Source organism: Streptomyces sp. NPDC002055, assembly GCF_040296705.1.
Taxonomy (GTDB): domain Bacteria; phylum Actinomycetota; class Actinomycetes; order Streptomycetales; family Streptomycetaceae; genus Streptomyces.
In genome coordinates, this window is the sequence record NZ_JBEOXS010000004.1 from 173,015 (window position 1) to 214,611 (window position 41,597).

22 protein-coding genes and 1 pseudogene (1 of these 23 cut by a window edge) are annotated in these 41,597 nt (G+C 71.7%); 13 read left to right on the forward strand and 10 right to left on the reverse strand.

Annotated features, from left to right (window positions below; genetic code table 11):
* Nucleotides 1-1,582: the start of an amino acid adenylation domain-containing protein gene (locus ABT112_RS03635; RefSeq protein ID WP_351505114.1), read on the reverse strand. It extends 10,724 nt beyond the left edge of the window; only the first 1,582 of its 12,306 coding nucleotides appear in the window; the start codon lies at nucleotides 1,580-1,582; the stop codon falls past the left edge of the window.
* A 687-nt stretch (nucleotides 1,583-2,269) separates the two neighbouring features.
* Between ABT112_RS03635 and ABT112_RS03640 the strand changes: the two genes are divergently transcribed.
* Complete coding sequence (locus ABT112_RS03640) at nucleotides 2,270-3,739, forward strand: MFS transporter (RefSeq protein ID WP_351505116.1); 1,470 nt, start codon at nucleotides 2,270-2,272, stop codon at nucleotides 3,737-3,739.
* Between the two features lie 126 nt (nucleotides 3,740-3,865).
* Here the strand turns inward: ABT112_RS03640 and ABT112_RS03645 are convergent, their stop codons facing one another.
* From ABT112_RS03645 to ABT112_RS03655, 3 genes are all read right to left on the reverse strand, one after another.
* Nucleotides 3,866-5,056 carry an acetyl-CoA C-acetyltransferase gene (locus ABT112_RS03645; RefSeq protein WP_351505118.1) on the reverse strand — a complete coding sequence of 397 codons (1,191 nt, stop codon included), beginning with the start codon at nucleotides 5,054-5,056 and terminating at the stop codon, nucleotides 3,866-3,868.
* 548 nt (nucleotides 5,057-5,604) lie between these two features.
* On the reverse strand, nucleotides 5,605-9,507 hold the full coding sequence (locus tag ABT112_RS03650) for a caspase, EACC1-associated type (protein ID WP_351505120.1): 3,903 nt from the start codon (nucleotides 9,505-9,507) through the stop codon (nucleotides 5,605-5,607).
* A gap of 5 nt (nucleotides 9,508-9,512) precedes the next feature.
* Nucleotides 9,513-9,896, reverse strand: coding sequence for an effector-associated constant component EACC1 (locus ABT112_RS03655; RefSeq protein ID WP_351505122.1), 384 nt, complete (start codon nucleotides 9,894-9,896; stop codon nucleotides 9,513-9,515).
* An 810-nt stretch (nucleotides 9,897-10,706) separates the two neighbouring features.
* Here ABT112_RS03655 and ABT112_RS03660 point away from each other — a divergent pair.
* The 8 genes from ABT112_RS03660 (at nucleotide 10,707) to ABT112_RS03695 (ending at nucleotide 28,841) form a co-directional block, all read left to right on the forward strand.
* On the forward strand, nucleotides 10,707-12,944 hold the full coding sequence (locus tag ABT112_RS03660) for a hypothetical protein (protein ID WP_351505124.1): 2,238 nt from the start codon (nucleotides 10,707-10,709) through the stop codon (nucleotides 12,942-12,944).
* A gap of 118 nt (nucleotides 12,945-13,062) precedes the next feature.
* Nucleotides 13,063-19,149 carry a hypothetical protein gene (locus tag ABT112_RS03665; protein WP_351505126.1) on the forward strand — a complete coding sequence of 2,029 codons (6,087 nt, stop codon included), beginning with the start codon at nucleotides 13,063-13,065 and terminating at the stop codon, nucleotides 19,147-19,149.
* 474 nt (nucleotides 19,150-19,623) lie between these two features.
* On the forward strand, nucleotides 19,624-19,818 hold the full coding sequence (locus ABT112_RS03670) for a ribbon-helix-helix protein, CopG family (protein ID WP_007445201.1): 195 nt from the start codon (nucleotides 19,624-19,626) through the stop codon (nucleotides 19,816-19,818).
* Nucleotides 19,815-20,207, forward strand: coding sequence for a type II toxin-antitoxin system death-on-curing family toxin (locus ABT112_RS03675; protein ID WP_351505128.1), 393 nt, complete (start codon nucleotides 19,815-19,817; stop codon nucleotides 20,205-20,207). The genes ABT112_RS03670 and ABT112_RS03675 overlap by 4 nt, the downstream gene beginning before the upstream one ends.
* 483 nt (nucleotides 20,208-20,690) lie before the next feature.
* Nucleotides 20,691-22,253 (forward strand): TIGR02677 family protein, encoded by a 1,563-nt coding sequence (locus ABT112_RS03680; protein WP_351505130.1) that lies wholly within the window; start codon nucleotides 20,691-20,693, stop codon nucleotides 22,251-22,253.
* Complete coding sequence (locus tag ABT112_RS03685; RefSeq protein ID WP_351505132.1) at nucleotides 22,250-23,485, forward strand: TIGR02678 family protein; 1,236 nt, start codon at nucleotides 22,250-22,252, stop codon at nucleotides 23,483-23,485. Before ABT112_RS03680 ends, ABT112_RS03685 begins: the two co-directional genes overlap by 4 nt.
* The gene (locus ABT112_RS03690; RefSeq protein WP_351505134.1) at nucleotides 23,482-27,579 is read left to right on the forward strand and encodes a TIGR02680 family protein; all 4,098 of its coding nucleotides are present in this window, start codon (nucleotides 23,482-23,484) and stop codon (nucleotides 27,577-27,579) included. Before ABT112_RS03685 ends, ABT112_RS03690 begins: the two co-directional genes overlap by 4 nt.
* The gene (locus tag ABT112_RS03695; protein ID WP_351505135.1) at nucleotides 27,576-28,841 is read left to right on the forward strand and encodes a TIGR02679 family protein; all 1,266 of its coding nucleotides are present in this window, start codon (nucleotides 27,576-27,578) and stop codon (nucleotides 28,839-28,841) included. The genes ABT112_RS03690 and ABT112_RS03695 overlap by 4 nt, the downstream gene beginning before the upstream one ends.
* 41 nt (nucleotides 28,842-28,882) lie before the next feature.
* Here the strand turns inward: ABT112_RS03695 and ABT112_RS03700 are convergent, their stop codons facing one another.
* The 3 genes from ABT112_RS03700 to ABT112_RS03710 all read right to left on the reverse strand — a co-directional run bounded on the left by ABT112_RS03700 (nucleotide 28,883) and on the right by ABT112_RS03710 (nucleotide 31,593).
* Nucleotides 28,883-29,521, reverse strand: coding sequence for a phosphatase PAP2 family protein (locus tag ABT112_RS03700; RefSeq protein ID WP_351505137.1), 639 nt, complete (start codon nucleotides 29,519-29,521; stop codon nucleotides 28,883-28,885).
* A 90-nt stretch (nucleotides 29,522-29,611) separates the two neighbouring features.
* Complete coding sequence (locus ABT112_RS03705; RefSeq protein WP_351505139.1) at nucleotides 29,612-30,256, reverse strand: LuxR C-terminal-related transcriptional regulator; 645 nt, start codon at nucleotides 30,254-30,256, stop codon at nucleotides 29,612-29,614.
* Nucleotides 30,244-31,593, reverse strand: a complete 1,350-nt coding sequence (locus ABT112_RS03710) for a sensor histidine kinase (RefSeq protein ID WP_351505141.1) — start codon at nucleotides 31,591-31,593, stop codon at nucleotides 30,244-30,246. Before ABT112_RS03710 ends, ABT112_RS03705 begins: the two co-directional genes overlap by 13 nt.
* 199 nt (nucleotides 31,594-31,792) lie before the next feature.
* Between ABT112_RS03710 and ABT112_RS03715 the strand changes: the two genes are divergently transcribed.
* Nucleotides 31,793-32,848, forward strand: a complete 1,056-nt coding sequence (locus tag ABT112_RS03715; RefSeq protein WP_351505166.1) for a fatty acid desaturase family protein — start codon at nucleotides 31,793-31,795, stop codon at nucleotides 32,846-32,848.
* Between the two features lie 117 nt (nucleotides 32,849-32,965).
* On the opposite strand, the gene ABT112_RS03720 is transcribed toward ABT112_RS03715, so the two are convergent.
* Together ABT112_RS03720 and ABT112_RS03725 are read right to left on the reverse strand one after the other, a co-directional pair.
* Complete coding sequence (locus tag ABT112_RS03720; protein ID WP_351505143.1) at nucleotides 32,966-34,189, reverse strand: CU044_5270 family protein; 1,224 nt, start codon at nucleotides 34,187-34,189, stop codon at nucleotides 32,966-32,968.
* The gene (locus tag ABT112_RS03725; RefSeq protein WP_351505145.1) at nucleotides 34,186-34,779 is read right to left on the reverse strand and encodes an RNA polymerase sigma factor; all 594 of its coding nucleotides are present in this window, start codon (nucleotides 34,777-34,779) and stop codon (nucleotides 34,186-34,188) included. Before ABT112_RS03725 ends, ABT112_RS03720 begins: the two co-directional genes overlap by 4 nt.
* A gap of 205 nt (nucleotides 34,780-34,984) precedes the next feature.
* Here ABT112_RS03725 and ctaD point away from each other — a divergent pair.
* Together ctaD and ABT112_RS03735 are read left to right on the forward strand one after the other, a co-directional pair.
* Nucleotides 34,985-36,556: pseudogene (gene ctaD / locus ABT112_RS03730) on the forward strand (aa3-type cytochrome oxidase subunit I); the annotation flags it as partial.
* A 144-nt stretch (nucleotides 36,557-36,700) separates the two neighbouring features.
* Nucleotides 36,701-37,075 carry a hypothetical protein gene (locus tag ABT112_RS03735; RefSeq protein WP_351505146.1) on the forward strand — a complete coding sequence of 125 codons (375 nt, stop codon included), beginning with the start codon at nucleotides 36,701-36,703 and terminating at the stop codon, nucleotides 37,073-37,075.
* 100 nt (nucleotides 37,076-37,175) lie between these two features.
* Here the strand turns inward: ABT112_RS03735 and ABT112_RS03740 are convergent, their stop codons facing one another.
* Nucleotides 37,176-37,853, reverse strand: coding sequence for a PAS domain-containing protein (locus ABT112_RS03740; RefSeq protein ID WP_351505147.1), 678 nt, complete (start codon nucleotides 37,851-37,853; stop codon nucleotides 37,176-37,178).
* A 409-nt stretch (nucleotides 37,854-38,262) separates the two neighbouring features.
* Here ABT112_RS03740 and ABT112_RS03745 point away from each other — a divergent pair, with 409 nt between their 5' ends.
* Complete coding sequence (locus ABT112_RS03745) at nucleotides 38,263-41,496, forward strand: cytochrome P450 (RefSeq protein WP_351505149.1); 3,234 nt, start codon at nucleotides 38,263-38,265, stop codon at nucleotides 41,494-41,496.
* Nucleotides 41,497-41,597 lie beyond the last annotated feature (101 nt).

Below are 41,597 nucleotides of genomic sequence, written 5' to 3' on the forward strand. Positions count from 1 at the left end.
GACGGTGGTCGCCCTGGCCGCCGGAGTCCTGGCCGCCGGAGCCCTGGTCGGCGGCGTAGCGGGTGCCCCAGGAGATCAGCACGTCCGGTGTCAGTGCGCCGCTGTTCCAGCGTTCACGGAGCGCTTCGTCCCGGCCGACGGCGTCGCGGCGGAGCCATCCCCGCTCCTGACCGAGGGTGAACTCCTGCCGCACCGACCGCAGGTTCTCCGAGATCGTCGCGTCGGCGTCGACACGGCACAGCAGGGGCAGCCAGGTGGCGAACAGGTCCCGGTGCGCGGCGTCGACGCCCTCGCGGGGGGCCGCCATCGCGAGGTGGACCTCCCGCCGGCCGCTCGCCCGGCTCAGGAAGATGCCCAGCGCACCGGCCAGGTGGGCGGCGGCCTGCGTAGACGTTTCCATGCCGCTGCCGCTGCCGCTGCCGCTGCCGCCGTCGCCGTCGTCCTGGAGCGGGACGTGGCAGCGCACGAGGACGGGATCCGCCTGCCGTCCGCTCTCGGCGCTCTCGGCCCGGGTCCCCGAGCGGGGCTGAGGGTAGGGAAGGCGGTACGGGTGGTCGCCGGCCCCGATCAGGCGCTCACGCCAGCGGTCGGCGGCCTTGGATGCTCTGACGCCCGCCTCGGTCAGGCGCGCGCTCGCGTCCTCGCCGGGGACGTCCAGGATCGCGCCGGGCCGGATCCCGTGGGCCGCCGCGACGGCGCCGGCGGGCCGTTCTTCGCCCTCCAGGGTGCACATCCGGGTCAGGGTGACGCTTCCGGCGCCCGTGGCCACCCGCAGGCCCGACGCGTCGTCGCAGGAGAGGACCGTACCGGGCGCGGCGGCGGCGTCATCCGCGGCGGCACCGGCGGCGGCCTGGGCGCGGGCTTCCCGGACGGCGTAGAAGGTCCCGTCGAGGTTGACCTTGGGCCACACCAACGGGCTCGCGAACGGGCCGTAGTCGGTGGCCCGGACCAGGGCGGCGATGCGCTCGGCCGGAAGGATCCAGTCGATCAGTCCCTCGGCGGCGAGCTGGGTGTGCCGCGAGAAGTAGCGGCGCGTCGCGGCGTTCTGGGGCGTCGCGGTCTCGCGGCCCTCAGCGATGTCGTCGATCAGTGCGGCCAGACTGGCGACGGCCGCCTCGTCGCACTTCAGGCCCAGCGAGAGCGCGGTGTCCTCCGGCCCGATCGCCACCGGTACCCGCCCCAGCACCTCACCGCCGTCGACCACCTCGGCCATGCGGTGCCAGGTGATGCCGTACTCCCGTGCCCCGTCCGCGATGGCCCAGGACGGCGAGTGCAGGCCCGAGTACTCGGGGAGCGGGCCGTAGTGGTAGTTGACGGCGGCCCGCGTCGCGCGGGCCAGCAGTGCTTCGGGCACCACCGCGTAGTTGCCGACGCTCAGCAGGAGGTCGCAGGATAACGCCGGTGCGAGCGCCACGGCCTCGGCGAGTGCGTGGTGCGGAATGCCGGCCTTGACCGCCCAGGACCGGGCGGTGGCGTCACCGGTCACCACGGCCGCGATGCGGTGCCCTTTCGCCACAAGTACGTCGCCGCAGCGAGCGAGTACGCTCCCACTGCCGATCAGGACGGAACTCAAAGAAGTCAAAGCCGTGTCTCCCCGTGATCACCCGCAGCGCGTCCGGTGAGCGCCGCCCGTCCCGGGGCAGGGCAACGGCACCAAAGGCAGCCCAGTGAGGGCTACAGGTGCTGGATCCAGGCGCGTGCACAAGGCTGATCCCCCGTGCGTCCGTGCCGATTCCCCGGTGATCGAGCGGCGTACGCCTCACGAGCCGTCGTCCGAGTGGCTGGGCCGTGAGTCGTCCGCGCTGTTCAGGATTGCAAGTACGCCAATTGCTGAACTGCCGAAGTGCTGTCGTGCAGAAACGCAGTCGTGCAGAAACGCAGTCGTACAAGAACGCTGTCGTACACAAACGCTGTCAAGCAGACGTGCGGAAGTACCGTGCTGCTGAGGTGTGTTGTGCGGCTCACGAGCTGGTGTCCCGGAACTCGTGCGACGGGGCGGTAGCGGGCCCCTCCGTTGCGCCGGTTCCTCCCCCGGGCGCCCCCCCGACTCATCATTGGCCTGCCGTGAGAGCCACCGCAAGGTATGACGGCAAAGATCTTCGAGCGAATCGCGAGTGACGGTCATCACACGCGTTGATCACGCGATTCGCCCCGCCGCCGACGGGGGCCGGTCACACTTGCTCCGGCCGCATTGCTTCAACCGACCTTCCCGCGCACCGCGTTGGACGGTGGGCGAGTTCGACGACGCACACGAACTGAGGGGATCGGCATGCCCGACGAGTCGGCTGACGGCACACGCGCAACGCAGGACATCAAGCCGGCCCACGTCCTGGCGCTGTGCAGCGGCGCGAGCTTCATGGCCTTCCTCGACCTCTCGATCGTCAGCATCGCGTTTCCGGACATCATGGGCGACTTCCCGGGTACGTCGCTCAACACCATGACGTGGGTCCTCAGCGGCTACACGATCTTGCTGGCGGCCGTGCTCACGCCCGCCGGAAGGATCGCCGACAGCGTCGGCCGGCGCACCGTCTTCCTCTGGTCCCTGGCCGCCTTCACCGCCGCCTCGCTCGTCTGCGCCGTGGCGCCGACCATCTGGTGGCTCATCGCGGCACGGTTCGTCCAGGGCGCGGCGGCCGGTGGCATGATCCCTGCCGCGCTCGGCCTGATCCTCGCCACGGCACCACGGGAGCGCATCGCCAGAGCGGTCGGCACCTGGTCCGCGGTGGCGGGCTTCTCCGCCGTCATCGGACCGGCCGCGGGCGGGCTGCTGCTGCGCGCCTTCGGCTGGCGCTCGGTGTTCTACGTCAACCTCCCGCTGTGCGGCGCGATGCTGGTCGCCGCTGTGGTGATGCTGCCGAGGCAGCGGTTGCGAGGCACCGGGGACAGGTTGCCGGACGCGGTGGGCAGTATCGCGCTCGCCCTCGGCATCGGCGGGGTGGTGAGCGCACTCACCTTGGGGGACACCTGGGGCTGGGGAGATGTCCGCACCATCGGACTGGGGCTGGCCGGGCTGGCGTTCGTCGCCGTGACCGTGCTGCGCTCGAGAACGCACCCGGCGCCGGCCCTGGAGATGACGGTGTGGCGCAGCCCCGTCTTCCGGACTGCCAACCTCGGCCTCGGCATGCTCAACATGACGATGTTCGCGTGGATGCTGGCCGCCCCGCTGTTCGCTGCCGACATCTGGCACTGGTCGGTCCTGCAGACGGCCGGTGCTCTGAGCATCGGGGCCGTCTCCTCGATGGCCGGCTCACTGGCCGCCGGACGGCTCACCCGACCGGCGACCCAGGTGAAGGTGACGGTCCTGGGCGCGCTGTCCTTCACAGCCAGCAACGCCATCTGGGCGTCCGGCCTCTTCGGCCCCACGCCCAACTTCCTGGGCGGCTGGCTGCCGGCCGCGATCCTCGGCGGCTGCGGCCTCGGCCTCGCCATCACCTGCCTGTCGTCGCTGGCGGCCGGGACCGTGCCCCCGCAGAAGTTCGCGGGCGGCCTCGGTATGACCCTGACGGTGCGCCAGGTCGGCGGTGCGGTCGGCGTCGCCGGATTCGCCTCGATCATGGCGTCGGGCCCGGCCCCCGGCGGTATCCCGTCGTTCCACCACGTCTATGTCGCCGCAATGGCCGTCAACATCCTGTGCGCGGCCTTGGTGTGCACGATGCTCATCACGCTGCGGCCGGCATCCGCGCCGGCGGCTGCGATCGCAGCGCAGGCGCCTCAGGACCGGATCACGCCCACCCAGTGACCCCGGTACTCCAGGGGCACGCCGGGTTGCGGGTTGTGGACGGTCCCCTGGGCGCGGCCACCATCTGCCGCACCCAGGGGACCGTGTGTTCCGCCGACTCCCCGGCCGCGCTGCTCCGACCAGCCGTCAGGCGGACGGCACGCGGATCAGCAGGGCGTCGCCCTGCCCGCCGCCGCCGCACAGCGCTGCCGCGCCGAGACCGCCGCCGCGGCGGCGCAGCTCATAGGCCAGGTGGACGATGAGCCGGGCGCCGGAGGCGCCGATCGGGTGGCCGAGCGCGATGGCTCCGCCGTCGACGTTGACGATGTCCGGGCTGATGCCCAGTTGCTCGGTGGAGACGATGCCGACGGCGGAGAACGCCTCGTTGATCTCCACCAGGTCCAGGTCGGACGGCTCCAGCTTGGCCTTGGCCAGTGCCGCCCTGATCGCGTTGGACGGCTGCTCGTGCAGGCTTCCGTCCGGCCCGGCCACCACACCGTGGGCGCCGATCTCGGCGATCCAGGGCAGGCCCAGCTCCTCGGCCTTGGCCTTGCTCGCCACTACCACGGCCGCGGCGCCGTCGGAGATCTGCGACGCCGTCGCCGCCGTGATCGTGCCGTCGGCGCTGTACACGGGACGCAGCTTCGCCAGGACCTCCGCCGTGGTGTCGGGACGCACGCCCTCGTCGGTGTCACACACCACTGGGTCGCCCTTGCGCTGCGGGACCGTCACCGGCGCCATCTCCTCGGCGAACCGCCCGGCCGCCGCCGCGGCGGCGGCACGCTGGTGCGAGGCCGCGGCGAACGCGTCCTGCTTCTCCCGGGTCAGCCCGGCGTAGCGGCTGTTGTACTTCTCGGTCGAGACGCCCATGCCGATCTGGTCGAAGGGGCAGAACAAGCCGTCGTGGACCATGTGGTCGATCAGCGGTACGTCACCGGACTTGAAGCCCCCACGCGACTTGGGAAGCACGTGCGGAGCCTGCGTCATGGACTCCTGGCCGCCCGCCACGACCAGGTCGAACTCACCGGCCCTGATCAGCTGGTCGGCCAGCGCGATCGCGTCGACCCCGGAGAGACACACTTTGTTGACGGTCAGCGCCGGGACGCTCATCGGGATGCCGGCGGCCACCGCGGCCTGACGGGCCGGGATCTGGCCGGCGCCTGCGGTGAGCACCTGCCCCATGATCGTGTACTCCACTTGCTCGGGCGCCACCCCCGCCCTCTCCAGAGCCGCCTTGATCGCGATCGCCCCGAGCTGGGCTCCGGAGAAGTCTTTCAGAGCCCCGAGCAGGCGACCGGTGGGGGTACGGGCCCCAGCCAGGATGACGGATCCGGACACGACGTCCTCCGTGGGTAGCAGTGGTAGACCACAACACGGTCACATTACCCACGAGTTGGGCCAGGGAGATGCGCTCTCCGGCGGTGTGAGCGACGGCATAGCCGATCGGAGGCGTCCCAGCACCGCACCGGAACGGCACGTCGCCCGGCTACGGCGGCGGCTCCCTGCAGCATGCATGGGCTGGTCGATCAATGCTCACGTCAGGGTCGTGGTCGCGATGCAACGCGCGGTTCCTGACGCACGCGTTCTTCGAGCCGCCGACCATGACGCACGTTTGACGCACGGCGCGGCGTGCGTCACGGCCAGATGGCATCTGACCTGCATGTTTTTGGGCAGTGCCAGGGCTCCACCCGTTCCCTATGACGCACCATGTGGAGTGCGCGGCGATTCTGGAGCCGGTCGCACAGGGCTCCTGAGCTGCGGTTTAACCTCTGGCGGCGATGACTACGCGAGACGCCGTTTCATGGGGGAGCCGCACATGACTGACGTTGCGCGGAGCCTGCCCGGCGGCTGAATGGGCCGCCGGGCCTGGCCGTCCTGTCCGGCGCTCAGTCGAACAGCGGTGCCAGTGCGGCCTCGCCTGCCAGGATCCGCCAGGCGGGCACTCGCAGCGTCCGGCTCACGGGGCAGGGCTTGGCCCCGTGGCCTCCGGAGGGCAGTCCGGTGAGCAGGTCGCCTCGGGCGTGGGTCAGCCGAAGGTGCCGTGCGGGGTCGTGACCGGGGCGCGGGCCGGGGTCGATCAGTACTGCCGTGTTCTGCCCGGTGTCGGTGAACAGCAGGTCCACCGGGTGGCCGCCCACCATCACGGCCCGCTGCAGATCGGTGATGCCCCGTTCGGCCAAGTACCGTTGCAGGCGGTCGGCGAGGTCCTCGCGAGCCTCGGTCACCGGGCCGGGCATGCCGGCCTCAGCCGTCGATCCGTCGTCGCCTGCTCCCAGCTGCACTGAGCGCGCGGCGAGGAGGGCGGGCAGGCCGCTCTGGTCCTGCCAGAAGGCACGGCCGCCCACTGTGATCAGCTGCGACTTGGCCCGGGTGACCGCCACGTTCCACAGGTTGACCTGGCTCGTGACCCAGTGTGTCGTCCGGGGCGCTGTGTTGTCCGCTGCCACCGGGCTGAGCACCATCACGTCGCGCTGTCCGCCCTGGAAGGTGTGGACGGTGCCGACCCGGATGCGTTTGTCGTCTCGCCACATCCGCGCCAGCGTCTCCTTCTGCGCCCGGAACGGGGTGACCACTCCCACCGTCGCTTCCGGCGGAAGTCCTGCCAGCAGTCTGTCGACCACACGCCGGACGGCCTCTGCCTCTTCGTTGTTCCGCCAGGATTGCCCGTCGCCGCCGCGCGCCGATTGCCCGGACGGTACGTCGACCCAGCCGAGCACTGGTGCCGGGTCGGCTGCTCCCACTGGGTCGTGCGCCGGTACCTGTCGCCGCACGTCGGTCAGCACGCGCAAGCGGCCGCCGTAGCAGTGGCCGTTGACGACGTCCGCGATCCGCGGCTGGCAGCGGTAGTGCTCGTCGAGGAGCAGCGCGCTGTCGCCGTGTTGTTCGGCCGCGTGGTACGAGGAGTGCACGTGGTAGGTGAGGCGGTGGTGCTCCAGTTGTGCGGCACTCAGTCCGGCCCGTGTCCGTGCCTGACGTTCCTGTTGCGGTGACACGTCAGGGATGTGCCCGAGCTGCATGGGGTCACCGATGATCAGCGCTCGGCGGGCCCGGAACAGCAGCGGCAGCACCGACGGGATGGAGCACTGGCTGGCCTCGTCGATGACCACGAGATCGAACAGCTTCGGGGTCAGTTCCAGCTGCCGTACTGAGTGGGTGCTGATGGCCCACCCCTTGATGTGCATCATCAGGTTCTTCTGGCTGCGCTGGTAGCCGGAGCGGCGGCGGAGTGCCTGGAGCCGTTGGTTCATGAGTCCGGTGGCCCGGTCCAGGATCTCGACGGACAGCGCGCGGGAGAGCTCCGCCGACAGGCCGGACAGCGCTTCCGCCGCAGCGAGCCGGGATTGCTTGAGCCCTTCCTCGTCCCATTCCCCGTGCCGGTGGACGAGTTCCCGCACCTCCCGCTCCACGGACACGATCCCGGCCAGGGACTCCAGCAGTTCAGGCGCCGCGGGTCGTCCCGTCGCCCACTCCGGCCATGCAGGTCCGGGGCCCTCGGGGCGCTCTGCCCCCGCCGCGACCAGAGCGGCGAGTACGCGCCCGCGCCGCCATGACCCGAGCTGCCACCAACGGGCCCCGGCTGCCTTCCGTGCCCTCTCCACCCACCGGCCCATCGGAGCCACGCCGTCCGTGTCCGTCGTCCAGGCCCCTTCGAGGAGGGACAGAGGCAGCTCCAGGGCGTCGGCCCGATCCTCCCTGTCGCGGAGCAGTTCCAGCAGCCGTCCTTCCTCACCGACGCGGTGTGCCGCCTGAGCCCGCAGCCGGTCGGCCGTCCCGCGGGTGTTGCGTAGCTCGCCGCCCACGGTGGCCGATCCGCGCTGCGGAGCCCGAACCGGTTCGGCAAGCAGCCGTTCCAGTTTGGTCGCCTCCCGCTCCAGCGCCTCCGCGTTGCCCGTTCGCATCAGCAGCCCGGGCGCGATGTCGTCGCAGCGCTGTGCGACGACATCCACGGCCTCGTTGTTCGTGGAGGCGACCAGCACCGACTCCCCCGCGGCGACGCAGGTGGTGACGACCGCTGTGACGACCTCGCTCTTGCCCGTGCCGGGCGGTCCGGTCGCCACCGTCAGCGGCTGGGTCATTGCCGAGGAGATCACCTGCTCCTGGCTCTCGTTGCACGGCCCCGGAGCGATGGGGGTCACCGGGTTCGCTGCGGCCGGAGCCGTGGCCGACGCCTGCCGGGCCCCGCCGTTCAGCAGCGCATCCAGGGCGGTACCCGTGATCTGCGCGGTCCGCGTGGAGATCTGGAGTAGGTTGTCCACCAGTGCCTGGGTGGCCACGGCCTCCGCACCCGAGGGCACCAGCAGCACGGCCGCGTTGTGCGCGCCGGGCCGCAACGCCTGCATCACCGTGCGGTCGCTCAGCGCGGACGGGTCCAGCGGTTCGAGTTCCGGCAGCCCAAGCTCCTCCAGTAACTCCCTCACGGCGCGGAGCATCTGGGCGTCGTTGCCCTCCTGCCACGCCGGCTGCCAGCGCGCGACCAGATCGGCGGCGTCGCCCGCGTCCAGGAGTTCCGAGATGAGACCGCTGTGCAGGGACGGTACGCCGCTGGGCCGGAGCACGTCCCGGCCGTCCTTGTCCGGCGCCAGCTCCATCTGCTGGATGAGCAGCGGTGCCAGTTTCACCGTCGCGCGCTTTCCCCGGCCGCCGTCCCGCGCGGGCAGCGTGACCGCCGGGTAGCCGTACCAGTACTCCTGCCGCCTCCCCGCCTCGCTGTCCGAGCCGGTCCGTCCGTCCTGGGGCCGGGACAGAGATCCGGGCGCGACGATGTGCGGTCCGCGGCCCGACTGGATGGTCTCCTCGCCCTGAGCCAGCAGGAAGTACTTCTTGTTACGGCCACTGTCCCGTTCGGGCCGCATTCCGGCCGCCGCCTGTGCGGTGAGGCAGTCCGCGTAGTACCGCAGGAGCCGCTGCCGGTCGATGCCGTCCCGTTCGTCCGCCTCGGCCAGCTCCCGGGCCTTCAGCAGCGCGGGGGAGCGCCGGCCGGTTCCGGCGGCGTCGTGAGGGAGCGAGGGAAGCCGTACCGGTCGTGCCACCGACCGGGCGAAGGGAAGGCTCCGGGTAGCCCTGATGGTGGACTTGGTGGGCCGCTGTTCCTCCGGTACGCCGTCGCGCGTCATCTGGGCGGTCAGGTAGTCGAAGAGGTCGTCCGGGGTGATCCAGCCGCCCTCCTTGATCCTGCCGTTGCGCAGCCCTTCGACGATCTCCCCGGTGAACCGGGAAGTGCCGAGGCTCGACCCGGGCGGCGCCATCGCGGAGGCCGCCTGGAGAGCGTCGGAGGCCGTGATGAAGTACACGCCGGTCGGCCGAAGCAGAGTGCTCGCCGCGGTGCGGTCCTGTTCCCCCGACGGGCCCTTGGCGGTCCAGCCTTGGACGACGGACCCGCTGGAGCAGCAGTCCAGCAGGACCAGTTTGGAGGCGGCCCGACAGGACTGGAGCATCCGCTCCAGGCACTCCGCCGGCACGGCCGTGCCCGGCAGGTCGGCGGGGTCGGTGTCCCGGGTCAGGAAGTACAACTGGCCGTCCTGCTCGCAGTACTCTCCGTGCCCGCTGAAGTAGAGCAGCGCGGTCTCGCTGGGCTGCCGTGCTTCCAGGAACGCCTCGATGGCGTGCAGCATCTCCGCGCGCGTCGGCTCGGGGGCCACCTCGCACTCGTTGTACATGCCGATCTCAAGGTTCTCCAGGACGGCCCGCATGTAGTGCAGATCGGCTCGCACGGCCGGGAGGTCGGCGTATGTCTCGCTGTTGTACGTGGAGACGCCGACGAGTAACGCGTGCCGGTCGTTGTCGGTCATGTCGCTCAGCTCGCCGCCGTGTTGTCGTCGCCGTCGTCCGCGAGGAACCGCTCGACCAGCGTGTCGTTCTCGCGGGCCTCCTTGCCGGTGATGTGCAGGGTCGCGCCGTCGGGCCGCTTGACCACGATGGTGCGCTGCGGGATCCGCGCGAGCCACACCTGCACCAGCGCTGCGACGAACGACCCCGCGCTCAGCAACAGCCCGACGGTCTCGACGGACGGGCCGCCTTTGTCGCCGATCCCCGCCGGGCTGCCCGGCTCGGGAAGATCCAGCCTGACCGTGGGGTCCACCTCGCCAAGCGCGGAAAGCAGTTCGCGTGCCTCCTTGCGGGCGCGCAGCGGGTCCTCGTCGACGACGGAGATCAGGTATCCGGTGTGATTGTCGGGCATGGCGGTCTGGTTGCTCCCTGGATTGATCGGCTCCCTGCAGGGCAATCGAGACTAGTGCCCAGCGCTGACACCTGATGCCCACGGAGGTTGTCCGTCCCGGTCGTTGGCGTGAAACCGGTCGACGATGGAGCGGTGTCATCCAGTCCCAGCCGGTACGCGGCCTTCCACCGCAGGTCGCACCGTATTCCTGGACCGTCTCGGAGTCCGGCAACCCGCGCAGGGACTGCAGCGTGACCATGGCAGCCAGGACTTGCGGGGGCATGCTCGGCCGTCCGTTCGCCGACGGGTACGTGTCCGCGAATATCTGGGCCGGGAATAACTCGCAACGGTGTTCGGCCAGGAACGCGAACACGCTGCCCGCCGGGATCAACTCCGGGCACATTTGCCAGACATCCGGCCGGACCGCTCCCCGGACCGCTCCCCGGACCATTCCCCATCGCCACCGCCCAAGTCTGGCCCGCCCACTCACGCGACGGAGCCAGGACCCAACATCTTCATCAGTCTTCCAGCAGGTTGTAAGGCGCCTTCCCTGTCTCGCGGAACGGTACAGAGATGAGCACACCCGGAATCGCCGCATTGGATCAGCTGCCGGGCCTACTTGCCGGCAACCGTGACGGCATTCACGACGTGTTCGGCGCAAGCCGCTGTCAGCCGTCGCAAAGTGGTGAAAGTGCCACAGGAACCCCAACCGCAGGCATATTCTGCGGGAATTACCGCAGGCGGGCCGGGATGAACCTGTAGTGCGGCGGAGGTGTCATGGGTGGGGACCCGTATGTGTCAGCAACGGTCGGTGAACGCGGAGGGACGGGGGTGCCTGATCCGTACGGTGGCCGGGCCCTGTTGACCTCCGTCATGACGCAGGGCTACGACGCCGTACCCGACCGGGAACGGGATCGGCTGCGCCGTTATCTCGAAGCCGTCGTCGCGGTCCGGTCGGCGCCGGTGCACACCACTGTCGCCTTCAATGCCGTGTACTTCGGGTACGACCTGGGCGGCGATGGTTATGGCGGCAGCCCGTTGTGCCTTGACGACTTCCCCGTGATCACGTTCGGCGAGTGCGCTCCCGTGCTCCCGGTCGGTGCCATGGTGTGCGTTGCCACCGGGTCGGAGCCGCTGTACGCCGAGATCGTCCATCGGGAGGGGGCCCACTCGGAGGTGGGTGCCCTCGGCGACGTACCGGCCTGGGTGTCGGGGGCACCGGCGGGCGCCGAGGGTCCGGGCAGGCCGGGGGACGACGCCGCGCCATGCCGAAGGGAGCTCCTGATCCCGGATCTCCACGCCTTCGGCCCGGCGCTGAGCCTGTCACCGGCCCAGCTCCACCGCTTACGCACGCGCCGACGCTGGCTCAATGAGGACGGGCATGTCGTCGTCGACGTGTGCTACCCGTCCAGGGAGGCAGCTCGGCGCGACGACCTGCCGGCCTATGCGCACCATCTCCTGACGGCGGCACGGGAGCAGCTTCTCAGCCCCTTCGTCCCCGTCTCCCTCGCCGCACTGGTGGGCGGCACGCACGACGACGGCCTGCGGATGGGTCTGATCGGTCTCCTCGACACGGTACGGGGCGTCCTCAACTCCAGTCCCGCGCTGCGGACATGGGGTCATTACGCCATGACCCGGGCCTCCCTCGCGGACTGTTGGCGGGATGCGGGGCCGCTGGGCGGTGACGACCTCAGGTCTCTCGCGGCAGCTGTGGAACGCGCGGCCACCCCGGCGAGGCGGCGCTACGGCCTCAGCGCTCCGGTCACCGTGTACACAGCGGTCGGACCGAGGCTTCGCGGGTTCCCGGGTGCGACGGCGTCGCTCAGGGGAGTGGGGTACGCCGCCGCGGTGTGCCGGGCGAACGTGGCGCTCGCCGACGTCGTCCAAGGGGAGAGCGACCAGGGCCTGTTCACGAACGGCTCCCGGATCACTCTCGACGACGCCTTCGAGGGCGGAGGCGTGTGGCGGTCCCATCATCCCGGTGAGACGGAGGCGTCCGGAGACCCTCTTGCCCCGGCCGGACGCGGCTGGACGTCCACACTGCCTGCGCAGCCGGAGACGGAAGCGGAGCCGGACCCGGTCGATCTGCCCCTCGCCGACGACGCCTCCCTCGGTATCGGCGAACTTCTGCGGAACGACGCGAGGGAAACCGTCTGGCGGGCGCCCCTGCGGCTGGCCCATCTCATCGACGGCTGGTTCCCCTTGCATCCGTACGTCGTAGAGGACCTTCGGCAGTCCCACGGCGCGCGCCCCACGGTACGCCTCGAACTCGACCATGTCGGGGAGGTGACGGGCGCGAAGGAGGCGACGCAGGACGTCACCGCCGAACTCGGTGACGAATCGGGCCGGTTGACCGGGATTGCCTGGCCCCACGATTTCTTTTCCGGCCTGATGCTCGAACTGCGCCGTCTCCGTGGCGGCACAGTGATCCGCCTGGCCACGATGCTGCTCAAGGAACGGGTGCAGGTCGGCGACCGTGAGACCGGGCACTGTTACGACCCTCGTGTGCTCACCAGGGAGGACGCTCCGGGCAGTGACCGCAGTGGAGACAGCGCGGTCGGGCTCGGGCCCCGGCAACTGGTGATGCGCACGGTGCGCCGTTGTGGGTTGCTCACCCTGGACGGGCACGCCCTGATGGACCGTTCGGTCCTGCCGAGCGCGGTATACGGGCGTCGTCCGGCCCGGTCACAGGCCGTCGCTTTGGAAGCGGCGGTCGCGGAACTGCTGGCGGAACGGCTCCTGGCGCCGGCCCTCGGCAGTCGGGACGCCTGGGGTCAGCCGCACTTCCCGGCGCGCGACAGGGAGCTGACCATCCCTCTCATTGGCTACCGGCCGGTCCGGCGACGGGTGATACGCCCGTGGGGCGGTACGGACGCGGAAGCGTGCGGTGTGGGTCTGCCGGCGGCCCAATTCGTCTCCGGCCACCTCCGTCGCCTGCGGCCGAGTTGTTTCCCCAGCGAAGGCCAGCGAGCAGCCTTCCGGGAGCACTGCCGCAGGCTCGGCAAGGCGGACGGCTGGGAACTGCCCTACGGCTACACCTTTGTCACCGAGCACACGCGCGGCCGCTGATCCGCGTACCCAAGGCTTCCGCCGCGTCCCTCACGTCCCGCGAACTCCTCTCTTCAGGCTCCTCGGCTTCGGGTGAGCCGATCCCGCAGGACCGACCACAGAAACGGAGTGCGCGTACATGCATGACCGCTACCACGTCGTGACGGGGCCGCCGTTGTCCCCGCCGAGCGCCTCGGCCGAGAAACTCTCAGGCTTGGCCGCCGCCCTCAACGCCTTGGAGCATCCGGCCGCCGCCCTGAACGACCTCACGGTCGACATGGTGGAACTCGCCTTCAATTCTCTGCCGCCCAAGGACCGGCAGAAGTTGCTCGGCAACCTGGGCATCCGCATGGCGGCTCCTCGACGGGCCGGCCATGCTCTGTGTCAGGACGTTCTCGCCCGGCTGCGGCGCGATGCCCGGCAGCACGCATGCAGCTGTGGGATCAGGGGCCTCACGCAGACCGTGATGGACCAGGTGATCGCGTACGTGATCGCATCGGACGGCAAGTCCGCTTCCGACCCCGTTTCCCGGTGGGGTGCGACGCTGGTCCGGGCCACGGTGTTCGCGTACTGCAACGCCTCTGTCGCCGATGCCGGCATCCTTGCCTGGGCCGCGGACCAGGACTGGTTCACGGCGACGGCCGACGAGAACGAGACGCCACGACTCGCCGCCGTCGCTGACATGGCGAGGTCGATCGTGGCGGCGCATCCGGGCTTTGTGCCCGGCGCGGCGGAGGAGCAGGAGCCGCCGCTCGTGTCCCCCTCCTGCGACGTGTCCGCACCGGCGGCCGACGATGACCGCCCCGACGAGGCGTGGCGGCCGGACGAGGTCTGCCGGGAGCTGGAGTCGGCCCTCGCCCGAGCCCGGCAAGCCGTGGAGAAGGTGACGGGTGCGGTCACGGACGGCCGCCCTCCGCAGGACGAGGACCTGACAGAGCTGGCCGCGCTGAGCGGCGTGTTCGACAGTGCCGAGGCGGGGTTCCGTGCGGCGGGGATCGAGGGGGTGCCTCGTCGGCTGGAGGACATGACGCGCGCCGCGGACGCACACCGAGCGGCACACGAACATGACCTCCGGACACGGGAGACCCTGCGCGAACTGCTGGGTGTCGTCTGCCGTCCGGACAGCCCCGCCGCCGCTGCCGCCGAGGCTGTGCGAGACGTGACTCGCCGCCTGCTGGACACACCGGTGTGGGAACAGGCGCAACGGGAGGAGAGCGCCGCACTCACGGCCTTGGCCCAGCTCATCCGGCTGGGGCGGCAGGCGGACGCCGCGGCAGAGATCCTGGCTCTGCAGGGGCAGGTCGTGCGGGGGCTGCCCTCGTGTGCCATGGCGGTGGTCATGGCCCCCGAACTGTCGTTGCCTCAGCCGGAGGAGCCCCTCCGCGAACGCGCCGGAGCGCAGGCGGAGGGCACCACCGAACTCGTCGGCACCGAGACGGCCGTGGAGCATGGGGACGTACGTCCGGCCGGGGAGGAGGAGACCGCCGGTCGCTCCGCCGAGGAGACCGCTCCCGAGCCTGCCTGCGCGCCCGAAGCCGCTGAGCCCGCCTCCGCGCCCGAGCCTGCCTGCGCGCCCGAGCCTGCCTCCGCGCCCGAAGCCGCTGAGCCCGCCCGGACGGCTGTTCCCGAGCCGGTCCACCCCTGCGATGTACAGACTGCGACACGGGCCGACAGCGACCCGGCACCCCGCACGGACCCGGACGGGCCTACTACGGTGCGCACGCCCGCCACACCCAGGGACGAGGACGCGCCGGTTCGGGAAGCGGCCGAGGACGACGACTCTGACGACTCCGACGAGACCGACGCCGAGCGGGCTCTGGCGCGGCTCGTCGTCGAGCGCCGCTTCGGACTCGCCCACCACGTGGCACGTGCCGCCGACCACCCCGAGCCGCAGGTGACGGCGCTCCGCCTGGCCGGTGCCGCCGCGCTGCTCACCTCCGGCGACAGCCAGGGTGCGAGGTTGACCACGGGCGTGCTCCAGCAGTACGGGGGACAGGCGGGCCGCGACGCGGAGGGCAGCGAGCTCCTGCTGCTGCCCGCCCTGCTGCGTATGGCACTGATCACCGGCGATCACCTGGCGGGCGCCCAGCTCAAGGCGCTGGTGCCCCGTCTGCCGGACCGGCTCGCCGAGGCCGCGACCGCCGTCGCCGACCGCGCCCTCAGTGGTGTCCTCATGATCGCCTCCCCGTTGGTCGTCATCGCCGACGTCTCCGAGACGGAGGCTCGGCTGCGGGAGCTGGGGGAGCAGTGTCGTGCGTTGCTCGTGCCGCCGAGGCTGCGGTTCGCGCGGGCGACGGAGATCGCCAAGTGTTGGCTGGCTGCTGACGGAGGAATGCTGGGGTCGCTGCTGACGACCGTGGTCCGCGACCAGCGCGACGTTGTGCCGCAGGTTCGGGAACAGGCCGAACGTCTGTCGAAGCTGACCGAGATCAACAATGAGATCGACCGCATGGACCGCAAGCACCGTTCCAGCGGCAAACCGCTCCAGGGCGCCGGGCGGATGGACCTGGTGCATCTCGTGGAGCGAGCCGCCGGCCTGGCCAAGGAGTGGTGTCTGGCGGTCGACGGCATCCGCCGCGGCGACCGCTCCGACGGCAACCGGGCGATCAAGGAGATCTCCTCTCTGCGCCGGTCGCTCCTGGACGGCAAGGAGGCGCTGCTGGCCGAACTGGAACAGCTGGCACGGCGCTCGGGTGCCGTCGCCGCCGCGACCGCCTGGGCGGCACGCGCCTCGATGGAGGAGCTGTTCGTCCTGCTGGCCGGTGCTTCCGCGACCACACGTCCCGGCGGTTCGATCACCCCCGAGAAGGTGTTGGACGCGGAGCTGCTGAAGGTCTGCGACACCCCTGACGAGCGGCCGTCCCTCGACCGGCTCCTCACGGCGGTCGACCGCACCTGGCAGGAGGCCCTCGACGAGCGGCTCTCCCGCGATGCCTTCAGCGCGGCCCGTACCATCGTTGAGCTGGCCGGCCGTGAGCTGCTCCCCGCCGCGCAAGCCGGCGACTTCACCCCGCCCGCCCTGGCCGAGATCGACGAGCGGGAGGCCGCCCGGCGCACGGAGCTGCGCAGGGAACACGACGAAATCGTCGCCGAGCTGCACCGCGCGCAGGCCGACGGCGCGGTGACCGACGACCAGGACCTGCGCCTGCAGGAGCTGCTGGCCGATGCCCGTGACCGGCTCGACGAGGGGACCGGCACGTACGACCTGAGGGACGTACGGCGAGCCCTCGACACCGTGCGCAGTGACCTGCCCGTCTTCCGGCAGCAGGCCGCCGACCGGATCCGGGCCCGGCTCGACGCCCTGGACCTCACCTCGGACGGGCGCGCTCAGGTCCTGCGCCACCTGGACACCGGCGGCCTGGCCACCGCGGCCGACCTCGTCTATTTCCTGGAGATCGGCGAACCCGTCCCGGAGATCGAGGGCAGCGAACCCCACCTGACCGAGTTCTTCCCCGCAGTGCCCGACGGCCTGCCCCGGGGCATCGACCGCGAGCTCGTGGACCTCGTCCGGTCCGGTGCCAAGCATCCGATGCTTTCTGTCCTCGACTACGGTTCCCTGTCCACCGACGAGGCCGCACTGGCGGCCGACGCCCTCGACGTGTGGCGGGAACTCGGCGCGACCGAGCCGAAGGACCGGCTCGAAGTGTCCGGGCGGCGGCAGCTGCCCCCGCTCCTCAAACTCCTCGGCTACGACGCCAAGAGCGCCAGACCGCTCGACGAGCGGTCGCCGAACCTGCGCCGGCGTGAATACCGCTTCTTCGAGGCGACCGAGGTGGAGATCAACGGCAGGGCGAAGGCGCCTGCTTTCGGCTCGCAGATCCGGGAGCACGGCGGCACGCTGCGCGTGCTGATGGTGTGGGGGCGCCCGCCCGCCAAGGTCGTCATGAGCCTCGCGGAACGCGACACCAGTGGTGCGGCCCTCCTCGTCGTCTACTTCGGCACGCTCAGTCGCGAGGCCCGCGCGGAACTCGCCGTCGGCTCGGACCGGTTGCAGCCCCTGCTGGTCGTGGACGACGCCGCCCTCGCCTACCTCGCGGCATGGGGCAACCGGCAGGTCAGCACGGCCACGCAGACTCTGCTGCCGTTCTCCGGCGTCAACCCGTACATCAGGGAGAAGCGCGGCCGGATCGGCGGCGAGATGTTCTACGGCCGTGACGCCGAGCGCAAGAGCATCATCGACCCGCGCGGCACCCAGGTCATCTACGGCGGCCGTGGGCTGGGCAAGTCGGCACTGCTCGCCGACGCCGGGGACAGGTTCGTGGAGCAGCGTCCCGGCTACCACCATGCGGTGTACGTGAACCTCGACCAAGAGAACATCGGTAAGGGCAGTTCGCTCGGGCCGGAGGCGCTGTGGAGCGTCCTGGACCGGAAGCTGACCGAGGCGCAGGTACTGGACCGGCCGCAGGGCCGCAGGTCCGCGAAGGGCGTCTCCGACATCTCCGAGCGGGTGCGCGCGGGCATCCGGGCCTGGACCGACGCGGACTCGCGTCGCCGGCTGCTGATCCTGTTGGACGAGTGCGACCAGTTCTTCGAGGCGGACGCACCCCGGTTCAACCAGACGAAGCGGCTCAAGGGCCTCGGGGACGACACCAAGGACCGCGCCAAGGTCGTCTTCGCCGGGCTGCACTCGGTGCAGCGGTTCGCCAAGCTTGCGAGCAACGGGCCGTTCGGCCACCTCGCTCAGACCCCGAAGGTGATCGGCCCGCTCGCCCCCCAGTTCGCCGCCGAGCTACTCGTCGAGCCCATGCGGGCACTCGGTTTCGAGTTCCAGGACATGGATCTGGTCAACCGGGTGCTCGGTTACTGCTCCTACCAGCCGTTCCTGCTCCAGATGTTCGGCCACCGGCTGGTGGAGCTGATGCACCGCAAGCGGGCTCGGCGCGGCGCCGAGGGACCTCCGTACCCGGTGGAACTCGCCGACATCGAGGTCGTGGAGTCGGACGCCGGACTCAGGGACAGCATCTCGGCAGCCTTCAAGGACACCCTCAGCCTCGACCACCGGTACGACGTGATCGCCAACGTGCTGGCCTACCACGCCCGCCACCGCGGTCTGGAGGTGCGGCTGAGCGACACCGAGCTGCGCGAGGAGTGCGAGACCTACTGGCGCAAGGGGTTCGAACAGCTCGACACCGAGGGTTTCCGCGCCTACCTCTTGGAGATGGTCGGCCTCGGCATTCTCGCGCCCAACCACGACGGCCTGGGATGGCACCTGCGCGGTCCCAACGCCCTACGCATGATCGGCACCTCCCATGAGGTGGAAGCCCGCCTGCTCAGGGCGGAGGAGGAGTGCGAGCTCCAGGAGAGCATCGTGCAGGAAGGACGTCCCGAGCTGCCGGACGGCCGGCCCGCACCGCTCACCAACACCCAGCTGGACGACCTCTTGGGCCAGCGGTCCAACCAGGCCAGGGTCGTCCTGGGCAGCCCCGCCACCGGTGTGGGCGACGTCGCCCACACCCTGCGGACGCTCACCGCGGGCATCGCCGGCTGGACACTGCCGCCCATTGGCAAACCCAGCGTCTACAAGCAGGAACTCGCCGGCGGACGCCCCCGCGAACGACGCGTCGTCATCAGTGACTTCGTCAACTACCGGGACCCGGTGCGTCCCGAGACCTGCCGGGAGGCCGTCGACCTCGCCGAGACGCTGCTGCCCCTCACCCCGGGGGTGACCCGCGCGGTCGTCCTCGTCACCGACACCACCCAGCTGGCCCTGTGGCGCCCCCTGCTGACCGGCACGGAACCCATCTCGGCCGCCCCGGTGGTGCTGCGCCGCCACGACCGCCGCAGCCTGCGCGGCTGGGCGCAGCGGGTCGACATGTTCCAGCGCGAGGACCGGCTGAACCGGCTTCACGAGCTGACCGGCGGCTGGCCGAGGCTGGTCGGCGACGCCCATCGGCTGCATAGCGAGCTCGACGACCCGGACGAGGCGCTGCGTCGCCTGGCCGACCTGCGCACCGACCGGGCCCGCGCTCACGCCTTCGCCAAGGACACGGGCCTGTACGCGGACCCGTTGCTCGCCACCGGATACCGGGCCCTGGCGGAGGAGTACAAGGACGGATCGTTCGACTGGGAGAGCGCGCTGACCGCCGTGGCGGTCCAGGGTGAGGTCGACGAGGACGAGGCGCGGTGGATCGTGACCTGCCTCGACGCCCTCCAGGTGTTCGACCGCGAGGGCACGCTGCTGCGCCTGGAACCGCTGCTGCGCGAGTGCATGGCACTCCGCGTGTGACAGTGTGTGATTACGACCGGCCGCCCCACATGTCGGGGCGGCCGGTCGCTTTCCTGCTTACTTCTAGGCTCTCGCTCCGGTCGTTTGCGGATGTGATCTCATCCGTAAACGATCAGTCGAAGTCCGGATCATCGGCCTCTGATCTGCATCTTCACGAACTGGCGCGGGTCCCGCGGGCGGACGTGGCGATACGGAATGCAGAATTCCGATGCTCGGATGACGCTCGAATCGGAAGTCTCAACCCCACGGACACCTCCGGCCGGGGTCGTGCGGACTGTCGGCACGGGGACCCCGGTAGGGCGGCCCCGCTGCGCCACCCTCGGGCGGCGCGAGCGTCCACCTCGGCCTCATGCTGCTTTGGAGCAGAGGGCATGGCCTGCCCGGGGCGCAGAGGGGTGGGTGGCGCCATGGTCCGAGGTCTCGGGTGGCTGGTACCACCTCGCCACCTAGATACCGGTCCGGTATCATCGCCGTATGGCGATGACACTCCGACTCCCCGACGACCTTGACGCGAAGCTCACCGAGCGTGCTCGTCGGGAGGGCCGCAGTAAGCAGGAACTCGCTATCGAGGCCATTCGTGACGCTCAGGATCGGGCCGAACTGAAGGTCGATGACGTGCTGGCCGAGCTCATGGACAGCGATGCGGAGATCCTGGACTACCTGAAGTGACCGAAGTGCGCTACATCCAGATCGACGAGATCCTGGCCATCGCTCGCACGGTCAACGGTACCGAGCACAGCGTGCGCGACATGGGGCTTTTGGTATCAGCGATCGAACGGCCCCGAACCAATGTGTTCGGAGCCGAGCTATATCCCACACTGCACGAGAAGGCGGCGGCACTGCTGCATTCCGTTGCCCGAAATCACGCGCTGATCGACGGCAACAAGCGCACCGCCTGGCTCGCCCTGCGCGTCTTCCTGAGGTTCAACGGCGTCAGCGCCAGTGTCGCCCCGCCGCCCGTCTCCATTGCCGGCCCGTTCGTCGAGGCAGTTGCGCAGGACGACATCGACGTACCGGTCATCGCCAAGCGCCTGTCGGACTGGTTCCCGGTTTCCTGACGCACGATGGCGTGAGGGTGGGCGCTTGCATGCCCAGCCCTCACGCATTTCGGGCTTGTGATCAGGGCGGAACCTGTCGCGCTGCACGGCCTGGGTCAGGGGCCGGGCCCAAGGGCAACCTGGATGCGTTGATCGCCGACTGCGACAAGATCAACGGCGTTGCCGACCCGGAGGCCGTGGCCGCGAAGTGGGCCGAGCTCACCGGCGGCACCTCCGGGGCCGGGGCGGCCGCGTAAGCGGCGCGTTCAACCTGGGCAGCGACTGCTGGGGGCCGTCGGTGGGAAGGGAGTCGATGTCGTTAGCTATGGCGCGAATGTGGCATTTCGCATGTTATGCGGAGGAGGGGCTCGGCCAGGTACGCGCGGCCGACGGGCGAGGCCGAAGCTCTGATCGTCCCGGCGGGAAGCCGGCCGACGGATGAGATCTGGCCAGGTGTCGCCGACTCTGTCTCCGGCGGTGCCCGGTCAGGGAGAATGGCCGGCGATGAACGGCAGCACCACCAGTCCGGAGACCGGGGCGGAAGCCTTCGGTCCGTTCGCTCACCTCACCGCCCCTTCTGCCGCGCTCTACCGGCAGGTGATGCGGGCCTTCGTCACCGCCAAGGAGCGGTTCGCCGTCCATCTGCGGCCCGAGGACGTGTACGGGGCGCTGCCGCCGGAGATGCGGCCCGCCGAGGTGGACGCCGTCACCAAGGCGCTGGACAGCCTCGTCGCCTGGGGCAACCTGCGGGCCGACCCCGACACGGCCCGGGTCACCGCGGTCGAGGACTTCTACCGCAAGCGGTTCATCTACCAGCTCACCCACGCCGGGGAGTCGGCCGAGGAAGCGCTGGCCGTCTATGACGAGGCGCTCGGGCGGCGCGGCGCGCTCCAGGCCGTCGCCCTGCACGACATCGTCACGCAGCTGCGAGCCCTGCTCGTGCTCGCGGCCGAGGACGAGCCCGACCCGGCGAAGACACATCTGGCGCTGGACGGCCTGGCCAGCCGGTTCGCCGCCCTGGCCGACAACGCGCGCGCCTTCATGGGGTCGCTCCAGCGCACCATCGACCTCCACGATGTGGAGGAGGAGGCATTCCTCGCGTACAAGGACCGGCTGATCCAATACCTGGAGCGGTTCATCCAGGACCTGATCACCCTCGGCGGGCGAATCGCCCGGCTGATTCTTGAGCTGGAGGAGGACGGCCGGATCGAGGGTCTGCTGCGGGCCGCCGCCGCGCGGGAGGCCGCCGACGCCTCCCCCGAGGAAGCCCCGCACGCCGAGCGGGAGGCCTGCGAGCGGTGGTCCGGGCGGTGGAACGGGCTCGGCGGGTGGTTCCTCAGCCGGGACGGCCGTGAGGCGCAGGCCCGACTGCTGCGGAGCCGGGCGCTCGGCGCAATTCCGCAGCTCCTCGCGGTCGTACGGGCGCTGAACGAGCGTCGGAGCGGTCGCTCCGACCGGTCCGCCGACCTGCGAACGCTGGCCCGCTGGTTCGCGGAGGCTCCCGACGACGACGCTCGGCACCGGCTCTGGCGCACCGCCTTCGGGCTCTACCCGGCGCGGCACCTCACCGTCGACGCCGACACCCTCGCCGCCCGCGCCGCGCGGCCGGTCCCCGCCGGTACCCCTTGGTCGGAGGCCGAACCGCTGCGCATCAGTCCCCAGCTGCGCCGCACCGGCAGCTACGAGCGGCGCGGCAAGCCCCGCAAGGTCGAGGACCGGGAGGCACGGCGCAGGCAGCTCGCCGAGATCGCCGCCAAACAGCGCGCCGAGATCGCCGCCGCGCGCGCTCGGCTCGTCACCGACGGGACCACCAGGCTCTCCGCGCTCGGAGAACTCGATCCGGTCGCCTTCGGGCTCTTCCTCCAGCTGCTCGGCGACGCCCTCGCCACCTGGCGGCCCGGCATGCGCCACACCGTGGCCACCAGCAACGACGGCTCCATGGAGATCCGCCTCAGCGCCTTGGCCGACGGGACCACCGCCGAGATCCGCACCCCCGGTGGCGTGTTCCGCGGCCCCGACCATCACGTCGAGATCATCGACCGCATGGACGGAGAGGACGACCAGTGAACACTCCGCTCGCCGAGGTGCTCGACGGACAGCACGCCGCCGATCTCCGCAAGGCGGCCCGCGCCCTGCTGAAGCAGCCGCTCCTGCTGTCCCGCGGCCGGGACGCCGATGAGTTCCGCTTGGTCCGCCGGCACGCGTCCGAGCTGCGCGAATGGTTCGACCGCAACACCGGCTGGGCACTTCAGGTGGACGCGGAGACCGCCCGGCTGCGCAAGAGCCCCGGCACGTCCACCGACCCCACCCACCCGGCGCGCGAGGCGACCCGGGCGGGAGCTCCCTTCACCCGGCGCCGGTACGTGCTGCTCTGCCTCGCCCTCGCCGCTCTCGAACGCGGTGAGGCGCAGATCGCCCTCGGCCGCCTCGCCGACCAAGTCGTCCTCGACGCCGCGGACCCCCATCTCGCGGCAGCGGGCATCCAGTTCACCCTGGACCGCAGGGACGAGCGCCTCGACCTGGCCGCCGTCGTCCGGCTGCTGCTCGCCCTCGGCGTGCTGCGGCGCGTCGCCGGAGACGAGGAGGCGTACGTGAGCGGGTCCGGAGACGTTCTCTACGACGTGGAACGGCGGGTCCTCGCGGGCCTGCTCGCTGCTCGCCGGGGCCCCTCCACAGTACAGGCGGACACCTTCGAGGGCCGGATCGCCGAACTCGTCGCCGAGACCGCGCTGGACAGTGACGAACTGCGGTTCCGGTCCATGCGGCGCACCCTGACCCGCCGGTTGCTCGATGACCCGGTGCTGTACTACGACGAGCTCGACGACGCCGAACTCGGGTACCTCACCCGCCAGCGCGGCTTCCTCACCGCACGCATCACCGAACTAACCGGGCTCGTACCCGAAGTACGGGCCGAAGGCATCGCGATGGTCGACCCCGACGACGATCTCACCGACCTCCGGATGCCCGAGCAGGGCACGTACGGGCACATCACGCTGCTGCTCGCCGAGCACCTGGCCGCCGCCGACGGCCCGGCCACCACCGGCGAGCTGGCGGATCGTGTCCGCGAACTCGCCGCCGAGCACGGGGGATTCTGGGCCAAATCCGCCCGGGAACCGGGCATGGAGGACGAGCTCGTCGACCAGGCCGTCGCCCGGCTCGCCGCCCTCGGGCTCGCCGCCCGGACGGCCGAGGGCGTGGCGGCGCGTCCCGCCCTCGCCCGGTATGCGGTCGGCACGACCGTCGTCATCGAACCCACGACCGCGCGGATGCCCGCACAGCGAAAGGCCGGCACCCCATGACCCGCCTCCCCACCCCTGGGCGATCCCGTTGGCAGCCCCTGCGCATCGGTCTCGTCGACCTGTTCCACTACGACGTGGAGGAGTTCCGCTTCCGCGACGGCCGGCTGCTCCTGCGCGGGAACAACGGAACCGGCAAATCCAAGGTGCTGGCCCTGACACTGCCCTTCCTGCTCGACGGGGACCTCGGTTCCCGACGCGTCGAACCCGACGGCGACCCGGGCAAACGCATGGAGTGGAACCTCCTTCTCGGCGGCGAACACCCTCATCCCGAACGGCTCGGATACACCTGGGTCGAGTTCGGGCGGCTCGACGAAGCCGGAGGAGATGCCCACTTCCGCACTCTGCTCTGCGGCCTCAAGGCCGTCACCGGACGGGGTATCGCCCGCCACTGGTACGCGGTCACCAGCCTGCGCGTCGACCACGGCGCCGTTCCCGAGGCCGGCACGCTCAGCCTCCTCGACGCCACCGGCACCGCGCTCTCCCGGGACCGGCTGACCGAGGCCGTCGCCGGCCACGGCATGGTGTACGACCAGGCGAAGGCGTATCGCAGGGCCGTCGACGAGGCGCTGTTCGGGCTGGGGGAGCAGCGCTACGGCGCCCTGGTCGACCTGCTCATCCAGCTGCGCCAGCCGCAGCTGTCCAAGCGCCCCAACGAAGCCGCCCTCTCCAGGGCGCTCACCGAGGCCCTGCCTCCCGTGGACCAGGCCGTCATCGCCGACGTCGCCGAGGCGTTCCGGTCCCTGGACGAGGAGAAGGAGGAGCTGGCGGCCGCGTCCGCCGCCGAGCGCGCCGCCTCCGCCTTCCTGGAGCACTACCGGCGCTACGCCCGCATCGCCACCCGGCGGCGCGCCCGCCTGCCGCGGGCCAGGCACTCCCGGTACGAACACCTTCAGCGGGACCTCGCCGAGGCGCAGGCGCGGCGGACCGGGGCCGAGGAGGCGCGGGCCGCGGCCGAGGAGCGCATCGCCGCCCTGGAGGAGACCGAGGCACGGCTGAGGGCCCGGGACGCGGCCCTGCGCGAGGGCCCCGAGATGCGCAGTGCCCGGGAGCTGGAGCAGGCGGCGCAGGCGGTCGAGCGCACCGCACACACGCTGCGCCAGGCCCGGGACGACCATGACCGGGCGGACCACCAGCACACCAAGGCGCTCGGCCGTCTCGGCGCCGCCGAGAACCGGCTGCGCGCCGCCGAGCAGCACGCCGAGGCCTCGTTCCGTAGGGCGTGGGAGGCCGCAGCCACGGCCCGGATCGACCTGCCCGGCGAGGACCGGCTTGCCGACCCCGACTTGCGACGGGCGACCGAGCAGGCGATCGACCGCGGTCACCGCGCTCTCGTCTGCGCGGAGGAGCTCGCCCGGACGGCCGAACACGCCGCCGAGCAACGGCGCCAGGCATCCGTACGCCTCGACGAGGCGGCCACCGACGCCGACCGGGCCGCCGAGGTGCACAGTCGGGCGGAGGAGACCGCGGACGAGGCCGGGCGGGCGCTCGTCGATGACGTACGGGAACACGTCGCCACCTGGACCGAGCTGGCCTGCCCGGATCTCGCCGGTCTGCTCGACGAACTCCAGGAGTGGACGCGGCATCTCACCGGGCCCTGCCCGGCCCGCACCCACGCGGCCGGCGCACACGCCGCCGCCTCCGCACGGCTCGCCGATCTCGCGTCCGACGCGGCTCACCGGCTGGCCGACCTGACGGCGCGTACCGGCGAAGTCCGTGCCGAGCTCACCGCGCTGGAAGCCGGCGGCGGACGCGCTCCCCGACCGCCGTACACCCGCACGCCGGGCCACCGCGACCGGCTCCAGGGCGCGCCGCTGTGGCGTCTCGTGGACTTCCGTGACGGGCTGCCGGAGCGCGACCGGGCCGGGCTCGAGGCAGCCCTGGAGGCCTCGGCTCTGCTCGACGCCTGGGTGCTGCCGGACGGCTCCGCCCTCGCCGCCGACGGCTTCGACGTCCTGCTGTCCCCGGAGGACGGTCCCGTGACGGGGGCCCGGCTGGCCGAGCTGCTCCGCCCCGCGGTGGACGGCGGCGACGCCGGGGCCGCGGCCGTCGGTGAGGACACCGTGGCGCGGTTGCTCGCCGCTGTCGGCGTCGGCGCGGAGAGCGGAGCAGGCACCTGGGTGGCGGCCGACGGACGGTTCCGGGTGGGCGCATTGACCGGCCGCTGGGACAAGGCCGCCGCCGAGTACATCGGCGAAGGGGCCCGGGAGGCGGCGCGGCGCGCCCGTATCGCTGATCTGCGGACCGAACTCGACCTGCTGCAGCGGGAGTCGGAGGAGGCCGGGGCGCAGGCCGAGGCCGTCGGCGTACGCCGACGGAGGCTCGACGCCGAGCTCGCGGAGCTGCCCGACGAAAGCCCCCTCACCCGAGCCCACGCACAGGTCACCGCCGCCGCCGAGAACGTCCGCACGGCTCGCCTCAGGCAGGCGGAACGAGCCGCCGATCTCACCCGGGCGACCGAGCGGGCCGAGGGCGCGGCCGGAGAACTCGCCGAGACCGCGGCCGACCTGGGCCTGCCCGCCGACCGGGCCGGCCTCGCCGGTGTCCGCGCTGCGCACAGCGCGCTCGCCGTGGCCCTCGCCGCCCTGTGGCCCGCTCTGAAGGACTGCGCCGAGGCCGCCCACCGGGCGGACGAGGAACGCACCGAGGCGGTGCAGGCAGGGGAGCGTGCTGCCGAACTCGCCCTGCGCACCGAGGCTGCCGGGCGCGAAGAGGCCGCAGCCGAGGCGCGCCACACCACCCTGCGCACCACCGTCGGCGCAGCGGTCGCCGAACTCCAGCAGGCGCTCGCCGACACCGCCCAGGCACTGCGCACCTGCGACGGCGACCGGAAGGCCGCCCGGGAGGATCACCTGAAGGCCGACCGTACGGTCAGCAGGGCCGAGGGCCGGATCGAGCAGTTGGAGAAGGACCTGGCGGAGGCCCTGGCCGCCCGCGGGGAGGCCATCGCGGCACTCCAGCGGTTCACCGCCACCGGGCTCATCACCGTGGCCCTCCCCGACCTCACGGTGCCGGCCGCGGAGGACGGGCCCTGGGCGGCCACTCCCGCCGTCGCGCTCGCCCGCGCCATCGAGACGGGCCTGTCCGCGACCGACGACTCCGACAGCGCCTGGGAACGCGTACAGAGCAGGCTCGGCGAGGAACTCAAGACCCTTCAGGACACCCTGTCCCGGCACGGTCACACGGCCTCCGCCCGTCTCATCGAGGACGGCATGGTCGTCGACATCGTCTACCAGGGCCGCGAGCACGCCGTCCCCGAACTCGTTGACGCCCTGGTGACCGAGACCGCCGAGCTCACCCGCATCCTCTCCGCACATGAACGGGAGATCCTGGAGAACCACCTGATCACTGAGGTGGCGGGCACCCTCCAGGAGCTCATCGGGGCCGCCGAACGGCAGGTACGGGACATGAACGCCGAGCTGGAGGACCGCCCCACCTCCACCGGCATGAAACTGCGGCTCGTGTGGCGGGCCTCCCGCAAGGCCCCCTCCGGACTGGCCCAGGCCCGTGAGCGGCTGCGCCAGTCCGCCGATGCCTGGACGCCCGAAGACCGCGCGGCAGTGGGCGAGTTCCTTCAGGCACAGATCGCCCGGCAGCAGACCGATGACACGTCAGGCAGCTGGCTCGAGCACCTCACCGCGGCGCTCGACTACCGCTCCTGGCACGAGTTCGGAGTCGAACGCCATCAGCACGGCCGCTGGGTCCCCGCCACGGGGCCCGCATCCGGCGGTGAACGCGTCCTCGCCGTGTCCGTGCCGCTGTTCGCCGCAGCTTCCTCGCACTACGCGAGCGCCGGCAGCCCGCACGCTCCGCGTCTGGTCACCCTGGACGAGGCGTTCGCGGGTGTGGACGACGACTCGAGGGCCAAGTGCCTCGGCCTGCTGCACGCCTTCGACCTGGACGTGGTGATGACCAGCGAGCGGGAATGGGCCTGCTATCCGCAGGTGCCCGGCATCGCGATCGCCCAGCTGTCCCGGATCGACGAGGTGGCCGCTGTGCTGGTCACGCGATGGCAGTGGGACGGCGCCCGGCGACTGCGCCACGGCGATCCGGTCCGGCAGCCCGACCCGGCCCTGACGGCAGGAGAGCCCGGGTGACAGAGAGATCCGGCACGGCCGCGGGGGACGCGCAGACGGTCGACGGGACACGGCTGCACCGCCTCCTCGGACCCCCCGAACTCACCTGGCTCGTCGACCGGATACGACGGCGCCTGGCTGCCGGGGAGCCGCTCACGGGATCCGTTTCACTGGCGCATCCCACTCCGGAGCAGCGTCTGGCGGCCGAGCGGCTGCTGGGCCGAGGGCCCGGCGGGGGACGCTCCCTGACCCTGCGCCTGGACACCGTGGACGCCGTGCTGCGCCGCTCCGGTGTCAGCCCTGGTGGCCTCGCCGTGGCGATCACCGCCCTCACCGGACCCGTCGTCCTCCGCGGGCCCGCACGCCTGGCCGAAGAGGACGCATGGCGGAAGGCGTTCGCCCGGATCGACGCCGCGGCGGAGGAGGAACCGGCCCTCGCGCCATGGGTCGCCCGGCTCCGTGGCGACGGTCTCGTACGACGCCTCACCGGGGGCCCGGAAGCTGCCCGGTCCCTGCTCGATCAGGCCGCCACCGCCCTGCAGGCCCTGCCTGCCGACCCGCCCGTCTCGCTGCCCGCCTTCGCAGCCCGCTTTCTGGGCGGTGCCCATGCGCTGGACGACGGGACCGCCCTGGCCACCGTCACCCTGTCCGGGATCCGTGCACTGACCGGCTTTCCCGACGGAACCGGGGCCGAATGGCGGCGGGAAGCATGGGCGGCCGCGGGGCTGCTGCGCGACGAGCTGTCCTCGACCGTCCTCACCCTGAACCTGCGGGGGACCCACGCCCTCGACTCGCTGGCCGACATGGGTGAGCCTGCTGTCCTCACCCTCCGTCAGCTCGTCCGTCGGCCGCTCGCCGCTTCCCCTCCGAGGGTTCACATCTGCGAGAACCCCACCGTCCTTGCCGCGGCGGCCGACGCCCACGGACCGGACTGCGCACCACTGGTCTGCCTGCAGGGCCAGCCGTCCGCGGCCGGCCTCGCACTCCTGCGCCACCTTCACGAGGGCGGGGCGACGCTCCACTACCACGGCGATTTCGACTGGGGCGGGCTGCGCATCGCCTCCGCCCTGCTCAGGCGCCTCCCTTGGCGGCCCTGGCGCTACACGGCCGCCGACTACCGGGCCGCCGTGCTCGTCTCCCCGGAAGGACCGCCCCTGACGGGAATACCGGTTGAGGCTCCCTGGGATTCGGAGTTGCCCGACGCACTCGCGGAGGCGGGCGTCCGCGTCGAGGAGGAAGCGGTCCTCGACACGCTGCTGTCCGACCTGAGGGGTGTCCCGTAGTCCCTGACGGATCAGCACACGTTCCAAGGGCTGAGCAGCCCCTAGAACAGCACCAGCGCCCCCGCCGCCACCGCCCCCAGAGACGCTCCGGCGACGGTCTGGGCCACGGAGTGGTAGGTCAGGGCCACGCGGGTCCAGCAGACGGCGATGGCCAGGGGGTAGGCCGCCAGCCACCAAGGGGTGTGGACCGCTGCGAGCATGAGGGCGACGGCGGAGGCGACCGCCGAGTCCACTGAGATCTTCCAGACCCTGTTGATCGCGAGCAGGGCCACGGTCATGGCCCAGAGCGCCAGCATCGCGATGAGGATGTCCCTGGGGGCGTCGGCCAGGAGCATGACGGCTGAGCCGGTGCCGATGGAGCCGAGGATCACGAAGAAGATGGGGGCGCGCTGGCCGCGGTCCACGACGTGCCGGTCGCCCCAGGTGCCGCGCTTGCGTTCCCACTCGATGTAGGCGGCGGGCACGATTCCGGCGCACAGGGCGGCGAACAGGCCCCAGGCGGCGCCGGTCCAGTCGCCCGCGGCCGCGATGCCGATGCCGGTGAGGCCGGCGAGCAGGACGTTGCGGGGCTGGAGTATGTCGGTGATCGTGCGGGCGGTCGTGGTCAGACTCGTACCTGTGGCCGTACTCGTACTCGTGGCCGTACTCGTACGAGTGCTCGTGTTGGTGTTCGTGGTCATGCGGGCTGCCTTGACGTATTGGGGGGCTTGTTCTGATCGTTCGCCGCTGATGCGGCCGTCGGTGGTGAGAGCCGTTTCAGCTCGGCGCGCTCAGAGGTCCAGGTGGGCCAGTACCGCCAGCACCCGGCGGTTGTCGTCGCCCGACGGGGCCAGGCCCAGTTTCGCGAAGATGTTGTTGGTGTGCTTGCTCACCGACTTCTCGGTGATGCACAGCTGCCGGGCTATCGCGGCGTTGGTCCGCCCCTCGGCCATCAGTCCCAGCACTTCGCGTTCCCGGACCGTCAGGGACTGCATCGGCTCCTGCCCGGAGTTCCTGGCCAGCAGTTGGGAGATGACGGAGGTGTCCATGGCCGTGCCGCCGGCGGCCACCCGGCGTACGGCGTCGACGAATTCGCTCACCTCGAAGACCCGGTCCTTGAGCAGGTAGCCGATGCCGCCGTCGTGGTCGGAGAGCAGCTCCCGCGCGTACAGGTGCTCCACGTGCTGGGACAGGACCAGGACCGGCAGGCCGGGAACCTCGCGGCGGGCCTTGGTGACCGCCTGCAGCCCTTCGTCGGTGAAGGTGGGCGGCAGGCGGACGTCGACCACGGCGACGTCCGGACGGTGCTCCAGCAGGGCCCGCAGCAGGTCGGGACCGTTGTCCACGGCCTCGACGACCTCGAAGTCGTTGATGGTGAGCAGTTGGATGATGCCCTCCCGGAGCAGGGCCAGATCCTCGGCGATCACAACGCGCACGGCAGCTCCATGGTCACTGTGGTGGGTCCGCCCACCGGGCTGTTCAGGTCGAGGGTTCCGTCGAAGGTGGCGAGCCGGCGCCGCATGCCGTCCAGCCCGCCGCCCGGCTGCACCAGGGCGCCCCCGCCGCCGTTGTCGCCGACGGCCAGGTGCAGTCGCCCGTCGGCGTGGTGGATCCGTACCCGGGCCGTGGTGGCGCCGCTGTGTTTGACGACGTTCGCCAGCGCTTCGGCGACGGCGAAGTATCCGGCCGACTCCACCGGCGCCTGCGGGCGGGCGGGCAGATCGATGTGCACCTCCACCGGAACCGGCAGATCGAGGGCGAGCGCCCGGACGGCGCCGTCGAGGCCGCGTTCGGCGAGCACCGGCGGGTGGATGCCCCGCACCAGGTCCCGCAGCTCGGCCAGGGCCTGGCTGCTCGCCGCGCGGGCGTCGCTGAGCAGCTTGTGCGCGGCGTCGGGGTTCCGGGTGAACAATTGCTCCGCGAGGCCGAGTTTGAGCCCCACGGTCACCAGTCGTGCCTGGGCGCCGTCGTGCAGATCCCGTTCGATGCGCCGCAGTTCCGCGGCCTGGGCATCCACGGCCTCCGAGCGGGTCTCGGTCAGGTGCAGGACCCGCCGGGCGAGCCGGGCCTTCTCCGTGGGGCGCAGCAGTCTCTCGGTGATCCGGGTGTGGACCCGCAGCAGCCGCGTTCCCGACCAGAAGCCCAGGAAGAGGATGACCAGCCCCTCGACGAACGCGAGCGCCGCCATACCGGGGCTGTGGACCGGCCAGATCAGCCCGTACCCGTAGTCGGGTCGCATGAGCGGCCAGAACAGGGGAGTGGCCACGACCCCGTGGATGCCGTAGACGATCAGCCAGCCCGGCAGCAGTCCCAGGACCAGTCCGGCCGGGGCGTGGATGAGGAGCCACAGCAGATCGCGCCAGGTGGCCGGGTCGGTGAGCAGCGAACGGCAATAGCGCAGGCTGCTGGGCACGTCCAGCGGCTCGAAGTCCTCGCCCTGCTGGGCTCGGTAGGGAGTGGGGATGTCCACCGACCACCACTCCCGGGCGAAGCGGCGGTGCATGTCGGCGAGGCCGCGCACGGCGAACAGCGCGATCGGCAGGGTGAGCACCCCGATGCCCGTGACGAGCAGGGCCAGGGACACCAGCGTCAGCGAGAGCAGGGGCACGGCCCCCAGCTGTGACAGCAGGGCCAGGGCGAGGCCGCGGCGGGCGGTCACCATCCCGGTGATCAGCCAGGGACGCAGTTCGGTACGAAGCCATGGGCGTAGTTCGGTACGAAGCCAGGGACGCAGTCCGGTGCGCAGCGGCGCGGGCCACCACGTGCTCCTCATGGGCAACTCGCATGCTCCAAGCACTGTGGGTGGTCCTGGCTGGGGTGATGTCCAGTGAGCCTATGGCCGGCCCCCCTGCCGGGCAAGGCGGGCCCCAGGGGGCGGGGTAGGGTTTTGCCCACCTCGAAGTGGGGGGCTAAGCGGGTTCTGACGCCCGCCCCCGGAAACCAGACTCGAGGCCATGAGCATTCAGTCAGTGATGACGACAGTGGAGCCGCCCGCGGTGAGGGTGGCCACCCCACCCGCCGGCAGGGCCTCCGGGAGCGACTTCGCGCAACTCAGCCGCCGCGTCGCCGAGGAAGGGCTGCTGGACCGGCGGCCCGGTTACTACACGGTTCGGTTCGGTCTCGTGGGCCTGACGCTGGTGGGCGGCTGCGTCGTGTTCTTCCTGCTGGGTGACTCATGGCTGCAGCTGGCCCTGGCCGCGGTGCTGGCCGTGGTCTTCGCCCAGGTCGGGCTCATCGCCCATGACCTGGCGCACCGGCAGGTGTTCTCCCACCGGAGGTACAGCGAGGTCGGCGGCCGGATCGCCGCGAACCTCGTCATGGGGATGAGCTACGGCTGGTGGATGAACAAGCACACCCGCCACCACGCCAACCCCAACCACGAGGAGCGGGACCCCGATGTGGCCCCCGACATCCTGGTGTGGTCCCAGCGGCAGGCGAGGAACGCGAACGGGCTCGCGAAGTTCATCGGCAAGCGGCAGGGCCTGCTCTTCTTCCCGCTGCTGACACTGGAGGGGCTCAACCTCAGCGTCTCCAGCTTCCGGGCGCTGCGGAGCCCGGCGATGAAGCGGCCGTATCTCGAAGGCGCACTGCTGGTCGCCCACTTCGTGGCCTACTTCGGTGCGATATTCGCCGTGCTGCCGCTGGGCAAGGCACTCGCCTTCATCGCCGTGCACGAGGGGCTGCTCGGGATCTACATGGGGTGCGTGTTCGCCCCCAACCACAAGGGCATGCTGATGGTCACCCCCGAGATGAAGCTCGACTTCCTGCGCCGGCAGGTGCTCACCTCCCGCAACGTCCGCGGCGGCCGTTTCATCGACGCGGTCATGGGCGGTCTCAACTACCAGATCGAGCACCACCTCTTCCCGAGCATGCCGACTCCCGCGCTCGGCCGGACCGCGCAGATCACCAAGGAGTTCTGCGCGGAGAAGGGCATCCCCTACTACGAGACCGGGCTGCTGGCCTCGTACCGGGAGGTCGTGGGGCATCTGCACGACGCGGGCGAACCGATCCGCCGGGCCGCCGCCTGACGTCCGGAGGGCGCCCTGGTCGGCCGCGTGATGTCCGGTGCCCGGTCCCTGCCGGCGGTGGCTGCCGTGCCGGGCGCCCGCGGACCTCGGCTCTCCACCCGCCAGGCCGTTCCGGCGTCAGTACATCCACGCCTCGTAGGACAGCACGTCCCCGGCCTCGACCCGCGCCTCCTTCCAGTCCCTGGTGACGGTCACCTCGCGGCCGAGGATCCGGCCCGTCTCCGGATCGAGGACGACCATCTGACGCGCCCCGGTGCCGTGGTCGTCCCGCGTGACGTAGGCCTGTCCCCGCCGGCCGAGCCGGTCCGTCACCGTTCCGGCCGGCCGCAGACCGTCTGACCGGGCGAGCAGGGTGGTGATCGCGGCGGTTTCCCGCGGTCCGGGTGTCCAGTCCCCGAGGAACTCCGACACGTCGTCCAGCAGGCCGGCGGCCGGTTCCTCTGCCGAGGAGCCCGCCCGTTCGTCCCGGTCGAAGTACGCGCGGAGGGCGTCCGGGGTCTGCGGCGGGGGAGTGGTGTAGAGGCTGTTGCCGGCCAACGCCCCCGCGGGGTAGGTGTCATGGCGGATGACATGGCCGTCGTCCACCGCCCGGGCCTTCACCCCGCTGCCGTCGATGACGGGCCTGCCGGGGTGCCGCGGGTCGGTGGCGACCTCCAGCAGCGAGCCGCTGCCGTCCCGGTTCCAGCGCAGATACCGCTCCTGGGGCACGGGCACCGGCGGCCGGGCGCCGGGGCCGGACTCCATGGCCAGGGCCCACTCCTGGACATGGCTGCCCGGTTGGGCGTGCCGGTCCGCGCCCGGGCGGCGGGCCAGGGTCTGGGCCCGGTCGGCGATCCGGGCCAGGGGCACGGCCGAGGAGCCGTCGGTCACCAGGGGAGCGGGGGCCGCGACCGCCACCGGCGCTCCGGGCCCCGACAGGGTCAGGGTGACCGCGGTGACGACGCCCGCGACCGTCGCTGCCAGTCCGTACAGCAGACGGCGGGGACGACGCTGCCGGAGCGGGGCCGCGCCGCGCCCGGCTTCCCCGGACGGGCCCCCTCGGTCCCGGAGGAGTGCCGCCAGGTGCCGTTCGGCGCCGGCGTCCAGCGGACGGTCCCGCAGGCGCGGGTCGTCGGCCGGTACCGGGTTCGCCCGGCGCAGCAGCTCCCACGCGTCGTCCACCGGAGGCTCGTCCCTCACCGGCCGTTCCCCGCCCTCCGGCACCTCGTGGCCCTTCGCCACCTCGTGGTCCTTCGAGACTCCGTGGTCCTCCGGCACCCCGAGACCCTCCGGAACTCCGTGGCCCTTCGGCCCCTCGGCGCCCATCGGCACCTCATGATTCATCGGCCACTCATCGCTCATCGACGCTTCCTCGTCCCCGCCACGCCGGCCGTTGCGTCCGCCGCTTCGCCGGCTGCTTCGTCCGCTGTCGGCTCGCCGCGCGGATCCGTGGTGTCCAACGTTCCGATCACCGTGCGCAGCCGTTGCCGCGCGCGGTGCAGCCGCATCCCCGCCGCCGTGGTGCTGCACCCCAGCGCCAGTCCGGCCTCCTCCAGGGTCAGTTCCTCCCAGGTGGTCAGCCGCAGCACCTCCTGGTCCGCCTCGGGGAGCGTGGCGAGCGCCTCGCGCACCCAGGCGCCGGGCTGTTCGGCGTCGGGGCCGGACAGCACGCGGGGGCCGCGGGTGGCCTCGTGGTGGCTCAGGCGTTGCAGGAGCCGCCGGTACCGGCCGCGGCCGCGCACCGCGTTCGCCAGGCAGTTCCGGGCCACCCCGTACAGCCACGGCAGCATCGTCTCCGGTGCCTCGGCGCGGCGCCGCCAGGCCACGGAGAAGACCTCCGCGACCACTTCGTCGACCTCCCACGTCTGCCCGTCGAGCCGACGGGCCACATAGCGGCTGACCGCCCAGTAGTGCTCGCGGTACGCGGCGGCGAAAAGGTCGTCCCTGCTCATGATCTGTTCGTGTCCGGCACGGTTCGCATCCTCACACCTCGCGATGTGAGCGTCGTCACCGTCCCGGCGGGGGCCGCGGGCGCGGGTGAGACGCCGGTCACGTGCGCCGGTGAGCTGTGACGTTCCGAGCGCTGCCGGACACCAACAGGGCATGAGCGAGACAGACCCGGCCCACGAGCCGTCCACCGCCGCGCGCACCGGATGGGTGAAGTGGCTGACCACCACCGATCACAAGACGATCGGCACGCTGTATCTGGTGACGTCGTTCGCCTTCTTCTGCCTCGGCGGGCTGATGGCGCTGCTCATGCGCGCCGAACTGGCCCGTCCCGGCACGCAGATCATGTCGAACGAGCAGTTCAACCAGGCGTTCACGATGCACGGCACGATCATGCTGCTGATGTTCGCGACGCCGCTGTTCGCCGGATTCGCGAACTGGATCATGCCGCTGCAGATCGGCGCGCCCGATGTGGCGTTCCCGCGGCTGAACATGTTCGCCTACTGGCTGTATCTGCTGGGTTCGCTGATCGCGGTAGGGGGCTTTCTGACGCCGCAGGGTGCCGCGGACTTCGGCTGGTTCGCCTACGCCCCGCTGTCGGACGCCGTGCGCTCCCCGGGCGTCGGCGCCGATATGTGGATCATGGGTCTGGCGCTCTCCGGCTTCGGCACGATTCTGGGCGCGGTCAACTTCATCACCACCATCATGTGCCTGCGGGCCCCCGGCATGACGATGTTCCGGATGCCGATCTTCACCTGGAACGTGCTGCTCACCGGGGTGCTGGTGCTGATGGCCTTCCCCGTCCTGGCGGCCGCGCTCTTCGCGCTGGAGCTGGACCGGAAGTTCGGGGCGCACATCTTCGACGCGGCCAACGGCGGGGCGCTGCTCTGGCAGCACCTCTTCTGGTTCTTCGGCCATCCCGAGGTGTACATCATCGCGCTGCCGTTCTTCGGCATCATCTCCGAGATCGTCCCGGTCTTCAGCCGCAAGCCGATGTTCGGCTACATCAGCCTGATCGGCGCGACGATCTCCATCGCCGGTCTCTCGGTGACGGTGTGGGCGCACCACATGTATGTCTCGGGTGGCGTGCTGTTGCCGTTCTTCTCCTTCATGACGCTGCTGATCGCGGTCCCGACCGGGGTGAAGTTCTTCAACTGGATCGGCACCATGTGGCAGGGCAGCCTGAGTTTCGAGACGCCGATGCTGTGGACGGTCGGCTTCCTGGTCACCTTCCTCTTCGGTGGTCTGACCGGTGTGATCCTGGCGTCGCCGCCGATGGACTTCCACGTGTCGGACTCGTACTTCGTGGTGGCGCACTTCCACTACGTGGTGTTCGGCACCGTGGTGTTCGCGATGTTCGCCGGCTTCCACTTCTGGTGGCCGAAGTTCACCGGCAAGATGCTGGACGAGCGGCTCGGCAAGATCACCTTCTGAACGCTGTTCATCGGCTTCCACGGCACGTTCCTCGTCCAGCACTGGCTGGGCACCGAAGGCATGCAGCGCCGCATTCCGGACTACCTCGCGGCCGACGGGGTCACCACGCTGAACACGGTCTCCACCATCGCGTCGTTCGTCCTGGGGCTCTCCTTCCTGCCGTTCCTCTACAACGTCTGGAAGACCGCCAAGTACGGCGAGAAGATCGAGGTGGACGACCCGTGGGGCTGGGGCCGTTCGCTGGAGTGGGCGACGTCCTGCCCGCCGCCGCGGCACAACTTCGTCAGCCTGCCGCGGATCCGCTCCGAGTCCCCGGCGTTCGATCTGCACCACCCGGATGTCGCGGCCGGCGCACTCGGCGGCACCCGCAATCTTCCGGTAGCAGCAGCCGGTGAACTGCGCCCGCCGGCCCCTCGCGCGGGCGGCACCGGCGTTGCCTCCGAGCGGAACTGACCGGGAAGGGGATACCAAGGAGTTCCGGACCAGGGAGGTATGCAGTTGACGAGCACCGACGCCCCCGACCCGCACGGGGTCACCGCCGGGATCAACCGGATCGAGGGGTATCTGCTGTGGCAGGCCGCAACAGGCGGCGCCGAGGAGCGGGCCGAGGCGTTCTGCGACCGGCTCCCCTGGCTCACCACGGGCCAGCGCGAGGAGGTCGAACGCGTCTACGTCCAGGACCGGCTGGACGACGCCCGGCGCGACCTGCGACAGGTCGCCGCCCGCTGCGAGGAGCTCCGGGAGGAGTACCGGACCCGCTACCGCACCCTGCGCAGACGCCTGGTCGCGGCCTGTCTGCTGGCCGGATGCGGGCTGGTGTTCGTCACCCTCCTCGTCCTCGGCCTGCGGGGCGCACCGGCGGGGTGAGGGCGCGGCGGGGCGGATGCCGGGCGCGGAGGGCGCACCTGGGCGAGGGTGTTCGCGTCCCCGCGGCTCACCCGGGCGAGGGTGTACGCCTCCCCGCGGCTCACCCCGCAGCGCCCTCCGCGGGCGGTGGGCCCCCGTCCCCCGCCGGCACCGGCGGCCACTGCCCCGGGACCAGGACCCCGAGGGCGTACGCCCGGGCCACCAGTGCGGCCCGGTTCGGGGCCCGCCACCGACGGGACAGCTGCGTCAGGTGGTAGGTGACCCCGTCCACGGTCAGTCCCACGGTCCGGGCGATGGCCGCTGTGGTGTGGCCCGCCGCGGCCAGCGCCAGGATCCGCCCGGCCATCGGCCCGACCTCCGGCGGCCGGTGCGCCGGGGGCCCGTCGCCGGCGGCCCGCGCCGCGTCCGTCCGCCGCAGCATCACCAGCAGCCCGGGGGGTCCGCCGGTGTCCTCGCTGACCGGATCGACCATCAGCTCGCCCTCGTACACCGCCCCGTTGCCCTCGCACACCGTGCCGCCGGCCGTCCAGCGCACCGTCAGCGGATAGCGTGACCGTCGGCCCAGGTGCAGTGCCTCGGTGATCCGGTCCAGTTGGGCCGAGGCCTGCGGGCGGAAGAGCTCGAGGATGTTCCGGCCGACGAGCTGTCCGGCCGTCCGCCCGAACTCCGCGCCCATGGCGGGATTGGCCAGCCCGATGCCGCCGTCCGCGCTGCACAGGGCGAGCGGCAGCGGCATCCGGTCGAACAGCACCAGGAACCGGTTGCGCCAGGAGACCACCTCGTCACGGAGCGGCCCCGGCCGCTCGCCCGGCCCCGAGTGCTCGCCGGGTCCCGGCCGCTCGCCCGGTCCCGACTGTTCGCCAGGCCCTGCCGGCCGTCGGCACTGCGACAACGGAACGCCCCCTTCCGTGACAGCGGGACCACCTCCCGCACACCGCGCCCGGCCGAATGCGCGCACGGCGCCCGGCCGAATTCGCGCACCGCGCCCGGCCGGACTCCGGACCGTGCGAGCGCAAGCGCGTGCCCCGCCGATCCCCTACATGTTTCCGTAGTCCTCGCGCTCGGAACGGTACGCGACGCGGTCCAAGGTTGAACCAGGTGCCCCTCCGGCCCCGTACCGCACCACCACGGGCGGTCCGGGGAGCGGGCACCCGCGTACCCCTCCTCCAGCGGAAGCAGCACAGGTGATGACGACCGACACGACCGTCAGGCCGGACCGCGACGAGATCCCCGTCGTGGACATTTCGCGCACCGGCCCCTCGCACACGCCCCTCCAGCAGGCCATGGAGCAGGCCCGGCTGCACGGCCCGGTGTTCCGCCGCCGGCTGCACAGCATCGAGACGCTGTTCGTCGGTTCACTGGACCTCGTCACGGAACTCGCCGACGAGACCCGGTTCGCCAAGCACATCGGCCCCGCCCTGGAGAACGTCCGGGAGGTGGCCGCAGACGGGCTGTTCACGGCGTACAACGACGAGCCGAACTGGGCCAAGGCGCACGACGTCCTCATGCCGGCCTTCGCCCTCGGCTCCATGCGCACCTACCACCCGGTGATGCTGAAGGTCGCCCGCCGGGTGCTCGCCGCCTGGGACGCCGCGGCCGCCGCGGGCCGGCCCGTCGACGTACCCGACGACATGACCCGGATGACGCTGGACACCATCGGACTGGCCGGATTCGGCTACGACTTCGAGTCCTTCTCCCGGGCGGAGATGCATCCCTTCGTGAGTGCGATGGTCCGCTGCCTCGAATGGAGCATGACCAGCCTGGGCCGCGCCCCCGGCGGCGACCACAGCGTCCAGGACCGTGCCTTCCGCGCCGACGCCGACTATCTCGCCGCCGTGGTCGACGAGGTCATCGGGGCCCGGGCGGCCGGCGGGGACCGGTCCACCGACGACCTCCTCGGGCTGATGCTCGGCGCCCCGCACCCCTCCGACGGCACCACCCTGGACCTGGCCAACATCCGCAACCAGGTCATCACCTTCCTCATCGCGGGACACGAGACCACCTCGGGCGCCCTCTCCTTCGCCCTGTACCACCTGGCCAAGGACCCCACCGTGCTGCGCCTCGTGCAGCGGGAGGTGGACGCGCTCTGGGGCGACACCCCGGACCCGGACCCGTCCTTCGAGGACGTGGGCCGGCTCCGCTACACCCGCCAGGTGGTCAACGAGGCGCTGCGGCTGTGGCCGACCGCGGCCGCCTTCGGGCGCCAGGCCCGCGAGGACACCCTGCTGGGCGGCCGGATCCCGATGCGGGCCGGTCAGGCCGCCGTGGTCCTCACCCCGATGCTCCACCGCGACCCGGCGTGGGGACCCAACCCGGAGCTGTTCGACCCGGCCCGCTTCGGCCCGGAGGCCGAGGCGGCCCGCTCACCGCACGCCTACAAGCCCTTCGGCACCGGTGAACGCGCCTGCATCGGACGGCAGTTCGCGCTGCACGAGGCCGTCCTCCTGCTGGGGCTGCTGGTGCACCGCTACCGGCTGACCGACCACGCCGACTACCGGCTGAAGATCAAGGAGACGCTCACCCTCAAGCCCGAGGGCTTCAGCCTGACGCTCACCCCGCGCACCCCCGCCGACCGCGCCGGCGACCGGACCGCACTCGCCGTCCACGCCATGGACGCGCCGGCCGAGGACCCGGCGGCCCCGGCCGGCGCGGACGCGCTGCCCACCCGGGTGGTGGCCGGTACGGACCTGCTGGTCCTGCACGGCTCCAACTACGGCACCTGCCGCGCCTTCGCCGGGCAACTGGCCGACGAGACCGGGGAACTCGGGTTCACCGCACCCGTCACCGCACCCCTCGACACGTATGCCGGCCGGCTGCCCACCGACCGTCCCGTGGTCGTCGTGGCCGCCTCCTACAACGGCCGCCCCACCGACGACGCCGCGGCCTTCCTGTCCTGGCTGGAGCAGGCCGGGCCGGGAGCGGCCGACGGCGTCACGTACGCCGTGCTCGGCGTCGGCGACCGCAACTGGGCGGCCACCTACCAGCGGATCCCGACCCTGCTCGACGAGCGGCTGGCCGAGCTCGGCGGCACCCGGCTGACCGAGCGCGGCATCGCGGACGCGGCCGGCGACCTGGCCGGCGGCGTGCGCGCCTTCGCCCGGAGCCTGCGGGGATCCCTGCTCGACCGCTACGGCGACCCGCTCTCCGCCGGGGCGGACCCCGCCGCCGCTGAGCGGACCGGCGGCGAAGGGGCGTACACCGTCACGGAGCTGACCGGCGGCCCCCTGGACGCGCTCGCCGCACGCCACGGCCTGCTCCCGATGACCGTCACCGAGTCCCACCCGCTCACCGCCCCCGGCTACCCCCGCGTCAAGCAGTTCGTCCGGCTCGCCCTCCCCGACGGCGTCGAGTACCGCACCGCCGACCATCTGACGGTGCTGCCGGTCAACGACGCCGCTCTGGTGGCGCGCGCCGCGGACGCGTTCGGCGCCGACCCCGACACGGTGCTCGACATCAGGCCGCACGGCGCCGGCCGCGCCGCGCTGCCGGTCGACCGCCCGGTGACCGTACGGCAGCTGCTCGCGCACTTCGTCGAACTGCAGGACCGGCCCACCGCACCGCAGGTGGCGCTGCTCGCCGGACACAACCCGTGCCCGCCGGAGCGCGCCGCGCTCCAGGCCCTCGCCGACACCCCGGAGGCCCTGGCCGCGGACCAGCGCACCCTGCCGGACCTCTTCATGGACCACCCGGCCCTGCGCGGCGCCGTCCCCTGGCCGGTGCTGCTGGAGCTGCTGCCGCCGCTGCGCCCGCGCCACTACTCGATCTCCTCCTCGCCCGCCGGCGATCCGCGCCACGCCGACCTCATGGTGTCGCGGCTGAGCGGACCGGCCCGCTCCGGACGCGGCGAGTACCACGGCACGGGGTCGGGCTTCCTGTCCGGCCTGCGGCCCGGGGACGTCGTCCACGCCCGGGTCCAGCCGTGCCGCGAGGTGTTCCGGCTGCCCGAGGACGCCGCCACGCCGCTGATCCTCGTCGCCGCGGGCACCGGACTGGCACCCTTCCGCGGTGCCGTCGCCGAGCGCGGGGCGCGGCTCGCGGCGGGGGAGCGCCTCGGTCCGGCGATCTGCTACTTCGGCTGCGACGACCCCGAGGCCGACTACCTCCACGCGGAGGAGCTGCGGGCCGCGGACGCCCTCGGCGCGGTGTCCATGCGCCCGGTCTTCAGCGAATGCCCCGAGAACGGGCTGCGCTTCGTGCAGCACCGCATCGCCACCGAGGCGGCCGAGGTGTGGGACCTGCTGGCGGACGGCGCCCGGGTGTACGTCTGCGGCGACGGCCGCCGGATGGCGCCGGGGGTCCGCGAGGCCTTCACCACGCTGTACGCGGCCCGCACCGGAGCGGACCAGGGCGCGGCCGAGGCCTGGCTCGACGGCCTGATCGCCGACGGGCGCTATGTGGAGGACGTCTACGCGGCGGGCTGATCCGGAGCGCACCGCGCGGGCCCGCCCCCTCAATTCCCACCGGTGACAGCGGGGCCGGGACGGCCCGCGGCTGTCGTGTACCACCACTGCTGCGCTGCGGG

Bases quoted from the DNA above. Each gene is read 5' to 3' on its own strand.
- ABT112_RS03745 (WP_351505149.1), top strand. From the start codon at position 38,263: ATGACGACCGACACGACCGTCAGGCCGGACCGCGACGAGATCCCCGTC.
- ABT112_RS03665 (WP_351505126.1), top strand. From the start codon at position 13,063: ATGCATGACCGCTACCACGTCGTGACGGGGCCGCCGTTGTCCCCGCCG.
- ABT112_RS03720 (WP_351505143.1), bottom strand. From the start codon at position 34,189: ATGAGCGATGAGTGGCCGATGAATCATGAGGTGCCGATGGGCGCCGAG.
- ABT112_RS03715 (WP_351505166.1), top strand. From the start codon at position 31,793: ATGACGACAGTGGAGCCGCCCGCGGTGAGGGTGGCCACCCCACCCGCC.
- ABT112_RS03735 (WP_351505146.1), top strand. From the start codon at position 36,701: ATGCAGTTGACGAGCACCGACGCCCCCGACCCGCACGGGGTCACCGCC.
- ABT112_RS03640 (WP_351505116.1), top strand. From the start codon at position 2,270: ATGCCCGACGAGTCGGCTGACGGCACACGCGCAACGCAGGACATCAAG.
- ABT112_RS03690 (WP_351505134.1), top strand. From the start codon at position 23,482: ATGACCCGCCTCCCCACCCCTGGGCGATCCCGTTGGCAGCCCCTGCGC.
- ABT112_RS03655 (WP_351505122.1), bottom strand. From the start codon at position 9,896: ATGCCCGACAATCACACCGGATACCTGATCTCCGTCGTCGACGAGGAC.
- ABT112_RS03650 (WP_351505120.1), bottom strand. From the start codon at position 9,507: ATGACCGACAACGACCGGCACGCGTTACTCGTCGGCGTCTCCACGTAC.
- ABT112_RS03725 (WP_351505145.1), bottom strand. From the start codon at position 34,779: ATGAGCAGGGACGACCTTTTCGCCGCCGCGTACCGCGAGCACTACTGG.
- ABT112_RS03680 (WP_351505130.1), top strand. From the start codon at position 20,691: ATGAACGGCAGCACCACCAGTCCGGAGACCGGGGCGGAAGCCTTCGGT.
- ABT112_RS03670 (WP_007445201.1), top strand. From the start codon at position 19,624: ATGGCGATGACACTCCGACTCCCCGACGACCTTGACGCGAAGCTCACC.
- ABT112_RS03710 (WP_351505141.1), bottom strand. From the start codon at position 31,593: ATGAGGAGCACGTGGTGGCCCGCGCCGCTGCGCACCGGACTGCGTCCC.
- ABT112_RS03700 (WP_351505137.1), bottom strand. From the start codon at position 29,521: ATGACCACGAACACCAACACGAGCACTCGTACGAGTACGGCCACGAGT.